Source organism: Geothrix sp. 21YS21S-2, assembly GCF_030846775.1.
Lineage (GTDB): Bacteria > Acidobacteriota > Holophagae > Holophagales > Holophagaceae > Mesoterricola.
The window spans coordinates 784,663-838,423 of record NZ_CP132910.1 but is presented as its reverse complement, the minus strand read 5'-3'; the positions used below and the strand labels follow the sequence as shown (position 1 = coordinate 838,423).

61 protein-coding genes (2 of these 61 running past the window's edge) are annotated in these 53,761 nt (G+C 68.3%); 13 read left to right on the top strand and 48 right to left on the bottom strand.

Annotation, left to right across the window (positions count from 1 at the left end):
- The 7 genes from RAH40_RS03790 to RAH40_RS03760 form a co-directional block, all read right to left on the bottom strand.
- Positions 1-265, bottom strand: the 5' portion of a protein-coding gene (locus RAH40_RS03790) for a hypothetical protein (protein ID WP_306600749.1). It extends 227 nt beyond the left edge of the window; the window shows 265 of its 492 coding nt (coding positions 1-265); its start codon is at positions 263-265; the stop codon falls past the left edge of the window.
- 175 nt (positions 266-440) lie between these two features.
- On the bottom strand, positions 441-1,229 hold the full coding sequence (locus RAH40_RS03785) for a hypothetical protein (RefSeq protein ID WP_306600748.1): 789 nt from the start codon (positions 1,227-1,229) through the stop codon (positions 441-443).
- 3 nt (positions 1,230-1,232) lie between these two features.
- The gene (locus RAH40_RS03780; protein WP_306600747.1) at positions 1,233-1,637 is read right to left on the bottom strand and encodes a hypothetical protein; all 405 of its coding nucleotides are present in this window, start codon (positions 1,635-1,637) and stop codon (positions 1,233-1,235) included.
- Positions 1,637-2,359 (bottom strand): hypothetical protein, encoded by a 723-nt coding sequence (locus RAH40_RS03775; protein WP_306600746.1) that lies wholly within the window; start codon positions 2,357-2,359, stop codon positions 1,637-1,639. Before RAH40_RS03775 ends, RAH40_RS03780 begins: the two co-directional genes overlap by 1 nt.
- Before the next feature lie 3 nt (positions 2,360-2,362).
- Entirely contained in the window at positions 2,363-2,611 is a 249-nt protein-coding gene (locus RAH40_RS03770; RefSeq protein ID WP_306600745.1) for a hypothetical protein, read from the bottom strand.
- A gap of 4 nt (positions 2,612-2,615) precedes the next feature.
- Complete coding sequence (locus RAH40_RS03765; protein WP_306600744.1) at positions 2,616-2,837, bottom strand: hypothetical protein; 222 nt, start codon at positions 2,835-2,837, stop codon at positions 2,616-2,618.
- Positions 2,838-2,947: 110 nt separating this feature from the next.
- Positions 2,948-3,403, bottom strand: coding sequence for a DUF5675 family protein (locus RAH40_RS03760; RefSeq protein ID WP_306600743.1), 456 nt, complete (start codon positions 3,401-3,403; stop codon positions 2,948-2,950).
- A 555-nt stretch (positions 3,404-3,958) separates the two neighbouring features.
- Between RAH40_RS03760 and RAH40_RS03755 the strand changes: the two genes are divergently transcribed.
- Entirely contained in the window at positions 3,959-4,312 is a 354-nt protein-coding gene (locus RAH40_RS03755) for a hypothetical protein (RefSeq protein ID WP_306600742.1), read from the top strand.
- A 461-nt stretch (positions 4,313-4,773) separates the two neighbouring features.
- Here the strand turns inward: RAH40_RS03755 and RAH40_RS03750 are convergent, their stop codons facing one another.
- The 24 genes from RAH40_RS03750 to RAH40_RS03635 form a co-directional block, all read right to left on the bottom strand.
- Positions 4,774-5,226: an XF1762 family protein gene (locus tag RAH40_RS03750; RefSeq protein WP_306600741.1), complete on the bottom strand. Its 453-nt coding sequence runs from the start codon at positions 5,224-5,226 to the stop codon at positions 4,774-4,776.
- Positions 5,227-5,298: 72 nt separating this feature from the next.
- Positions 5,299-5,490: a hypothetical protein gene (locus RAH40_RS03745; RefSeq protein ID WP_306600740.1), complete on the bottom strand. Its 192-nt coding sequence runs from the start codon at positions 5,488-5,490 to the stop codon at positions 5,299-5,301.
- A gap of 12 nt (positions 5,491-5,502) precedes the next feature.
- Positions 5,503-5,802, bottom strand: coding sequence for a hypothetical protein (locus tag RAH40_RS03740; RefSeq protein ID WP_306600739.1), 300 nt, complete (start codon positions 5,800-5,802; stop codon positions 5,503-5,505).
- A 245-nt stretch (positions 5,803-6,047) separates the two neighbouring features.
- Positions 6,048-6,197 (bottom strand): hypothetical protein, encoded by a 150-nt coding sequence (locus RAH40_RS03735; RefSeq protein WP_306600738.1) that lies wholly within the window; start codon positions 6,195-6,197, stop codon positions 6,048-6,050.
- An 11-nt stretch (positions 6,198-6,208) separates the two neighbouring features.
- Positions 6,209-6,436, bottom strand: coding sequence for a hypothetical protein (locus RAH40_RS03730; protein ID WP_306600737.1), 228 nt, complete (start codon positions 6,434-6,436; stop codon positions 6,209-6,211).
- Positions 6,437-6,445: 9 nt separating this feature from the next.
- Positions 6,446-6,772, bottom strand: coding sequence for a hypothetical protein (locus tag RAH40_RS03725; RefSeq protein ID WP_306600736.1), 327 nt, complete (start codon positions 6,770-6,772; stop codon positions 6,446-6,448).
- Positions 6,769-7,839 carry a DUF5131 family protein gene (locus RAH40_RS03720; RefSeq protein WP_306600735.1) on the bottom strand — a complete coding sequence of 357 codons (1,071 nt, stop codon included), beginning with the start codon at positions 7,837-7,839 and terminating at the stop codon, positions 6,769-6,771. The genes RAH40_RS03725 and RAH40_RS03720 overlap by 4 nt, the downstream gene beginning before the upstream one ends.
- Complete coding sequence (locus RAH40_RS03715) at positions 7,832-8,098, bottom strand: hypothetical protein (protein WP_306600734.1); 267 nt, start codon at positions 8,096-8,098, stop codon at positions 7,832-7,834. The genes RAH40_RS03720 and RAH40_RS03715 overlap by 8 nt, the downstream gene beginning before the upstream one ends.
- Positions 8,091-8,669: a hypothetical protein gene (locus RAH40_RS03710; RefSeq protein ID WP_306600733.1), complete on the bottom strand. Its 579-nt coding sequence runs from the start codon at positions 8,667-8,669 to the stop codon at positions 8,091-8,093. Before RAH40_RS03710 ends, RAH40_RS03715 begins: the two co-directional genes overlap by 8 nt.
- Positions 8,662-9,312, bottom strand: coding sequence for a hypothetical protein (locus RAH40_RS03705; protein WP_306600732.1), 651 nt, complete (start codon positions 9,310-9,312; stop codon positions 8,662-8,664). The genes RAH40_RS03710 and RAH40_RS03705 overlap by 8 nt, the downstream gene beginning before the upstream one ends.
- A gap of 109 nt (positions 9,313-9,421) precedes the next feature.
- Positions 9,422-9,754, bottom strand: a complete 333-nt coding sequence (locus RAH40_RS03700; protein WP_306600731.1) for a hypothetical protein — start codon at positions 9,752-9,754, stop codon at positions 9,422-9,424.
- Positions 9,751-10,071 (bottom strand): Mor transcription activator family protein, encoded by a 321-nt coding sequence (locus RAH40_RS03695; RefSeq protein WP_306600730.1) that lies wholly within the window; start codon positions 10,069-10,071, stop codon positions 9,751-9,753. The genes RAH40_RS03700 and RAH40_RS03695 overlap by 4 nt, the downstream gene beginning before the upstream one ends.
- Positions 10,068-11,396: a hypothetical protein gene (locus tag RAH40_RS03690; RefSeq protein WP_306600729.1), complete on the bottom strand. Its 1,329-nt coding sequence runs from the start codon at positions 11,394-11,396 to the stop codon at positions 10,068-10,070. Before RAH40_RS03690 ends, RAH40_RS03695 begins: the two co-directional genes overlap by 4 nt.
- Entirely contained in the window at positions 11,389-12,030 is a 642-nt protein-coding gene (locus RAH40_RS03685) for a hypothetical protein (protein WP_306600728.1), read from the bottom strand. The genes RAH40_RS03690 and RAH40_RS03685 overlap by 8 nt, the downstream gene beginning before the upstream one ends.
- Positions 12,027-13,805: a DNA cytosine methyltransferase gene (locus RAH40_RS03680; RefSeq protein ID WP_306600727.1), complete on the bottom strand. Its 1,779-nt coding sequence runs from the start codon at positions 13,803-13,805 to the stop codon at positions 12,027-12,029. Before RAH40_RS03680 ends, RAH40_RS03685 begins: the two co-directional genes overlap by 4 nt.
- A gap of 226 nt (positions 13,806-14,031) precedes the next feature.
- Complete coding sequence (locus RAH40_RS03675) at positions 14,032-15,156, bottom strand: phage antirepressor KilAC domain-containing protein (RefSeq protein ID WP_306600726.1); 1,125 nt, start codon at positions 15,154-15,156, stop codon at positions 14,032-14,034.
- Positions 15,153-15,668 carry a YfbR-like 5'-deoxynucleotidase gene (locus RAH40_RS03670; RefSeq protein ID WP_306600725.1) on the bottom strand — a complete coding sequence of 172 codons (516 nt, stop codon included), beginning with the start codon at positions 15,666-15,668 and terminating at the stop codon, positions 15,153-15,155. Before RAH40_RS03670 ends, RAH40_RS03675 begins: the two co-directional genes overlap by 4 nt.
- Positions 15,668-16,039: a hypothetical protein gene (locus RAH40_RS03665; protein ID WP_306600724.1), complete on the bottom strand. Its 372-nt coding sequence runs from the start codon at positions 16,037-16,039 to the stop codon at positions 15,668-15,670. The genes RAH40_RS03670 and RAH40_RS03665 overlap by 1 nt, the downstream gene beginning before the upstream one ends.
- Positions 16,036-16,197 (bottom strand): DUF6011 domain-containing protein, encoded by a 162-nt coding sequence (locus tag RAH40_RS03660; protein ID WP_373432564.1) that lies wholly within the window; start codon positions 16,195-16,197, stop codon positions 16,036-16,038. Before RAH40_RS03660 ends, RAH40_RS03665 begins: the two co-directional genes overlap by 4 nt.
- Positions 16,198-16,289: 92 nt before the next feature.
- The gene (locus tag RAH40_RS03655; protein ID WP_306600722.1) at positions 16,290-17,039 is read right to left on the bottom strand and encodes a hypothetical protein; all 750 of its coding nucleotides are present in this window, start codon (positions 17,037-17,039) and stop codon (positions 16,290-16,292) included.
- A 15-nt stretch (positions 17,040-17,054) separates the two neighbouring features.
- Positions 17,055-17,417 carry a hypothetical protein gene (locus tag RAH40_RS03650; RefSeq protein ID WP_306600721.1) on the bottom strand — a complete coding sequence of 121 codons (363 nt, stop codon included), beginning with the start codon at positions 17,415-17,417 and terminating at the stop codon, positions 17,055-17,057.
- A 71-nt stretch (positions 17,418-17,488) separates the two neighbouring features.
- Positions 17,489-17,755: a hypothetical protein gene (locus RAH40_RS03645; RefSeq protein ID WP_306600720.1), complete on the bottom strand. Its 267-nt coding sequence runs from the start codon at positions 17,753-17,755 to the stop codon at positions 17,489-17,491.
- 55 nt (positions 17,756-17,810) lie between these two features.
- Positions 17,811-18,317, bottom strand: a complete 507-nt coding sequence (locus RAH40_RS03640) for a helix-turn-helix domain-containing protein (RefSeq protein ID WP_306600719.1) — start codon at positions 18,315-18,317, stop codon at positions 17,811-17,813.
- Complete coding sequence (locus RAH40_RS03635) at positions 18,318-19,013, bottom strand: BRO family protein (RefSeq protein WP_306600718.1); 696 nt, start codon at positions 19,011-19,013, stop codon at positions 18,318-18,320. It lies immediately after the preceding gene.
- A 321-nt stretch (positions 19,014-19,334) separates the two neighbouring features.
- On the opposite strand from RAH40_RS03635, the gene RAH40_RS03630 reads away from it, so the two are divergent.
- Positions 19,335-19,832: a helix-turn-helix transcriptional regulator gene (locus RAH40_RS03630; protein ID WP_306600717.1), complete on the top strand. Its 498-nt coding sequence runs from the start codon at positions 19,335-19,337 to the stop codon at positions 19,830-19,832.
- Positions 19,833-19,836: 4 nt separating this feature from the next.
- A complete protein-coding gene (locus RAH40_RS03625; RefSeq protein ID WP_306600716.1) occupies positions 19,837-21,126 on the top strand; it encodes a site-specific integrase in 1,290 nt (429 codons plus the stop codon).
- 119 nt (positions 21,127-21,245) lie between these two features.
- Here the strand turns inward: RAH40_RS03625 and RAH40_RS03620 are convergent, their stop codons facing one another.
- The gene (locus RAH40_RS03620) at positions 21,246-21,401 is read right to left on the bottom strand and encodes a hypothetical protein (protein ID WP_306600715.1); all 156 of its coding nucleotides are present in this window, start codon (positions 21,399-21,401) and stop codon (positions 21,246-21,248) included.
- Positions 21,402-21,651: 250 nt separating this feature from the next.
- Between RAH40_RS03620 and RAH40_RS03615 the strand changes: the two genes are divergently transcribed.
- Positions 21,652-21,981: a TfoX/Sxy family protein gene (locus RAH40_RS03615; protein ID WP_306600714.1), complete on the top strand. Its 330-nt coding sequence runs from the start codon at positions 21,652-21,654 to the stop codon at positions 21,979-21,981.
- Here RAH40_RS03615 and RAH40_RS03610 read toward each other — a convergent pair.
- Positions 21,968-22,819, bottom strand: a complete 852-nt coding sequence (locus RAH40_RS03610; RefSeq protein WP_306600713.1) for an MBL fold metallo-hydrolase — start codon at positions 22,817-22,819, stop codon at positions 21,968-21,970. The genes RAH40_RS03615 and RAH40_RS03610 overlap by 14 nt on opposite strands.
- 42 nt (positions 22,820-22,861) lie before the next feature.
- Here RAH40_RS03610 and RAH40_RS03605 point away from each other — a divergent pair, with 42 nt between their 5' ends.
- Both RAH40_RS03605 and ribA read left to right on the top strand, forming a co-directional pair.
- Positions 22,862-23,929 (top strand): NAD(P)/FAD-dependent oxidoreductase, encoded by a 1,068-nt coding sequence (locus tag RAH40_RS03605; protein WP_306602278.1) that lies wholly within the window; start codon positions 22,862-22,864, stop codon positions 23,927-23,929.
- On the top strand, positions 23,926-24,660 hold the full coding sequence (ribA, locus tag RAH40_RS03600) for a GTP cyclohydrolase II (RefSeq protein WP_306600712.1): 735 nt from the start codon (positions 23,926-23,928) through the stop codon (positions 24,658-24,660). The genes RAH40_RS03605 and ribA overlap by 4 nt, the downstream gene beginning before the upstream one ends.
- On the opposite strand, the gene RAH40_RS03595 is transcribed toward ribA, so the two are convergent.
- Positions 24,661-28,125, bottom strand: coding sequence for a PAS domain S-box protein (locus RAH40_RS03595; RefSeq protein WP_306600711.1), 3,465 nt, complete (start codon positions 28,123-28,125; stop codon positions 24,661-24,663).
- A 281-nt stretch (positions 28,126-28,406) separates the two neighbouring features.
- Between RAH40_RS03595 and RAH40_RS03590 the strand changes: the two genes are divergently transcribed.
- The 4 genes from RAH40_RS03590 (at position 28,407) to RAH40_RS03575 (ending at position 37,088) form a co-directional block, all read left to right on the top strand.
- Positions 28,407-29,834 (top strand): hypothetical protein, encoded by a 1,428-nt coding sequence (locus tag RAH40_RS03590; RefSeq protein WP_306600710.1) that lies wholly within the window; start codon positions 28,407-28,409, stop codon positions 29,832-29,834.
- A gap of 71 nt (positions 29,835-29,905) precedes the next feature.
- Positions 29,906-32,506: a selenium-dependent xanthine dehydrogenase gene (gene xdh / locus RAH40_RS03585; RefSeq protein ID WP_306600709.1), complete on the top strand. Its 2,601-nt coding sequence runs from the start codon at positions 29,906-29,908 to the stop codon at positions 32,504-32,506.
- Positions 32,507-32,516: 10 nt separating this feature from the next.
- Complete coding sequence (gene ygfK, locus RAH40_RS03580) at positions 32,517-35,810, top strand: putative selenate reductase subunit YgfK (RefSeq protein ID WP_306600708.1); 3,294 nt, start codon at positions 32,517-32,519, stop codon at positions 35,808-35,810.
- Positions 35,811-35,837: 27 nt separating this feature from the next.
- Positions 35,838-37,088, top strand: a complete 1,251-nt coding sequence (locus RAH40_RS03575) for a hypothetical protein (RefSeq protein ID WP_306600707.1) — start codon at positions 35,838-35,840, stop codon at positions 37,086-37,088.
- Here RAH40_RS03575 and RAH40_RS03570 read toward each other — a convergent pair.
- On the bottom strand, positions 37,085-37,495 hold the full coding sequence (locus RAH40_RS03570; RefSeq protein WP_306600706.1) for a hemerythrin domain-containing protein: 411 nt from the start codon (positions 37,493-37,495) through the stop codon (positions 37,085-37,087). The two genes, RAH40_RS03575 and RAH40_RS03570, sit on opposite strands and share 4 nt — an antisense overlap.
- Before the next feature lie 353 nt (positions 37,496-37,848).
- On the opposite strand from RAH40_RS03570, the gene RAH40_RS03565 reads away from it, so the two are divergent.
- Entirely contained in the window at positions 37,849-38,094 is a 246-nt protein-coding gene (locus tag RAH40_RS03565; protein WP_306600705.1) for a hypothetical protein, read from the top strand.
- A 45-nt stretch (positions 38,095-38,139) separates the two neighbouring features.
- Here RAH40_RS03565 and RAH40_RS03560 read toward each other — a convergent pair whose 3' ends face one another.
- The 13 genes from RAH40_RS03560 to mgtE all read right to left on the bottom strand — a co-directional run bounded on the left by RAH40_RS03560 (position 38,140) and on the right by mgtE (position 51,502).
- Complete coding sequence (locus RAH40_RS03560) at positions 38,140-38,409, bottom strand: hypothetical protein (protein ID WP_306600704.1); 270 nt, start codon at positions 38,407-38,409, stop codon at positions 38,140-38,142.
- 19 nt (positions 38,410-38,428) lie between these two features.
- A complete protein-coding gene (locus RAH40_RS03555; protein ID WP_306600703.1) occupies positions 38,429-38,611 on the bottom strand; it encodes a hypothetical protein in 183 nt (60 codons plus the stop codon).
- Positions 38,612-38,761: 150 nt separating this feature from the next.
- Positions 38,762-39,130, bottom strand: a complete 369-nt coding sequence (locus RAH40_RS03550; protein ID WP_306600702.1) for a VOC family protein — start codon at positions 39,128-39,130, stop codon at positions 38,762-38,764.
- Positions 39,131-39,182: 52 nt separating this feature from the next.
- Positions 39,183-39,950, bottom strand: coding sequence for an alpha/beta fold hydrolase (locus RAH40_RS03545; RefSeq protein WP_306600701.1), 768 nt, complete (start codon positions 39,948-39,950; stop codon positions 39,183-39,185).
- Entirely contained in the window at positions 39,947-41,521 is a 1,575-nt protein-coding gene (locus RAH40_RS03540; RefSeq protein WP_306600700.1) for a hypothetical protein, read from the bottom strand. The genes RAH40_RS03545 and RAH40_RS03540 overlap by 4 nt, the downstream gene beginning before the upstream one ends.
- A complete protein-coding gene (locus tag RAH40_RS03535; protein ID WP_306600699.1) occupies positions 41,512-42,258 on the bottom strand; it encodes an ABC transporter ATP-binding protein in 747 nt (248 codons plus the stop codon). Before RAH40_RS03535 ends, RAH40_RS03540 begins: the two co-directional genes overlap by 10 nt.
- A gap of 34 nt (positions 42,259-42,292) precedes the next feature.
- Positions 42,293-44,050 carry a hypothetical protein gene (locus RAH40_RS03530; protein WP_306600698.1) on the bottom strand — a complete coding sequence of 586 codons (1,758 nt, stop codon included), beginning with the start codon at positions 44,048-44,050 and terminating at the stop codon, positions 42,293-42,295.
- Positions 44,051-44,106: 56 nt separating this feature from the next.
- A complete protein-coding gene (locus RAH40_RS03525) occupies positions 44,107-46,122 on the bottom strand; it encodes a methyl-accepting chemotaxis protein (protein ID WP_306600697.1) in 2,016 nt (671 codons plus the stop codon).
- Between the two features lie 60 nt (positions 46,123-46,182).
- Positions 46,183-47,595, bottom strand: coding sequence for an NAD(P)(+) transhydrogenase (Re/Si-specific) subunit beta (locus RAH40_RS03520; RefSeq protein WP_373432563.1), 1,413 nt, complete (start codon positions 47,593-47,595; stop codon positions 46,183-46,185).
- Positions 47,596-47,597: 2 nt separating this feature from the next.
- Complete coding sequence (locus RAH40_RS03515; RefSeq protein WP_373432562.1) at positions 47,598-47,879, bottom strand: NAD(P) transhydrogenase subunit alpha; 282 nt, start codon at positions 47,877-47,879, stop codon at positions 47,598-47,600.
- A 20-nt stretch (positions 47,880-47,899) separates the two neighbouring features.
- Complete coding sequence (locus tag RAH40_RS03510) at positions 47,900-49,039, bottom strand: Re/Si-specific NAD(P)(+) transhydrogenase subunit alpha (RefSeq protein WP_306600694.1); 1,140 nt, start codon at positions 49,037-49,039, stop codon at positions 47,900-47,902.
- Positions 49,040-49,098: 59 nt separating this feature from the next.
- Entirely contained in the window at positions 49,099-49,920 is an 822-nt protein-coding gene (locus RAH40_RS03505) for an ATP-binding protein (protein WP_306600693.1), read from the bottom strand.
- A 193-nt stretch (positions 49,921-50,113) separates the two neighbouring features.
- Positions 50,114-51,502, bottom strand: a complete 1,389-nt coding sequence (gene mgtE, locus RAH40_RS03500; protein ID WP_306600692.1) for a magnesium transporter — start codon at positions 51,500-51,502, stop codon at positions 50,114-50,116.
- Positions 51,503-51,582: 80 nt separating this feature from the next.
- Between mgtE and ettA the strand changes: the two genes are divergently transcribed.
- Both ettA and RAH40_RS03490 read left to right on the top strand, forming a co-directional pair.
- Positions 51,583-53,265, top strand: coding sequence for an energy-dependent translational throttle protein EttA (ettA, locus tag RAH40_RS03495; protein WP_306600691.1), 1,683 nt, complete (start codon positions 51,583-51,585; stop codon positions 53,263-53,265).
- A 58-nt stretch (positions 53,266-53,323) separates the two neighbouring features.
- Positions 53,324-53,761: the 5' portion of a methylated-DNA--[protein]-cysteine S-methyltransferase gene (locus RAH40_RS03490; protein ID WP_306600690.1), read on the top strand. Its footprint extends 156 nt past the window's final position; the window shows 438 of its 594 coding nt (coding positions 1-438); it begins with the start codon at positions 53,324-53,326; its stop codon lies beyond the right edge, outside the window.

The following is a 53,761-nucleotide window of genomic DNA, read 5'->3' as shown; positions in this document are numbered from 1 at the left end:
TCATTTCCGCAATTTCCGCATCCGCTGCCGCCTTGCGCGCCTCGGAAATGAAAATGTCGGGAACTCCAACCGCGTCCGTCTTTTTGAGGCCGACCAAACGCATCCGGCGATCAAACCACCACGGCTCCACTTCGTCCCAAACGTAATACATCCCGCGGCCTTCACCGTGGCAGGGGATCTTCTCGTCCTTGAGATTTCGAACCGTTCGATCTTCGACCCGCAGAAGCTTGGCCAACTCCTTTTGGGACAGCCGGGCAAGGTCCATTAGGCACCCCCGGACCCCACGAGGAAGCGGAAATGACTTCCGCGGCCTGGCGCTAGAAATCCAGCGAGGTTTGCGCGAGCACCCTCGTCGCCCCCCCCCGGAAGGACCCGAGCGGGCAATGGCTGCCCATCTCGCGGTGCAAGGGCAATGGATGGAATGGGTTGCTTTCCATTCTTCATCTGGCTGTCCTCATGGCCTCGTCCCATGCTTCCCTGAAGCGGGAGGCGATCCGAGCATCCACCGTGTTGGTGATGGTGGGCACGAACTGTAGCTTGATGGGCACGGTGACCTTGGACTTGAGCGTGTAGAGCTTGATGCGGCGTTGATCCTTGTATGCCACCTTCCTGTTCTTGAGCGCCTTCTGGGTGCGCATCCTTGGGCCCATGCCTGTGGCCACGTTGTCCAGGGAGAGCGCCTTCATGCTGCCCAGCGTGAATCCCTTGTGCCCCGTCTTCCCTGTGTTCTGCATCACCAGCGTCGCGCCATCAGATCGGCGCTTGATCATGTAGGTGCCCAGGTTGCCTTCCATTCGGCCATGGGGATCCCGGGTGAACTTCAGTTTGCTGGGCCTCAAGGGATCTTCCTTGGGCACGATGCCGTTCTTCCACACCTTGGGGTTCGGGATCCAGACGAACTGCCTGCCACCCATAGGCTCGTGGATCCCCGCTTCCTCGAACTTGTTGAGGTAGTCGGCCTCGGGTGCGACCTGGATAATGACGGACCATCGCGTCTTGGAGGCGCGATCAGACTTCATGATCTTGATGCCGCGCATATTCCAGGATTCGCGCCGGATATTGAACTGGCCCTTGATCCGGCCGCGCTCGGCCTCCTGGCCATCGTTTGCCGCCCTGTTCAGTGCGAGGGAGAAGGCATATGGAAACTGGCTATCCTCAACTTTCGTCAAGGCATGGAAGGCCGGATCAACCGTGACCCGATAGGAAACCAGCGTTCCTTCACCCGCCATAGATCACTTCCCCCCGGGCCGAGCCACATCGCGAACGAGTTGGATGAGCTGGCCCATCTGCTCGGTCATGGTCTCGATCCGGGTTCCGAGCCGTTGCTCGATCTGCTCAAGGGCCTTCTCCAGGCTCTGGCGGTCCGGGCGCTCCGAGATCTTCCCCTCCAGTGCACGGACATCCTGGTTGTGGGCCTCGCGCACGACCGAGATTTCATCTCGGGTGAATGCCTCGAGGCGATTCACTCCGCCCCATATCTGCTGGTGCTTGAGATCGTGCTCCTTCCGATCCTCTTCTCTCTGGGCCTGGTGGTCCTTGTCCTGGGCGGCGAGCATCTTGGAGACGCCCCAAACGATGCCAACGGTCTGCACGAGAAGGAATCCAATGATCTGGATCCACTGGAAGGTCGTGATCATCAAAAACTCCAGCTCAATCGGCCGAGGGCCTCGAGGGTGTATTGCCCGGGGTTAAGCTGGCGGCGAACCACGTCGATTCCGACCCTCATCGGGCCGAAGTCCCTGGAAACGCCTGCACCAGCGGTTGAATTGCTTCCGTAGATTGCGGTCACCCCCCACTTTCGCTCCCTGGGCTGGGCGGCGAGGGCGGCGCGCAGCTCGCGCACCTCCCCCTGGAGCTCTCCCACCTGCACCTTGAGGTCGCCGGCCTGCGCCTGGCGCTCCAGGTTCGCCTGCACCAGGTGCAGGTTCTGGGCTTTCGTATCGGCGAGGTCCGTCTTCAGGGCATCGATCAGGCGGTCTTTGGCCGCGTCCAGGGCAGCGTGCTCCACCGGGTCCTGCAGTGGTGGGCCGGCCTGCTGCCCTGGCCCGGAGGCTCCCCCGGGGCTGGCCAAGTGGTTCACGGCACCCTGGGCCTGATCGACCTGGGCGTCATCGTCGTGGATCACGGGATCAAGATCATGGGTGGCCGCCTCGTGGCCCTGGGCCGCGCCCTCATGCTGCGCGGAGGAGGAGCCGGCGGCGTTCCCCGCCACGTGGTGCTGGTCCGCCTGCTGTTCATGATTGGCCAGGTCCCGCCGGCGCGCGCAGCTCTGCGCGCTGAATCCGATCGCCAGGCAGATCAGGGCCAGGGCGCCCACGGCGATCAGGCGGACCCTTATTGGAATCCCGTTCAGGGCCATGGCCTACTTCCCTTCGGGCCGCTTGTCGAGGCCGGCCGCCGCGATGATTGCGGCCAGGTCGTCCACGTGGAGGCAGTCGCACATGCAGGCGCCTTCGTTGGGGGCCTGAATGGTGGCGATGTTGCCGTTGCAGTAGTCGTTGCCGGGGACGGCGCTGTGGAGGACACCGAAGGCCTCCACCTTCCCGGTGCTGAAGTTCAGCTTCACCAGCTTGTCGCCGTTATGGGCCTCACGGCCGTTGCGGTAATGCATGGGTCTACTCCTTGGGCGGCAGGGCCGCGGTGGTGGGAATGGGTTCGGGCTCTTTCTTGAAATAGGCCACACCCGCGAGCCCGGCCACGGAGGTGGAGAGGCCCAGCAGGGCCGTCACGAGGTTGCCGTCAACCTTCTGGAACATCAGGGCCTGATACCACACCGCGAGGCTCATGAGCGTCAGGGAGAAGCAGAGGGTCACCGCCCCCAGAATCGCAATCGCCACTTTGGCCCTCTCCGGATGGTCCGACCGGAGGATGCTCCTCAACAGGCCAATAGGGATGGTCGTAGGGTCGATCGTCGTAGGGGTCGCTTGCGTCCACGGCCATTGCCACATCAGGCTCCCTCCTCGGCGTCCTTCACCTCGATCCAGACCTCGCGGCCCTCGGCCAGGGCCTTCTGGACCTTGGCGAACAGGGCTGTGATGGCTGGGGTGGAGGTGCCGGCGGCGATCGTGCCTTGGGCGGTGAGTTTCTGGCCCACCAGAATGCAGCCGTGTGTGTCCTCCGCTGTGTTGCCCCCATGGATGAGGATGCCGACGAACCAGAGCACATCCAGGAGCCGCATCATCAGCTTTCCGAACCGTGCGCTGAGGTTGATGATCACCTTGTAGGTGCCGGCCGGGATGGCGGTCTCACCTGGGATCTTGCCCTCGCCCTTGGGGCCCAGCTTGCGAACCAGGTCCTCCACGGTGTGGCATTCCCACACGCCGTCGACATAGAGATCCCCCGGCGTGTTTTTGCCGATGGGGCGCCTACGCTGGACCATGAGTCGGAGGGGGGCTTTGTCCATATCCCCAGAGTCGCTTTCAAAAACTCCTGGGTTTGGCGAAACAATTCGCCAAATCTATAACGCATAAACATTGAAATTAAAGAATATTATGTTTGGATGAATTCGATTGGTTTCACCAAGCCCATACACTAAAACGTTTGCGTTCGGCGAAAGGTTTCGGAAAGTGATGGGATTTTGCGGATCAACCCTTCTGTTCCGAATTTGATTTCTCGGAGGGAGGCCCGTTCGATAAACGCTTTGATTTTTATGGCTCTTTCCCAAAGGCGAAAAAAAGGGGACGGCTCCCCCTTGACTCCCCAATATCTTGGGGTGATTCTGACTCGTCGGCACGATCTCTTGTGCCTGACGCAACTGGGGGACCCAGACTAGGCACAGATCATTGAGCACAAAAAAAGCGCCCCTGTTTCCAGAGACGCTTAAGTGGGCACTAACCAAACTGCTACCACCCTTGCCCACGGGGCGGTGTTTTGTTCGAAAGAGTTGCTGCCTGACAACCGCAATTCTACCGATTGAGACGCCGGGCGCAAGTGGCAGTTTACATTTCCCGGAGTTTTCATGAAGCACATCCCTAACCTCAAGACTTACGAAGGGGGGTCGGGCACCGCCTACTCTCTCTTCCTGTTCCCGCCCGGGGTCATCCTCCCCGATTACCCCGGGATCTTCGTCGTCACCTGCACGTGGTGGCATACCGGGGCTCCGGGTGAGCTTCTGGTCTCCCAGGTGAACATGGTGGGCCAGTCGTGGTGCCTTAGCCAAGTCATCCCCTGCTACAAGTCCAGCTGCCTTTGGATCCCTCCGAATGCTCTTTGGGAGATCGCCTTCCTGGAGATTGATCAGGTGGCCGAACGGGAGAAGTATTCAGCCGATTTGCAGGCGGGACTTGCTTCGGTTTGCATTCGGGCGGCCTGACATGCCGAGGTAACACAAGCGGGGGGTCCATGGGCCCCCCGATTCCTATTGCCGCCGATATTCTCTTGTGGTCCAACGGGCGCCACATTTCAGGCACTTGTACCTTCGCCACCAGTACTTGGTAGTGGCTCTTGAGTCATAGCACTTGCCCGTACCGCCACAAAGACAGGTATGAATTGTTTCCTTTGTATGATCGTTCAAGGCTTCTCCAAACAACTACTTGACGTGGTGTTAGGGATTGATTACTGTAGAGGTCCAGCACAACCCCTTGATGTCGAACCTGGTAGCAAGCTCCGCAACGAGCGGCTCGAGCGCGATAACAAAGGACCACCATGAGTTACGTAGTGCTGTTCGCAGCCCTGATCCTGGCTGCTATCCCCCAGGTCATGGCCTGGCTTCATGCCCGTGAAGTCCGTCTCACCATCGAAGCCGCAATGAGAAAACGGCGGTGATCCTGGACATCAGCCAGCGGCTTCGTCCGCCATCTCCCACAGGGTTTTCGGGCCGAGGGGGTGGGAGTCCACGCGGGGCCTTGAGGGGACGGACCAGGACCGGCCTGGCGTCTGATAGAGTTCCCGCCACCCGGTGGCGCGGAGGCTGGCTCCGCCTTCCTGGGGCAGGGTGTAGGTGATGAGGCGGGTGTAGCCCAGGTTCTTGGCGACCCGCCATGCAGCTGCGTAGAGGAAACTGCACCCGTTCTTGACGCCGTCAGTGCAGCACCGGAGGACTTCCAGGGTGAACCCGTCATCGGCATGACGCGCCACGGGACGGCCCACCATCACCACGCCCCGGAGAACCTCGTCTTCCATCGCTGCGATGCCAAACTTCCAGCCGACCGGAGGGTTGTGGTGCCGGTGGTGCAGGCCGACGAACTTGGCGGCGTCCTGGAAGTCGATGGGGGCGAGGGTCAGCAAGGTGGAAGGCTCCGGAGGATGGACAGGATCAGCCGTTCCAATTTCCGGTTCTGACCCTGATGGTTGTTGGGTTTAATGGTTCCGATCCTGCGGCAGGAGCGGACGCTTGTTGGGCCTCGCGGGGGCGCGGGGGGCTGTGACCTTCGCGTTGGAGATGATCCAGAAAGCCAGGGGAGTCAGGGGAAGGTAGAGGAAGCGGAGGGTCCGCTTCGGGGAATCGGGCTGCACCTCGGCAAGCTCGGGTTGGGTGGGGTGGGTTTGCATGGTGGCTCCGGGTTAGGCCTGGTGGCGTTCGAGTTTCTTGGCCAGGCGGTCCAACTTGAATCGGATCCGCTCTTCGACCTGGGCCAGCCCGTACAGGTGGGCCATCTGGCGCATCATGATCGTCACGTCCGCGATCTCATCGACCACGGCCTCCGTGGTCAGGCGCCCCTGGACCTTCAGGGCGGCGAGGGCGACGAACTCCCCGCACTCGCCGAAGGCCATCTGTTCTTGTTCGTGCTGGCCCCAGGTCTTGAGGGCCTTGTGAAGGATGGCGTCGGCGTCCCGGTGCCAGATTGGATGGAGGGCTTGCATGGTGTCCTTTCAGAAGGAGGGGACGTTGTGGTCGAGGTTGGCCCCGAGGGTGACGTTGCACCCGAGGCGGTAGACGATGACCTGGAGAATGCCGTCCGCGGAGACGACGCCGCGTTCCAGGTCATCCACGCAGGCTTTCAGCAAGGTGAGGACGGCGTCCCTCTGTTTAAGGGCTTTGAGCTTCGCCTCCAGTTCGACGATTTCGGGGTTCGGGGTTCGGGGTGGGGTACGCATTGGGGTTCCTTTCAGAGGAAGTAGAGGAGGCGGGGGAGGAGGTCCTCCAGGGAGATCCAGAGGATCCGGAGGGGGCCGGCGTGGCGGCGGCGGTCCCAGAACCTGACCCGGCGCTCCCGGGAGGTTCGGCGGGCGAAGGGGCTGTTGCGGCGGTCGGGCATGGCGTGCTCCATCAGCTTGGAGACTGGGTTTCGAGGGTCCGCTCCTGAATATCCGCGGACGCTTCCCGCGGCCTGTAGGCCAGGATCTCGGCGTCGTGGATCTGGACCCCGGGCCAGGGGTTGAAGTCCCCGCCCGTGATGAGCATGGGGACGTCCTGGGTCTCGGGGTCCTCCCCGGGGGGGAGGGTGACCGTGACCCGGATGGTCAGGTCGAAGGTGTTGGGGGGGAGGTTGCTCATGGGGACCTTTCATGTGGGGAGGTCGAACAGGGACTGGAGGCTGGGGTCTGGGTCGCGCCGGCGGCGCGGGGGTGGTTTCCCGGGCGCCGCCTCCTTGGGGCGCGCTCCGGAGGTGAGCGGTGTGGTAGTGGCCCTCGGCGCCCTCAACCCGTCCAGGGCGTCCAGGGCGGCCGTGAACTCGGCCCAGGTCTGGTGGAGGTCCTGGGCCACCTTCTGGGTGCCCTTGACCGCCACCCGGTCAAACCCGTCCGGGACCGGGCGCTCCTGGGAGGTGCGCCAGGTGTGCTGGATCGTCCAGTCCCGATACGGGGTCTCACGGTAGGGCTGGAAGTTCACGGGCGCCCCGCGGGGTCGGGGTAGCCGTTGTGCTCCACCCCATCCAGGAGGCGGCCGGCCCGGGTCTTGCCCAACTTCCGCATGGCCGTGAACGGGGGGTACCGGGAGAGCATGAGGTCCCCGCTGTTTCGCAGGTGCTCGCCGGCTGCGTCCAGGAGGATGTCGCCCTTGGACATCCAGGTCGGGCCCTTGGCCCACCAGTGGTCCGCGTTCTCGAAGACCCTGAACACGGGCTCCCCGGTGGACATGTGCTGCGCGCTAGCACCCCATTCCCCCCACTGCTTGAACAGGAAGGGCACGCCCGCTTCCTGGCACTGGTCCCGCAGGCCCCGGGCCCAGTTGGGGTGCATGGGCCGGGCGCCAGGGCCGGACTCGCCCCCGCAGATGACCCAGTGGATCAGGGAACGGGCCTGGGTGAACCCCAACCACTGCTCCATGAGCCGGAGCTCAAGGGGGCCGAGGAGGGGCTCACAACTGAGGAACCGGACCGCGGCCGGGGTCCTGATCAGCTCCCAGATCCTCGGCTCCACCATCTCCTGGTTCTCGACCGTGGTCCCCAGCCAGACGTTGGCCGGAGGGATCCCGTTCAGCCAGTTCCGGAGCCAGTCGCTCATCCCGGATGAGGGGGTCGCCCCTTCGGCCCGCTTCAGGAGGCCCACGATCGCCTCGGGGCGCTTCGTGAGGATCAGCCAGTCGAGGTGGGGGGTCAGGCGAATCACCTCCAGGGCCTGCAGGCGGGCCTGGTCTAGGTCCCTCCGGTCCTCGAAGAAGTCGCTCATGCTGTTCGTGAAGACCCGGAAGCGCCGGCCAAGGGCCACGGCCTGGCGCTCGTATTTCATGGCCTCCCTGGTGGCGGCCTCCACCCGGACCAGGCGGGGGGCCGCCGGGCCCCAGTGGGAGGAAAGGGCCTTCTCGCCCTGGAACCGGTCCCTGGGGGCCAGGTGCGGGTGGAAGTGCGCATCCTGGCGTTCGGCGTAGCAGTTCAGGCAGGCCGGGCTCACCTTCGTGCAGCCCCACCAGAAGTTCACGGTGTGGTCGCACCACTCGATCTTGGTGTTTTCAGCCATTGGCCACCTCCGAGGGAGAGGGGGCGATTAGTTCCACGGCGGCCGCGACCAGGTAGAGGATCCCCGTGGACTCCAGATCGGGGCTCTCGCCGATCATCTGGTAGGTGGCGGCGATGATGTTGAGACCCCGGTCCTTGGACACGGCGGTGATGACCTCGCCGTATTCGGCCATGATTTCCCGATACGAGTCGCCCAGGATCAGGCGCGCGCTATCCCGCTTATCCAGCAGGGCCTGGGATACCTGCAGCGCCTCATGCATGGGGCACCTCGACCTTCGGGTTCAGAACCTTGTGGATCTGGTGCCAGGTCGGGAACGTGGCTCCGGGCTCAATGCTGGCAATGGACCACCATTGGAAGAACCGTCGGGAGATTTCAACGTGCTCCAGCTGGCGCCCCCCGGCCCGGGCGGATTCCAAGATCCCTTCGACGTAGGCCCCGGTCTTCATCTCGGCCAGGTCCTCCTTCAGCTTCCGGTTCTCCTCCAGAGCGATCTGGAGGCTGGCCCCCTGGTCTACCAGGCGGTCTTCCGCTGCGACCGCCTTGCCGTACCAGAGGTCCCGGTCCTTGTAAGCTTCGTCCCGCTCGAAGTTGGCCCGCATCTCGGAGAGCGTGTGGCGGACGAACTCCGATGCCCTGCGCTGGTTCAGAGGGACCTGATCCCGAAGGCGGTCGTTGATTACCTTGAGTGCCTTCGCGTAATCCGAGAAGGTGACCGTAACCTTGACGGAATCTGGTCCGGTGTGGGCGATGGGCCCGGTGGGCTCCTCCCAAGGGCCGGGCTCCACGGGCCCACGGGAAAATCCGAACCACCTCGCGATGGTCTTAAACATGTTCGACCTCCTGGGTCTTGGGCTTCCGGCCGGGCTTGCCGAGGGGGAAGCGGTTCGCCGGGGATTCCGGCATGTCGGGGAGCGCCAGACCATAGGTCCGGCAGGTTTTCTGGATCAGGTAGCGGTGCTGCTGGACCCGCTGGCGCTTCTTGAGGAACTCTTCGAGGGTTCGGCACGTCTGGGCCTCGGCGAATGCCACCCAGGCCTTGGCCACGCGCTCCTCAACCAGGGCCCGGGGTGATTGGTTGGTGTGGCGCTCCCTCTTCAGGGGCGGGAGGATCGCCGGGCGGCGCGCCGGCGGCGTAGCTGCCGGGGTGGGCCGGGCCTGAACCGGGGCCGGAGCCGGGGTAGCGCGGTCCGGAACGGGCGCCGGAGCCGGGGTAGGCTGGGCCGGGCGCCCCCCGGGGACCGGGACATCCCGCCATCGGACGGCCTCCTGCTGCTCCAGCATCGTCAGGCCGCACTCCAGGGTCTCCTTGTGCTGGGCCCAGATGGTGATGGCCGGGATGTCCAGGTTGTCCGGGCGGATCGCCTTGTGCTCTGCAATGAGCTGCTTGGACCGCGCGATCGCGGCCTGCAGGTTCTCCAGCGGGACCATGGGAACCGTGGGTGGGGCGGGTTTGGTGGGGTCGATCTTTGCCATTACGGCCTCGGGACGTTGAAGAGGAGGTGGGCGATGAGGAAGAGGGCTGCGAGAGTGGCCATGAGCCATACCTCCCGCCGGCGGAGCTCGGGGGGATGAGGCGGGAGGGTCAAGGGACCAACCTCAAGCGCTTGCTTTTCATGAGCCAGAGCCAGGTGTTGTAGACCGCCTCGAAGAACAGGGCCTCTGCCTCCGCGCGGGTGAGATTCCCGGCCCGGCCGTCGATCAGGTCATGGCAGTTCCCGCAGAGCGCAGCTGGGATGTCGTGGGCCTTGAGCCCGGATCCCTTGCCGTGGCGGAGGCTGTTCGAATGGCACGGGACCACCTGGCCCTCCTGCTTGACCTGGCAGGCGCGGTTCATACAGCAGGGGGCGAACCGGATGACGTCCAGGAGGGCAGGGTTCCGGTAGGCGTTCTGCTTGGGGTAGGGGTTCCCGCTCACGGCAGGCCTCCCTTGGGGACCTTCAGGGCCGCGGTGCGCTCGGCCACGATCTGCTCGATCCGGCGCACGGTCACATCGAACCGGGTGGCCAGCTCCTGGTGGTTCCGCCCGGTGAAGGCCTCCCAGATCTGCTCGGGGTCGGCCTTGACGTTCCGGCCCTTCGGGAAGTAGACCCGCTGCCCGCCGTATTCCGCCCAGATGCTATCGACGGAGAGGGTCGCCAGGGATTCGGCCATGGCCGCCGCGATCCCCTTGCTGATCATGGTCTTCACGATCCGGGCCTTGAATTCCCGGCGCCTTGCGATGGTCTCGATCATGCTTTTCCTCCAAGGCCAAGGGCCGCGGTGAGTGCCATGAATTTGGCGACGGGGGCCTGCAGGGCGGCGGGCATGGCCGCCATGCGTTTCTGGACGTCCTGGCCCAGGGCCGAGGGGTCCGGATGGTGGTCCTGGAGGATCTTCAGGAGCGTCCGGCGCGCGCCCTTCTCGGTGAGGCCGGCCTCTTCCTCCCCGGCGCCGCCCCGGGCGGCGGCCCACTGTCGCTCCACCCGGATCCAGTCCGCCCAGGCTGTCTGCGCCTCCAGGTCGTCACGGAGTTCCGGCGGGAGTTTCCCCCATCGGGGATCGGTCCACGCTCCAGGGGCCCCTTTCCCGGCCACGGCGACCGCTTCCTCAAGGAGCGCCTTCCCCTCGGATGCCAGTTCGGAGCCGTGGGTCAGGAGGAGGCCCGGGGGGTTCCGCCCACCAGGCTTCGTGGAGATCTTGTAGACCGCGCATTGGAGCCCGACGCGGCCCAGCTTCTCCAGGAGCTGCTGGGGGTATTGACCGGAGACTCCCAGCTCCTTCAAGCGCTTCTCAAGGAAGGGGGGAAGGGCGGCGGCAGCGGCGGCATCTCTTGGTCTGGGGGCGGGGGCCGGGGGCTCCGACGCGCCGGTTGATGCTTCTGCTTCTGCTCTTGTTCCTGCTCCTGCTTCTGCTCTTGCTCTTGCTCTTGCTCTTGGCATCGAAGGGGGTTCGGATCCAGGTTTTCCGTCCTCGGCTACCCCCTTCGAAGGGGCTTCCTGGTTTTCCGAATCTTGGTTTCCGGTCGGCGTGAATGCCTTCAGAGGGTCTTCCTGCTCGGGCTCATCCATGGACGGAACCCCCTTCAGAGGGGATTGCTTCCGCTTCCGGATGGCCCTCTGAACCCCCTTCGAAGGGGATTCGAGAACGGCTCCAGCCAGGAATGCCTCATCCAGGTTCCACGGCGCACCATAGACAGAGAGCCATCCCTCGAAATGGGGAGAACCGCTGTAGTTCGTGGCCTCCTTCAAGATGGCTGGCCAGCGCTTGTCCTTCTGCTGGATCTTCTCCCCGACCTGGTAGAACCCCATATTCCTGACCCAGACCGTCTCGCTCTTGCGGTCGTAGGCCGCGAACCCCAGGCCGTTCAGGTGCTCAAGCAGGAGGAGGGCCATGTCCTCCGGGGTGTTGGCCTCATGCGCCAGGGTGGGCAGGGGGAGATAGTAAAGGCCGATCATGTTGCTGCCCGGAGCGGTCAGCAGGTAGGCCCCGATCAACTGTGCCTGGGCCCCGAGCGCCCGGATTTTTCGTCCGGTGTCACCCGTCCAGAAGGAGGGCAGGATCACGCCATAGTCACGCATTGCGCACCTCGTATGCTTGCAGCGCCCCGGGAAGGGGCTCATTGATGAACGTCTCGGCCTCGTCGCGAGCATCCTGCTCGACCTCGGGCACCATGCCGGGCGCCAGGATCCGGATCAGGAACCGGCGGGCCTGGAGGGCGTAGAGCGCCACCTCGTCCCGGCGCTGCTCGGCCGTCAGGCCTTCGTCGCAGTCCGTGAGGATGATGGAGGTTCGCTCCTCTCCGTCAGCGTGCACCTGGATCTGGCGGAATTCGCCCCACTCCAGCCACTTCTTGTTGTCCTCCAGGATCAGGCCGAGCCCGATCCGCCGGCGCGAGAACTTCTGCCCGGCCCGGGGCCCCTTGCGGTAGGTGCAGATCTCGGACTTGGGGGGCTTGAGGTTGTCGGTGATGACCTCCTTGCACCCGCCCACGAAGTTGTCCTGGTCCTGCTCCACCTGGGCGGCGGTCCAGACGATCACATCCACCCGGCGCCGGCCCGTTGGGGCCGGGATGGGGCAGCTCACCAGGGAGTTCCGGATCAGGACCCACCAGCGCTCCTTGAGCTCGGCCAGGAGGCGGAAGTGCATCCGCTTGGTGATGTTCAGACCCGGGGGCACGGCCGGGACGGTGATGATGAAGGGCTTGGCCGTCATGCGATCCGCTCCTTCAGCCCGAAGAGCTCGGGGCGGGGCCCGGCCACGGCCAGGACGAGGGCCTTGGCCAAGGGTGGCGGAACGGCGTTGCCGATCATCTTTACCTGGTCACGCTTTGTGAGCGGGGCCCCGCCTGCCATGACCCACCGGTACCATTCGGGGAACCCCATGGCCGCGGCGAGCTCCTTGGGCTCCAGCATCCGCATTCCAATGTCGGTGATGATGTAGGTCTCGCCGTCGATCTCCACGGTCACCAAGCCGTGGCGGGCCAGGGTGGTGATGGTGTGCAGGGGCTGGCCCGGGTCCTGGGCGGTGGTGCCCTGGCCGTAGTAGTGGGAGATGAAGGCGGCCACCAGGGCATGGCGGGCCTTGGTCGTGGCCGTGCTGATCGGTTCGTCGGCCCCGCGGGAGGCACTGGCCCCAGTGCTCTGCTGGTCGATGCTCATCATGTGGGCGGCGACCAGGCCGTGCTTGATGCCGCCGGCCACCACGGTTCCCAGGGGCTGTTCAATATCCAGGGCCCTCGGCGCCTGGCCGTCGCGCTCGCCGTAGCACATTTGAACCAGGGAGGCGGCCACCAGGGCGTTGTGGTCCGTGGCGGTGACCGTGGGCATGGGCTGCTCGACGCTGGACCCCACCACCCCTGTGTAGTGCTTGGCCAGGAAGGCGGCGACCACGGCCGCATGCCCCCCGCCGGCGGAGATGGTCCGGACGGGCTCCTCCACGCTCCCGGAGCTGCCCTTGATCTGCTCCGGGGAGGTTCCCCGCAGGCTCACCATGGAGGCCGCCACAAGGGCTGTATCCGCCTTCGTGGTGGCGGTGTGCATCGGCTCGTCCGCGCCCCGGGGACCGGACTGCCCGGCCCGGCCGCCCACGCCCACCAGGGAGGGGACCACCAGGGCCTTCTCCCCGCGGTTCGCCCCGGTGATGGTCTTGAAGGGCTCGTCCAGGTCCTCCAGCCGCCCCCCGTGGGTGAGGTTCACCAGGAACGGGCGCCGCGCTTCCACGACGTAGCGGACCACGCCGGCGGCGATCCGGCGGAGGGTGGCCTCGGCCAGGGGCTTCTTCCTGTCGAAGATGCTGGGGCAGGGGATGCTCCAGTCGATGCACTCCGCGGCGGTGCGCCAGGGCGGCAGGGCAGCGTCGAAGAGCCCCGCGGGCTTCCGGGGGTCCCGGTGGGAGGGCTCCGGCCAGTGGATCCCCTTGCCGTCCTTCACGGCCTGGAGGAAGAACCGCCGGCGGGTGGTGGGGGCCCCGAAGTCGGCGGCGCACAGGACGCGCCAGTCCACCTCATAGCCCAGGGACCGGAGATCGGCGACCCAGGCCTGAAAGGCCTCGCCCTTGCGGGACTGGATGGGCTGGCCATCTTCGTTGAGGGGTCCCCATTCCTCGAATTCGGGAACGTTCTCGATGAGAAGGACATCCACCTGGGCGACCCGCAGCCACCGGTCCGTGACCTCCCAGGCGTGGGAGCGCTGCTGGTCCTCCCGAGGCTTCCCGCCCCGGGCCCGGCTGTGGTGCACGCAGCTGGGGGAGGCCCAGAGGAGCTGGATCCGGGTCAGACCATAGGTGGCGGCGGAAACCTGGGTGATGTCCTCCTGGTGCACCAGGACGTTCGGGAGGTTGATCCCATGGGCCTGGACCGCCAGGTCCCAGTGGTTCACAGCGTGGCTGATCAGGGTGGCGTCCTCGAGGCCGAGCTCTCGGAGAGCGGCGTGCTTCCCCAGGGATTCGCCCCCGGCGCCACAGAAGAGGGAGACGGTGGTGGCGGTCATGCGGACACCTTCCTGTCCCTGGGAGCCCGGATCTTGACGAACCAGCGGTCTCGCGGCGGCCGAATGCAATCGTCGAGGTAGAGCACTCGGTTGAGGCCCGATGCGACCGGATCGGCCTTCCAAAGACGGCTCATCGCTTCGGGGGGCATGCCTTCCCAAAGGCCAACGCAGCGGAGGGTCAGGGAATAGAGGACGGACTCTCGTTCTTTCGGGGTCATCGGGATCATCACTTGGCCTTTCCGAACTTGGCCTGGAGCCACGCCTGGCCCTTGCCGGTCACCCGGGCATGGCGGTAGGTCTTTGGCTCTCCGGACGGACTGTTTTCCCGGATCCCCTCCCTGACCTCGAAATACCCGCGGTCGATGAACTCCTGGTAGGGCAGGTTCTCGCGGCTTCCATGGCTGAGCAGGATCCCCTTATCCTTCAGGAGCGCGAAAAATCTGATGGACCCATAGCCCAGCAACTGGGCCACCTCGGAAATGGAGATCGCGGAACTCGCCGAGATGGAAACTGCGTCATGGAATGCGGCCTTGGGCCCCATGGTTTGGATCGTGGCCGCCTGGTCCCGGGCCTTGACCTCCAGGGCTTCCTTCTTCTCCAGGGTCTCGGCATACGCCCTTAGGGCTTCTGGGAGGGTCTGGGGCATGCGCATGGCCTGCGCGTGATTCCGGAGTTCATAGAAGGCCTTGACGAGCCGCATCTTGAATTTCCGGACGATCTCCGAGTTCCGCATGTAGGTCATGAGGAGCGTCGCCTGCTGTTCGTTCAGGAGGGCAAATTCAACATCACCTCCGCCGTGCTGCCCCGATGGTCTTGGTTGGATTTCAAATCCGACCAAGCCAAATTCTTCGAGGTCTGCCCGATAGGTCCTGACGAGTTTGATGACGCTGGCGTGATCGTTCTCGGTCCCCTGGGCGATTGCCAGGGAGGAGGTCCGGGGCTCCCCGCCGGAGGCCAGGGTCACCAGGGCGCCGGGATCCGGTGTGGCGGCTCCGGGCGCAGAGGGAGTCTCCTCCAGGACCCAGGCCCGGGGCTGCGATCCATGGAGGGAAACCCTGTGGGCGAATCCCTGGATCCAAGAGAGGAACCCGGCCTTGTTGGGGAGGTAAGAGTGGGACGCCAGGCGGGCCAGGTCCTTCAAGTTGATGATCGTGAGGGGGATGCCGGGGCCGCCCAACTGGGGGACGGTGCACAGCAGGCTCTCCGGGCACAGGGCTTCGATCGCCTCCATGGGGCGGTCGAAGTTCAGGATGGTTGCCGCATCGGGCGCCACGATCCAGGGCTGATCGCTCCGGTAAATGCCGCGGATGGGGCGGAGGTTGAATTCCTCCTGGTGGATGGGGTTGGTCATCGTTCTACCTCCGGGCGGATGCCGAGGATTTCCAGGACGCGGGCCACGCCCTGGTTGTCGAGGAGCTGCTGGGCCTTTGCCACGGCCTGGGAGACCACGGCCGCGGTGAGATTGGGGGCGTAGCGCTGGGACCAGAGGGCGGCCTCGAGGGAATCGGCCATCTCCACCAGGTCACGCACCTGGGGGGTCACCTCGACGTAGGGGTCCACGCCGCCCCAGAATTCCATCCGGGTTTCCTGGTCGATATCCATGTGCTTGGATTCGAAGATCTTCATCCGGCTGGGGTAGGGAATGTCGCCGAACACCGTCTCGTGGGCGTCGTGGACCAGCGCGAGTTGCATGAGGTCGCACCGGTCCTGGGCGGAGAGGTTGTAAGGCTCGGCCAGGATGAGGGCCAGGGCGATCATGGAGGCGGTGTGGGCCGCCACGGTCTGCTCGTGGTCCACCCGGCGGGTGTGCCACCGCTTCACCTGCTGGAGGTCCATGGCGGTCTGGGCGCTGAGGATCCGCATCAGAACCCCCCGTGGAACACGCGCACCACGCATGCCCGCATGGCGGCGATGACCGCGGCGGCGCTCGCCACCAGAAGGAGGGAGAGCCACCCGCAGCCATCCCTGGGCCCCGGGCACCCCTTCTCCGGGTCTTCCTCATCGTAGGGATCCTGGGCGCCGGCCTCTTCGAGGCGCGTCACGGCCAGGGATGGAACGGTCCACCGCCGGCCTCGGGCCTGGATCTTGCCCTCGATCTCCAACTGGTGGAGGTGGGCCCGGGTCTCTCGGGTCGGGAGGCCGGTGGCGATGCACACCTCCATGGTGTTAGGGGTTCCCAGGCGCTGGACGGCATCCAGGACCCGGGCCTCGCGTAGCTGGTGGACGGAATTCATTCGAGTTCCTCGGGGAAAAGGGGAGTGGTGATGCCGATCTGGAGCGCCCGGGGATCCTTGGGGTCCAGCGATTTCAGGTAGGCGACCCGCCGGGGCCAGCACGTGGAGCCGAATCCGCGGGCCCGGGCCTCGGGGGTCTTCAAGCGCCGCTGGCACATCCGGCAGCGCGGGAAATCTGGGGAGGGGTCATCCATCGTGGTCTCGGCCAGCCTGAAATCGCCGGGGCCTGGGCCCCGGCGCAGGCCCCGGCTTACGCGATGACGGGGATCTCCAGGGCGAAGCCCTCCATGGCCTCGCGGATGGTCTTCATGGCGTCCACCTTCCAGCGGCCGCCGTCCGCCTCGATGAGCATGAGGGCGGGGCCGCTGTCGGTGATCCGGGCGCGGAACACGAACTCGGAGACCGGCTGGGCCACCTCGGGGAAGGTCCGGAAGGGCGCCAGGGCTACCCGCGGCTTGATGGTCACCTGGGCCTTGTGGCTGAGACCGGCCTTAACTGTGGCCTTCTGGGTGAACCCGTTGTCATCGCTCGTGCTTGTGGCTTCGTTGGTGAGGCTGGAGGCCAGGTTGATCACGTAGTCTTTGTCCGGGGTTTCGGCGAAGAGGGATGCCACCGCGATCGCGAAGGTCTCCTGGTCGAGCCACTGCCCGAACTTGAACTTGTCGAACGTGACAGGCTGCGCACGGATGAGGACCAGGCGCCGGCCGTACTCGTCCGTTTCCTTGGCCTTGAGAGCAACCGTGGTTTCCGACTCCACGTGGATGAGGTATTCGAAGGGGAAATCCTCGTTCTCCAGGTTGGCTCGGATGAGGTCCGCGAACCCGGCGAGGGTGTTCACGCTCACCAGCTTCGGTTCGGGCGGGGGGGCGGCCAGGACCTGGTGGAGCGGCTCGAAAGAGAAGACGGCCTGGGTGCCGTGCACGTCCGTAAGGTCGTAGGTCTTCGGGGTGGAGATGTCCAGGATCTTCTGGATGGTCTCGGAGGTGACGTCGTTGAACATGCTGGGTTCCTTGGGTTAGGCGCGCTTGGCGGGGAGTTCGGAGACGTTCGGGAGGGGCTCGTCGGGCTCGAAGAGAGGGGGGTGCGACTCCACCTCGAAGAGGCCCAGGGCCTTGGAAGCCGGGTCGAAGGCGATGTAGGCGGAGGTCTTCCCGGCGTCCGGGCCGGGGACGCTGGACTTCACCTCGTAGGTGATCCGCGCCATGCCGCGCTTCTCGTCCGGCTCGATGAGGACGTTGATGGTCAGCTTGCGCTTGGCCTCGGCGGAGGTGTTGGGGTCCTGGATGTTCGCGCAGATCTTGCGGAACTCCAGCGTTGCGCACTCCATGAGGGCGCCACCTGCCAGGTTGGCCAGGGTGATTTCAGTGGGGGGTGCCATTCGGCCTCCGTGAGGGTTGGGTGGTGGCGGGCGCACGGGCCCTGCCGTGATGGGGGAGAGGGAGGCAGGCCCTAGGCCCGGCCCTCCCGCGACTGCTGGAAGAGCTGGGTCTTGGCGGCCATGACGCCCTGCATCCGGATCACGAACAGGACGCGCAGAACCTCCTGGACCTCGTGGGCCAGGTATTCCAGGACCTTGGCGTCGGGCGCCTCCTGCATGTCCAGCCTTCCGCCGGCCTGGAGGAGTTTGACCACCATGCGCTGGCGGGTGACATGCCAGGGTTCGCCCGCAGGGATGGCCCTTGACAAGGGGGAGGCGAGACGGGATGCTTGGTTCATCGATTCTCCTTTCGAGAGGGAAATCCGGGGGCCGTTGCAGCGGCCCCTTTTTCGTTCATGCGGGAACGTCCTGGTTCACGGGCGGCAACATCTGGGCGAACCACTTCGCCACCTCGTTCGCGACGAACAGATAGGTGATCTCGCCCTGGGGGTTCCTCTTGAGGCGGTTCTCGTAGCACGGGAACTTCTTCGTGGCGATCCAGTCGTAGACCTGCCCGTAGTAGACCTTCATCCCGTAGGTATTTCGGATCCACCGGAGCAGGCCGGCCATGGTCATGTATGGGAGGACCACCGACCCTTCGGCCTTCGGGGGGAGGAGGGGCACGTCCTTCCTTGCAGGCCTTCGGCTGGTCTCGCCGGATGGGGGCGCGTTGAATCCAGCGAGCTCCTCAACCGAGACACCGAGAGCCCCTGCGAGCGCGTCCATGTCGGTCACGGGCTTCCGGTTCGCTTCCCAATGGGAGACAAGGAAGCCGGTAACACCAAGCTTCCTGCCAAGCTCGTTTTGGCTCATGTGGGCCTTGAGGCGCGCGATGCGGATGAGCTGGCCGGTGGTTGCCATTTAGCCCTCCAGCCCGGGGAGCGGGGGCTGGATCTGCCCGTTCTCGGGGAAAAGACCGGGCAGGGCGCGCTTCGCGGCCTCGTAGGCCCGGGGGTTGGAAGTGACCTTGGAGATGGCGTTGAGGAGGGCTGTCGCCTCCTTGGCGCTCGCGGAGCCCAAGGGAGAGGTCTGCCGCTTCTCAATGCGCTCCAGGGCCGGGATGACCTTGTTTTTCTCCATCTCGTAGACGGCCTTGGCGCAGCGTCGGCCCTGCTCGATCTTCTCCGCCAGGGGCTGCTCCCAGTCGGCGTGCTCGCCCAGCTGCGCGACCACTGCGGATGCGATCTCGATCGCGGTGGGCACCCCGGCCCGGGCCTGGACGCTGTAGGCTCCAGTCTTCCGGATGGAGGGGAGGACTTCGCCGGCCACCCACTTCTGCATGGGCAGGGCCGCGGGCTTGTCCGAGCGGTTGAGGAAGAAGAAGAGGCCGGCCTCGGTGAGGGTGACCATGTCCTGGTCACCGGAGGGGGTAGGTATCCGATACCGACCCCTCCATTCCGCCGGAACGTGGTCCACAGTCTTCGTCAGGTTCGTTATGGTGGACCGGGAATACCCGAGGGCGTCCGCGACATCCTTTGCCACCCACTGGGGTTCGTTGTCCACGAGGACCACCCTGATGGGCTTGACCCCGAAGGAGAAAGAGTTGAGACTGTGCATGCCGTATTACCTTTCTGGCCCTGTCCAGGCCGATGGCAGACCCCGTTCGCACCGGGGTCTTTTTTGTAGGTTCAGGCTTATTTTTCCTACTGAACGAACAGAAAATGTGTGTTTGTGCAGCAAAAACGAAGCCCGGGTATTGACTCGGGGACTTGACGTGCTATTTTTAGGGTGAAAGTGTTCGGGGTGTCCTCAGTTACGGTCTTGGCGGGTTCTTGATGAATCTCTCGTATTCGTTTCTCCGCTTGTTTCGTAAGGCCCTGGAGGTTGGACAGAAAGAATGGTAAGTCCACATTCTGTCCTCGTCAATGAGGATTTTTCGTGGACTTCGTTTTTCTCGTTTCCATGGATGGAGCAGATATGGACAGCGTCGGTTCAAGGATTAAATCTGCCCGGGAGGCAAAGGGGTGGACCCAGGCAGACCTCGCGGCATCACTGGGCATGGGGGATCGGTCCATGGTCTCTCGCTGGGAAACCGACGAAGCGATCCCGCGCGGGAGCACTCGACTAAAGATTGCCAATGCCCTTGATGTTGAAAACGAATGGATCCGAACCGGGACAGGTCCAAGGGAAGACAAGAGCGTTGAGGGTGTGGATTACTTAATGTTCGACACTCCTGAGGGGCAGGAGCTGACGCTGGAGGAGTATCTTGGCCCATCAGCCATAATTGCGGCCAAGTCCCTCAAGGAACGCGGAATCGATCTCGAACCAGACACGTTTGCTAGAGTCGCTTTAAGGATCACGCTTAAATGCATGAAAGAAAGAAGATCTCCGACAGAAGGTGACGTTGCAAAGGCCCTAATGCAGCTTTGGAAATAACCTAATGGGACGGCGACCGAAAGACCCCTGGTTCACCGATGATGGCAAACCCATCCTGCGGAACTGGCTCTACAAGAACTCACCTGAGGGTGATTTCCTTTACGACTTCCGGATCCGGGGCAAGCACTTCAAGGGATCGACCGGAGAGCGCAAGGAGGAGGTCGCGCGGGCCTGGATTGCGGACTTCCACAGGCGCATGAAGGACCTGGCCTTCGGCAAGGCTGAACCCTCGGCGCCAACGCTCGTCAAGCTCTGGGAAGCGTGGGACGAACGGAAGGCCTCCAGCGTGAGTGCCTCGCATCGACGGTGGATGAGAGGCGTCATCCACCAGCACACCTACGAATTCTTGAATTTGCCCGCGGACCAACTCACCACGGATGCTGTGGACGACCTGCGTGCTCGCTACCTGGCCAAGGAGGGGAAGGGGTTCAAGAAGAACGGGGCCAAGAAGCCGGATGACAAGGACCACGTGGTGCGCAGGCACTCCGAGGGGGGCTGGAACAAGGTGCTCACGCAACTCCGGGCCCTGGTGGGCTGGGGGGCGGAAACCGGACGGTTGAAGGCGGTGCCCTTCAAGGCTCGGAAACTACCTGTCAGCCAAACCTCCAAGGGGGTCCTGTGGCCGGAGCAGGTGCGGCCCTTCCTGGCGGCCGTGGACACCATTCGCAAGGAGCGGGAAAAGGATCTCTTCCCGCATGCGGGGATCGCCGCCCGGCTCATGCTGGGGCTGGGCCTGCGGGAGAACGAAGCGCTCCACGCCGAATGGGATCGCGTGGACTGGCGCCGTCAATTGTTCATCGTGGCGGAGTCAGCCTCCACAGGAAAGAAAGTGAAGGACCGGACCATCCGAGAGATCCCAATTCCATCCTGGCTCCTGACCTATCTTGCGCAATGGCATAACGATCAGAAGAAACCCTCCAGGGGCCTCCTGCTGATCGCTCGGAATGGGAAGGCCCATGGTGAGGGCTCGACGAAAAAGATGGTGCAGGTTGGAGCTCGAGCGCTCAAGATCGAGCGCCTTACGCCGCACGGACTGCGGCGCACGTTCGCCACCGGGCTCTGGGAGATCGGTACGCCGTTGGGCCAAATCGCCCAGATGATGGGCCACGAGGACCCCATGATCACCTTCAAGCGCTACATCATCGAGCGTCCCAAGGAGCAGGCCGAGGCCCTGGAAAAGCTCGGGAAACTCATGGACCTTGAGGAAACGGGACCAAGCGGGGCTGTCCGCGCGGGAAATTTGGCAACCAATCCCCAAACAGTCCCCACCGTGGGGACTGTGACGCCTAAGTAATTGGAAAAATAATGAGTAATCGAAGACCCTTCTGCTCATAACCGCTTGGTCCAGGGTTCGAATCCCTGTGGGGCCACCACCTAGATCCTCTCGACCACCAGGTTCCCATGCCCTCCCCTTCACGTGAGGGTGTAGGGGTCGGGGGAGTAGGGGTCCGGCGAGTAGGGTCCCTCATTGAAAGGTTCCGGCAGCGGCTGGATGGGATCGGACGATCGGGCCCACCAGAACGTGGGGGAGGGGTCGCGGTAGGCGGGGTGGATCCGGGCGTCTTGCATGGTGCACCTGCGGGTTGGGAGTCGGCAGCGGGTCCCTGGATGCGTTCACCCGGGGGTGGACCGCAAGGGACCTTTGCATAACGGATGCCACAACCGGCGAGGGCCGGATCAGGGCAGTTGGCTGGAGGGGGAGTCTTCGCCCGGCCTTGGACCGATCAATTTGAAGGAATGGGGCTCCCAATGAGAAGATGCCCGTGGCCCGGCGACGGGCCTTCCCTCCTCCTACCCCTCCCTTTGCGCGAGGTTTCCCATGGCCACCAGACAGGGCACCGTCGACTACGTCCTGGATCAGCTCGGCGACGCCGGCGCGGTCTCGGCCAAGAAGATGTTCGGGGAATACGGCGTCTTCCTGGACGACAAGATGTTCGCCATGATCTGCGACGACCGGCTGTTCTTCAAACCCACGCCCGCCGGGCGCGAGCTGCTCGGCACCGTGACCGAGGCGCCCCCCTATCCGGGCGCGAAGCCCTGCTTCCTCATCCCGGAGGAGGACTGGGACGACCGGGAGCGCCTCGGGGCCCTGGCCCGGGCCACCGCCGACGGCCTGGCGGCACCGCGCAAGAAGCCTAGTCGGCGTTGACGGTCCGGAAGCCGGCGCCCTCCTCGACGATCCGCACCAGGTGGGGCAGGTGCGCACCCGCCAGGACCACGTTTGCCGCCGCGGCCTTCCGGAAGAAGGCCTGCCGCGTGCGGATCGCCCGCTCCCCCTCCAGGTCGAACGCGATGCCCGTCTCCGGCCGCGGGAACTGCACCGGTCCGAAGTGGATGAGGTCGCCGATGCACCACAGTTCCCGCCCCTCTGAGCGGAACGCGTAGACGGTGTGCCCGGCGGTGTGGCCGGGCGCGGCCAGGGCGGTCACCCCTTCGGCCACGGTGTCGCCGTCCTTCGTCAGCACGACATCGGACCCGTAGGCCGCGAAGATGGCCCGCACCTTGGGGATGCGGTCCCACAGCCGCTCGGGAAGTCCCTCCTTCGCGGTCCAGAGGTCGTGCTCGGCCCGGGCCACGCACAGTTTCGCCCGGGGGAAGGCCCGGGCGCCGTCGGGCCGCAGCAGGCCCCCCACGTGGTCGAAATGGAAATGGGTGATGAGCACCAGGTCCACCTGGGCGGGGGTGACGCCGGCCGCCGCGAGGCCTTCGGTGAGATGGCCGGAATTCTCCTCCGGGTCCTTCCCCATGCCGGTGTCCACCAGGATGACCTTGCCGGCCAGGCGCACCAGGTAGGCCTTCACGGGCGTGGTGGCGGCGGTGCGGCCATCCAGCAGGCGGACCGCTTCCGCCAGGGGGATGCCCTTGAGGAGGGAGGCCTCCAGCGAGAGGGTGCCGTCCACCAGGGGGCAGACGGTCATCCGCCCCAGGGACAGGGGCGCTTGGGCGGTCAGGGTCATGGCGGTCACCAGCAGGAGGGAGGTTCGCATGACGGGATTCTACCCGGGACCCGCAATGAGTGGGCGGTGCTGATGTTAGACTTCGCCATGGCCGATTCCTCCCCTTCCCGGGCGCCGTCCCCCTTCCTGGAAACCATCGTGGTGGGCGCGGGCGTGGCGGGGCTCAGCTGCGCGGGGGCCTTGAAGCGGGCGGGGCGCGAGGTGCTCGTCCTGGAGCGGGCCCACGGCGTCGGCGGCCGGTGCGCCACCCGGCGCTTCGACGGACAGCCGGTGGATTTCGGTCCCCTGTTCGCGCACGGGCATCATCCTGGCTTCCTGCAGGCCCTGCGCGAGGTGGACGCGGATCCCATCCGGGACTGGCCGCGGCGGGTGGAGGGCGGAGGGCCTCCCTGCCAACCGGGCGCCCTGGAGCCCACGGTGCGCCGGATCGCCTTCGCCCAGGGCATGAAGGCTTTCCCGCGCCACCTGGCCAAGGGGCTGGAGATCCACCTGGAGACGCGGGTAACGGCCATCCGGGCGGTTGAGGGCGGCTTCGAGGTGACGGCCGGCGAGGGAGCGCCCCTGCGCTGCCGCGACCTGGTGCTGGCCCTGGCCCTGGAGCAGTCCCGGCGCCTGCTGGGCACCCTGGAGCCCTTCCCCCAGGCCGCGGGCCTCCAGGCCCTCCTGGGCCTCTTCGGCAGCGTCCCCTGCCTGGCGGTCATGGCGGGCTACGCCCTGGACGCGCCGGCGCCCGCCTGGGACGTGCTCTATCCGGAGGCCTCGGAGGTCCTGCAACTGGTGGCCCTGGACTCCTCCAAGCGGGAGGCCCCCCGGTTCCGCACCTTCGTGGCCCAGGCCCGGCCGAAATGGTCCCGGCAGAGGCTGGAGGCGCCCCTGGACCAGTGGGGCCGGGAGCTGCTGGACGAGGCCGCCCTCCACCTCGGCCCCTGGGCGGCCGCGCCGCTCTGGAGCTACCCGCACCGCTGGCGCTACGCCCGCCTGGGCCCCACCAGCGAGCTGGCGGAGCCGCTGCGCATCGATTTTCCCGGAGGCGCCCGCCTGGGGCTGGCCGGGGACGTCTTCTCGCCAGGAGGAGGCCTTCAGGCCGCCTGGCTTTCCGGGACCCGCCTGGCGGGCCGCCTCACCCAGGAGCCTTCATGAGCATGGATTCCAAGCTTCTCGATCTGGTCGAACGGGACCGGGAGCACGAGTGCAAGGGCTTCGGCCCCGACCAGGTGTGCGTGCGCATCGTGGCGGTGGCCAAGCTTCCCAGCCGCTTCGGCGACTTCCGCATCGCGGCCTTCTGGAACAACCGCGACCAGAAGGACCACATCGCCATCATCCACGGCGACGTGGTGGGCGCGGAGGACGTGGCCACGCGCATGCACTCCGAGTGCCTCACGGGCGACGTGGTGGGCTCCCTGCGCTGCGACTGCCGGGACCAGCTGGAGACGGCGCTCATGCGCATCGGCCAGCTGGAGCGGGGCGTCGTGCTCTACATGCGCCAGGAGGGCCGCGGCATCGGCCTGGCCAACAAGATCCGGGCCTACGCCCTCCAGGACCAGGGCCTCGACACCGTGGAGGCCAACCTCGCCCTGGGCTTCCGGGACGACGAGAGGGACTACGCCGTGGCGGCCCACATGCTGCACAGCCTTGGCATCGGCTCGATCCACCTCATGACCAACAACCCCTCGAAGGTCGAGCAGCTGACCCGCTACGGAGTGAACGTCTCCCGGCGCCTGCCGCACCTGCTGCCCCCCAACGCCCACAACCGCTTCTACCTGGAGACCAAGGCGCGGCGCTCGGGCCACTACATCGACTTCACGGGCACCACCCACCTGCAGGAGCAGAGCGACCCGGTGATCGTGGAGGGGATGCCCGGGGCGGACTGATCACAGCCCCAGCGCCGCGATGCACTTCTGGATCTCGTGGAGGTGGAAGGGCTTCTGGACGCTCACCACCCGGGGCCTTCCCTCCAGGAGCCTGGCGAGGTCGTGGTCGTTGTAGCCGCTGGCCATGATCACCGCCTGGGAGGGCCGCAGGAGCAGGATGCCGTGGAGCGTCTCGGCGCCGTTGATGCCGGGCATGTTCATGTCCAGGATCACCAGGTCCACCTCCAGGCCCCCCTGGAAGAGGTTCAGGGCCTTGATTCCGCTGTCCACGCTGTCGGCGTGGTGGCCCAGGAGGTGGAGCATGGGGACGACTGAGCCGCGGATGAGCTCGTCGTCGTCCACCAGGAGGATGGTCAGGGCCCTGGCCGGGCCCGCTTCCCGGAGGACCGCCTCGGGCGCCGCGGGAACCTCCGTGCCCGTGGGGGCGGGGAAGGTGAGCAGGACTTCGGTGCCCCGCCCGGGTTCGCTGAGGATCTCCGTGGACCCGCCCAGGGACTTCAGCGTCCCGAAGACCATGGCCAGGCCCAGCCCCGTGCCCTGGCCCTGGGGCTTGGTGGTGAAGAACGGCTCCATGGCGCGCCGGCGCACCTCCTCGGGCATGCCTTCGCCGGTGTCCCGCACCCCCAGCTGGAGGGAGCCGTCCGCCAGGGTGCGGGTGCTGATTCGGATGGTGCCGCCCTGGGGCATGGCGTCCTTGGCGTTCACGCAGATGTTCATGAGCGCGTGGTTCAGGGTCCCGGGATCGGCGTGGATGTGGGGCAGGGGGTCCTGCAGGTCGGTCTCCAGGCGGATCCGCTTCAGGGTGGTGCGGGCCAGGAGCTGGATCAGGTCCCGCACCACCTCGTTGAGGTCGACGGGGCCTATCGTGGTGGCGCCCCTTCGCGCGAAATAGAGGAGGCTCTTCACCACGTCGCGCCCGCGCAGGCACGCCCGGGTGATGGTGTCCAGGGACTGCGCCAGCACCGCGCCGGGATCCAGGTCCTCCCGGTGGGCCGAGGCCAGGCTGAGGATGGCGGCCAGCACGTTGTTGATGTCGTGGGCGATGCCCCCGGCCAGGCTGCCCAGGCTCTCCATCTTCTGGGACTGGTGCAGCTGGGCCTGAAGCTCGCTGTGGGCGGCCTCGGCCTCCAGGCGGTCGGTGAGGTCGGACAGCGCGCACTGCGTGTGCAGGAACCGCCCCGCCGCGTCGAAACCGGCGGAGCCCTCGAGGTTCACCACGAGGGTGGTGCCGTCCTCGCGGACCAGGGTGAACTGCGTGGCCGGGATCCTCCCGCCGGCCGCCCCGTGGAGCCCGCGGGCCACCTCCGCCGAGGCGGGGGTCATCAGGTCCCAGAAGGGGCGCCCGGCCAGGTGCTCCCGGCCGCAGGCCAGCATGGCCAGGAGGGTCCGGTTCACGTCCAGGATCCGCGCCTGGGCGTCCAGGGTCATGTAGCCCACCGGGGACTGCTCGAAGAGCCTGCGGTACTGTTCCCCGCTTTCGAGCGCCTCCCGTTCCCGGGCGCGGCGGTCGGTGATGTCGTGGATCAGGGAGAAGGCCACCTGCTCCCCCTCGATCTCCAGGAGCCGCGAGCTCACCTCCACGGGGAAGGTGGAGCCGTCCTTGCGCACATGGACGGCCTCGAAGCGCGCCCTGCCGGTGCACGCCAGCTCCGCGAACTGCCCGCGGGCCCTGGGCGCGTCCCCGGGGGAGCGCAGGTCCGGCACCGAGAGCTCCCGGAACTCCGCCAGGGAGTGCCCGTAGTACTCCAGGGCGCGATCGTTGGCGTCCAGGATCCGGCCCTGGGCGTCGAAGGTGAGGATGGCGTCGTTGGCCAGGCGCAGGAGGGTCTGGTACCGGCCCTCCAGGAACCGCGCCTGCCGTTCCCGGTCCAGCAGCTCCGTGATGCGGGTGGTCTCCATCTGGCGCAGCAGCAGGCTGACGCCCAGGGCCAGGAGGGTCACCAGGCCCAGGAGGGTGGCTCCGCTGACCCAGCCCCGCGCCCGCAGGGGGCCGAAGATCTCGTCCTCGTCCACCTTGGCGACCAGGGACCAGGGCGTGCCGGGAACGCGCCTCAGGGCGGCCAGGACCGGGACCCCGCGGTAGTCCCGGCCGCGCATCAGGCCCTCGGCGCCCTGGACCGCATGGGCGGCAGGGAGGCCGGGGTTCCCCGCGATGGGCAGCCGCAGCGCGAGGGCCGTTCCGCCGCGGTGGCGCAGCTCGTTCAGGAAGACCGCGTCGCCGCCTTCCCGGCGCACCAGGAGGGTCTCGGCGCTGGCGCTGGAGGCGGGCCAGGACTGCACCAGGGGGAAGAGGAAGGGGCCCGGATCCAGGCGCAGGAGCAGGATGCCGGGGCCCGCGGGCACCCACAGGTCCATGTGGATGCCGGCGTCGTCCCGGGCGAGGTCGTCGAGGACCACCGCCCGGGCCGCGAGGGCGGCCTGGAGCCGGGCCCCGGGGACCGGCCCACCCGCGGGCAGGCGCCTGCGGCCCAGGGCGTCGAAGAGTACCACCTCGCTGCAGGTGCCCCCCCGGCGCAGCCCCTCCATCCACTCCCCCAGCTCGCCGGCGGGTTCCGTTCCCGCCAGGAAGCGGGCCAGGTGGCCCTGCAGGAGCCGGGATCCCGCGATCCGGCCTCCGTCGGCCAGGCGCTCCCGGTGCCAGGCGGCGATCTCGCCCGCCTTGAGGTCGGCGATGGCGGCAAGCCCGTCCTGGGCGGCCTTGCGGGCGGAGCCGAGCTGGCCGCGCAGGTAGAAGGAACCGACCACCAGCACCGCCAGGGCCAGCAGGACGAAGGCCGCGATGGGGCCCCGCTCGGCGCCCCGGTCCGGCGCGCCCGGGGCGCGGAAGAGCGCCATGGGCCAGGTGTCGCGCCCCGGAAGGCCGACCAGAGCCAGGGAGGTCAGGAGCCCCGCCAGGGCCGAGGGCAGGGCCATGGGCGTGTTGCCGGACTGGTAGAGGAGGGGCGCGCCCGCCGCGTAGCTGAGAATCACCACGGCGCAGGTGGCTGCCGGGACCAGGGCCAGCATGGCCGCCAGCTGGCGCTGCCAGTGGGGCGCGAGGGGCGCCGCGCCGGGCATGGCGTACGACAGCCCGCCCAGGAGGAGGGTCACGGCGGTCACCTTGGAGACGAGGCGGAGTTCCAGGACGGCGGAGAGCGGGCCGCCCATGACGAAACCTGCGAGCATCGCCAGGGCCAGGGTGACCACGACGATGCCGCACAAGGAGCCCAGGCCCCGGAGCCAGCGCGTCCGCCCCAGGCGCCGCAGCAGGATGGCGGCGTCCAGAAGGATGAAGAGCGCGCCGGCCTGGGGCGCCAGGGGCACGAAGCCCCGGCCCAGGCCGCCGAGCACCGGGTGGCGGGCCAGGCCGCCCGCGAGGGCCGTCAGGGCGACGCAGGCCGAAAGGATGGCGAAGGCTTCCGCCACCCAGGGCGGCCGGGACCGGCCGCGGGCGGGGGGCTTCTGCGTTCCCTCGATGGGTGCCATGCGTTGCCTTGGGGGATCGGGTTGAGGAGGAGAGGATGCCGATGGCGCAACTTCCATCCCCGGAACGGGTCGATGGAAATTGCGCCTTCGACTTGCAGACCACGAATCTGCCCGGCAAGGCGTTCCGCTCGTTAAACGGAACCTTTGGTCTCTTCAAGATTGGTCCCGATTGGCCGGGCGTCAAGAATATTCCCGAATTTTCGCATGGGCCTCCGGGATGGGATAAGGCGCCCATATTCTCTCGGGGCGTAAAATGGGGGATCCCGGTTCGACGCGGAGGCATGACCATGTTCATCCCGCACCCGACGCCCCTTCTGCTCATCCTGGCGTTGGCCGGCCCGGCCGCCGCCGCCCCGAAGCTGGAAGCCTGCGCGACGCCCAGCCGGATCTGCGCCCTGCACCGGCCCCCGGGCTGGAAGGTGGAGGAGGCCGCCTCCGCCGCGTCCTACACCCTCCAGGTGGCCTCCCCTGACGGCCTGGCCCGGGTCCGGCTCCTCTGGGCCCGGGGAGGAACCCGGGCCGTGGACCTGCTGCGCGCCGCCCGGGACCGGGAGGCCGGGGCGCGGCTCTCGGACGTGTTCGTCTCCCGCGACGGGGCCCGGGCCGTGGCCACCCTGGAGTTCCGCGCCGGGGGCCGGCCCTGCCGCGGCCGGATCTTCGTCGAGGCGGGGGACGGCAGGATGGCCACCCAGTGCTACGCCGCGCCCGTGGCCCAGCTTGACGCCCTGCGCCCCGTGCTCATGAACGTGATGATGAGCGTGGCCTTCATCAAGGCGCCCGGTGGCGGCGCGCCCCCGCCGCCCTCCTGGAACCTGGTGGAGCGCCGGGCCCCGGACGGCAGCCTGCGCATGAAGGTCCCCGAGGCGTGGACCTTCCTGGCCGCCAAGGGCACCGTCATCACCGGCGCGCCGGGGGGCGGCGCCGGCTTCATCTTCACCTCCTTCGCCGGGAACCCCGCCCTGCGCGGGGCCACCGTCGCCCAGGGCGTCATCGGCCGGGCCTTCGAACCCCCCGGGCGGACCCTGCCCCTCATCCTCACGGGCTTCGGCCACCACGACCCCAGGATCCTCTCCGACGCGCCGGACGCGGCGTCGGCGGCCGAGTACCGGGCCTCCACCGGCCGCCCCGCCCAGGCCTCGGACCTGGTGGCCTCCTGGACCTCCAAGGGGGGCGTGGCGTGCATGGGGGCCTTCAAGGTGATCAACGGCCTGCCCGTGGTGCTGGGCCAGTGGCGCTGCCTCATCGCCGGCGTCTGGGGTCCGCGGGGGGATTTCGGCCGCCACCTGCCCATGCTGGCACAGGTGGCCGACTCCTTCGGGCTCAATGACGCCTTCGCCAGGCGCTACATCCAGGACGGCCTCGCCAGGCTCAGGCGGATGGAGGCCGAGACCGCCGCCTCCATCCGCAGCCTGAACTACGCCCGCGCCGACCTGCAGAAGGCCTGGGAGGACCGCCAGGCCCGCAAGGACTACATGGACTCAAGGTGGGACGACTACCGCCGGGGCAACAGCTACTGGGTCTCCGACCTGGAGGGCGGCAAGGTCTACCACGCCGACCCCTCGGGCACCCGCGACACCGTCACCGGCGACTACTACGAGGGCGGCGGGTACACCTACACGCACTTCGAGGGCCGCAATCCCCGGCACGCCTCCGAGACCATGCGGGAGGTGAGCAGCTACGAACTGGAGCACGGCGCGCCGCCGCGGTAGATATCGTTCACCGCGCCTGTCACCAAACCCACCCGGCCGGAGTCCAAGGGACATAGCTGGAAGGGGATCCCATGGAGTTCACGCTCAACGGCCAGGACCGGACGTTCGATGGGGATCCCTCCCGGGAGCTCCTGGCCTGGCTCAGGGACGAGGCCGGGCTCAAGAGTCCCAAGGACGGCTGCTCCGGCGAGGGGATCTGCGGCTGCTGCACGGTCCTGGTGGACGGCAGGGCCCGGCTCAGCTGCCGCATGGCGGTCAAGGACGTGGCGGGCAGATCGGTCACCACGGTGGAGGGCCTGTCCCCCGAGGAGCGCGACGCCTTTGCCGATGCCTTCGTCCTCAAGGGCGGCGTGCAGTGCGGTTTCTGCACCCCCGGCATCGTCATGAAGGCGGCCTCCATCCTCCAGAAGAACCCGGATCCCACGCGCCAGGAGATCTGCGACGGCCTCAACGGGAACCTCTGCCGGTGCACCGGCTACAAGAAGGTCCTCGACTCGGTGGAATGCGCGGCCGAGGCCCTGCGCCTGCACCGGCCCGTGGCGTTCCCCGAGGGCACGGGCGCCGTGGGCACCCGCCATCCCAAGTACACGGCCCGGGAGGCGGTGCTCGGCGAGCGGGTCTTCGTGGGCGACATGGTGGAGCCCGGCATGGTCTTCGGCGCCCTGCGCTTCTCGGACCACCCCCGCGCCAGGGTGCTGAAGGTGGACATCTCGGAGGCGCTCCAGGTGGACGGCGTCCTGGCGGTCCTCACGGCCGGGGACATCAAGGGCAAGCGCGTCAACGGCATGATCTACCGCGACTGGCCCGTGATGGTGCTGGAGGGCGAGGAGACCCGCTGCATCGGCGACGTGCTGGCCACCGTGGCGGCCGTGACCGAGGAGGCCGCCCACGCCGCCGCGGCCCTGGTGCGGGTGGAGTACGAGGTGCTGGAGCCGGTCACGGACATCTTCGAGGCCCTGGAGCCCGGGGCTCCCCAGCTCACCGACCACGGCAACGTCCTCTCGGTCACCGAGGTGCGCCTGGGCGACGCGGAGGGGGCGATGAGGACGGCCGCCCACGTCACCCGCCAGCGCTACACCACCCAGCGCATCGAGCACGCGTTCCTGGAGCCCGAGGCGGCCCTGGCCGTGCCCTGGACCAAGGACGGCGAGGCGGGCGTGAAGATCTTCGATGGGGGCCAGGGCGGCTACGAGGACCGCCGGCAGATCGCCGAGCTCCTGGACCTCCCGGAGCGGCTGGTGAACGTGGTGCTCGTCCAGAACGGCGGCGCCTTCGGCGGCAAGGAGGACCTCATGGGCCAACACCACGCGGCCATGCTCTGCCTGGCCACGGGCCGCCCCGTCATGGTCCGCTTCGACCGGAAGACCTCCCTGCGCACCCACGCCAAGCGCCACCCCATCGTCATGGACTACGAGGTGGGCTGCGACGCCGGCGGCCATCTGGTGGCCCTGGTGGCCCACATGCACTCGGATTCCGGGGCCTACGCCAGCGTGGGCATGAAGGTCATCGAACGGGCCGTGGCCCATTCCGCCGGGGCGTACGCCATCCCCAACGTCCACGTGAAGGGCACGGCGGTCATCACCAACAACGCCTCCTGCGGCGCCATGCGGGGCTTCGGCGCCAACCAGGCGGCTTTCGGCATCGAGTCCAGCGTGGACGAGCTGTGCGCCCTGGGGGGTTTCGACCGCTGGCAGTTCCGCTGGGACAACGCGCTGACCGAGGGCAAGGCCACCGCCACCGGGCAGGTGCTCACCAGCGGCGTGGGGGTGCGGGCCTGCCTGGAGGCCCTCAAGGACCGCTTCCAGGCCGCGAAATTCGCCGGCATCGCCGCCGGCATCAAGAACACGGGCATCGGCTGCGGCATGCCGGATTCCGGCAAGGCCAAGCTCGAGGTCCTGGCCGGGGGCAGGGTCGTCCTCCATCACGGCTGGTGCGAGATGGGGCAGGGGGCCCACAACATGGCCCTTCAGACCCTGGTCACCGAGACGGGCATCGACCCGGGCTGCATCGAGGTGCGGGTGGAGACGGACGCCGAGACCTGGTGCGGCATGACCACCGCCAGCCGGGGCACGTCCCTGGTGGGCAACTCCGTGCGGGAGGCCGCCCGGGGCCTGAAGGCGGACCTGGCCGCGGGCAGGACCCTGGCCGACCTGGCGGGCCGGGAGTACCGGGGCGAGTGGGTCTGCGACTGGACCACCAAGGTGGGCGCGCAGCCCCCGGAGGGCAGGCCGATCGTCACCCACTACTCCTACGGCTACGCCGCCCAGATGGTCGAACTGGACGACACGGGGCGCATCACCCGCGTCACCGCCGCCCACGACGCGGGCAGGATCATGAACCCCACCCTCTTCGAGGGGCAGATCGAGGGCTCCCTGCACATGGGCCTGGGCTACGCGGTCACCGAGGACTTCCCCTACCGGGACGGCTGGCCCGTGTCCTGGAAGATGGCGGACCTGGGCATCCTCCGCACCCGGGACATGCCCGAGCTGGACGTGATCGGCGTGGAGGTGGCGGACGCCCACGGCCCCTACGGCGCCAAGGGCGTGGGCGAGATCGGCCTGGTGCCCACGGCCCCGGCCGTGGCCAACGCCCTGCGGCAGTTCGACGGCGTGCGGCGCACCTCCCTCCCCCTCCGGGAGATGCGGCTCCTGGGCAAGAAGAACAAGGCCTGAAAGGAATCCGATGGGCAAGCCCTTCCGCACAGCGCCGCTCGAGATGCTCGCCGGCTGGATTTTCCGCGAGCTCGACGCGCGGGACACCGTCATGGGCATCCCCAAGGCGAATTTCCAGGTGCCCACCGCGGCCATGGCCCGCGAGATGTTCGGCCACGCCGTCGCCGCGCCCCTGGGCGTGGCCGCGGGCCCCCACAGCCAGCTGGCCCAGAACATCGTCTCCAGCTGGCTCTGCGGCGCGCGCTTCATCGAGCTGAAGACCGTCCAGATCCTCGACGAGATCGAGGTGAGCCGGCCCTGCATCGACGTGGAGGACGAGGGCTACAACTGCGAGTGGAGCCAGGAGCTCAAGCTGGAGGAGTCCTTCACCGAGTACCTCAACGCCTGGGTGCTCCTGCATGCGCTCGCCCACAGGTTGGGCCTGCCGGGCCCCGGCACCCACTTCAACATGAGCGTGGGCTACGACCTCAAGGGCATCCAGACGCCCCGCGTGCAGGCCTACATCGCCGCCATGCGCCACGGGGGCGCCGCCCTCGCCGACGCCGTCGCCCGGGTCGCCACGGTCTACCCCGCCGTGAAGGACCTGGACATCCCCGACGAGCTGTCCAACCACATCACCCTTTCCACCATGCACGGGTGCCCCCCCGACGAGATCCAGCGCATCGCCACCTTCCTGCTCACCGAGGTGGGGGTCCACACCTGGGTCAAGCTCAACCCCACGCTCCTGGGCGCCCCGCGCCTGCGGGGCATGCTCAACGCCACCCAGGGCTTCGACATCGAGGTGCCCGACAGCGCCTTCGACCACGACCCCAAGTTCGACCAGGCCGTGGCCATGATCCGGAACCTGGCCGCCACCGCCCGGGACCTGCCCCTGCAGTTCGGCCTGAAGCTCACCAACACCCTGGAGGTGAGGAACCACCGCACGGTGTTCCCCCCCGCCGAGAAGATGATGTACCTCTCCGGCCGGGCCCTCCACCCGCTGACCCTGAACCTGGCCCAGCTCATCTCGGAGGGGCTGGACGGCCAGGTGCCCATCAGCTTCTGCGGCGGCGCCGACGCGGGGAACTTCGCGGACCTGGTGGCCGACGGCCTGGGCCCGGTCACCGTGTGCACGGACCTCCTCAAGCCCGGCGGCTACGCCCGGCTCCAGCAGTACCTGCGCAACCTCGACGCGGCCATGGCCGGCGCCCCCAGCCTGGACGCCTACATCCTCGCGGCCTCGGGCGGCCACGGCGCCCGCTTCAACCTGGCCCGGCACTCCGTGAAGGTGACGGGCGACGACGCCTACGCCCGGCGTCCCCGGCCCCTGCAGTTCAAGGGCTCCCGGCCCCTGGGGCACTTCGACTGCATCTTCGCGCCCTGCGTGGACGGCTGCCCCACCAACCAGAACATCCCCGACTACCTCTGGCTCGTGGCCCACGGCAAGCCCCGGGAGGCCATGGAGGTGATCCTGCGCACCAACCCCCAGCCGGGGATCACCGGCAGCGTCTGCGACCACCCCTGCACGGAGAAGTGCGTGCGCATGTTCTACGACGCGCCCCTGGCCATCCGGGAGATAAAGCGGTTCGCCTTCGAGCAGGGCGGCGCCTTCCCCGAGGTCCCCGGGCCCCGGCGCAACATCAAGGTGGCCATCGTGGGCGCGGGGCCCGCGGGCCTCTCCGCCGCCTACTACCTGGCCAGGAACGGCTTCGACGCCCACGTCTTCGAGGCGAAGAAGGAGCTGGGCGGCATGGTCTCCGGGGTCATCCCGGGCTTCCGGCTCACGGGGGAGGCCCTGGGCGCGGACATGGACCGCCTGGTGGACCTGGGGGTCACCTTCCACCTGGGCGTGGCCCTGGGCCGGGACCGTACCCTCGCCGGCCTGCGGCGCGACTTCGCCTACGTCTTCCTGGGGGTGGGGGCCCAGAAGGGCAAGCGCCTGGGCATCCCCGGCGAGGAGGCCGAAGGGGTGGTGGACGCCCTGGACTTCCTGGACAAGGTGCGGGCCGGCACGCCCATGGACCTGGGCCGGCGCGTGATCATCATCGGCGCGGGCAACACCGCCATGGACGCCGCGCGCTGCTCGCGGCGCCTGGTGAAGGACGGCACCGTGACCATCGTCTACCGCCGCACCCGGGCCCAGATGCCCGCGGACCCCGCGGAGGTGGTGGACTGCCTGGAGGAGGGCGTGGACCTGCGCGACCTGCTGGCTCCGGCCTCGGTGGTGGCCGAAGGCGGCAGGGTGACGGGACTGGCCTGCGCCCGCATGGCGCTGGGCGAGCGGGACGCCTCGGGCCGGCCCCGGCCCGTGCCCGTGGAGGGCGGCGAGGAGCTCCTCCCGGCCGACACCATCATTCCCGCCATCAGCCAGGAACCGGTCCTGGACTTCCTGGAGAGCCTCCCGGTGGCGCTGCGCCGGGACGGCACCTTCGAGGTGGACCCGGTCACCCGCGAAACGTCCGTGCCCGGGCTCTTCGCCGGGGGCGACGTCGTCCACGGGCCCTCCTCGATCATCGAGGCCATCGCCGACGGCCGGGCCGTGGCCGAGACCATCGCCTGGCGCCACGGCGCGGCGATCCCCCGGGAGGCCTACCTCGAGAAGGGCGCGGCAGGGGTCGCGCTGCTGGAGAAGAAGGCCCGGGTGGCCCCCGCCCTTCAGGTGCCGGTGCTCCCCGTCGCCGAGCGCCGCGGGTTCGAGGAGGTGCTCCACTCCATCACGCCGGAGGCCGCCGCGAAGGAGGCCTCCCGCTGCCTGGACTGCGACGACCTGTGCAGCCTGTGCGTCACGGTCTGCCCCAACCGGGCCATGCTCGCCTTCCCCATGGTCCCCACGCGCCTTTCCCTGCCGGTCCTGGAACAGCGCGACGGCAGGCTGGTGTTCAAGGGCACCCGCCCCTTCGAGGTGGACCAGGCCGTGCAGACCTTCAACATCGCCGACTTCTGCAACGAGTGCGGCAACTGCACCTCCTTCTGCCCCACGGCCGGGGCGCCCTACCGGGACAAGCCCCGGTTCTGGATCGACCGGGACGGCTTCCGGGAAGCCCCGGACGACGCCTTCCGCATGAAGCGGCAGGGACCGGTCCTGGTCCTGGAGGCCCGGATCGGGGGCCGGGAGCACCGCCTGGAATCGGGTCCCGCCGGCACCGTCTACCGCAGCGGCCAGTTCACGGCGCGTTCCCGGAGCGGCTCCTGGGAGATCACGGACTGGGAGGTGGAGGGCAATCTCGCCGAGGGAACCGAAATCGACCTGTCAGGTTATGGTACGCTGATCGTACTCCTCAATGCCGGGGCGTCGGTGCCCGATCTTGCGGGAACCGGGATCTGACCGATCAGGCTGCTTGAAGGACCTGCGATGACCTGGCTTTCGAGGTATCTGGAACGGAATTCGGCGACCCTCTGGCCGGTACTGCAACCCGAGATCCAGGCCCGCATGGAGGCGATCCCGCCGGCGGTGGTGCTTCCCGTTGCCGGAGGCACGGGCCTGGGCATCCTGCGCAACCTGGGCCGCCTTGGGGTGCCCATGGTCGCCATGGACGACAACCCCTCGGCCATGGGCCTGGCGTCCCGCTACGCGATCCCGGTGTCCTGCCACGACCCGCGCCACCACGGCGAGGAGGCCCTCATCCAGGACCTGGAGCGCCTGGGCGAGGCCCTGCCGCAGCGGGCGGTCCTCTTCCCGGCCTTCGACGACCACGTGTGGGCGGTGTCCCGCCACCGCGAGCGCCTCTCCAGGTTCTACCGGATCCCCCTCGCCGGCTGGGACGTGATGCGGCGGGTGGAGGACAAGGAGCTGCAGCTCAAGGCCGCCGCCGCCGTGGGGGTCGACATCCCCAGGACCGCCTACGTCCACGCCCCCGGGGACCTGGAGGGCGCGGCCTCGGGCATGGCCTTCCCGGCCCTGTTCAAGCCCATCCGCCCCCAGGAGATGCGAAGGCGCTTCGGCTTCAAGGTGATCCCGGTCCCCACCGCCGCCGACCTTCCCGCCGCCTATGAGAAGGCCCGGATCTGCGGCCCCCTCCTTCTGCAGGAGATCATTCCCGGGGGGGACGGCGCCTTCTACACGTGCGGCGCCTACCACGACGCCGCGTCCAGGCCGCTGGGCCTCTTCGTGTCCAGGAAGCTGCGCCAGCACCCGCGCGACTTCGGGGAGGCGCGCATCGCCGAGAGCGACTGGAACGACGAGGTCGTGGCCACCACCCTGCGCCTGCTTGCCGAGCTCTCCTTCCACGGGGTCTCGGGCACCGAATTCAAGCTCGATCCGCGCGACGGAAGGCTGAAGCTCATGGAGGTGAACGCCAGGCACTGGCTGCACCATACCCTGTCCACAGCCGCCGGGGTGAACCTCAGCCTCATCGCCTACAAGGACGCCCTGGGCCAGCCCATCCAGGGCCCCCGCCAGGACGACGGCGTGCGGTGGACCGACCTCCGGCACGAACTGGAGGACAGCCCGGGTGAGATCCTGCGCGGGAAGATGGGCCTCGGGGAATTCCTGGGCGGGTTCCGCCATGCGCGCACCGACGCCGTCTGGAGCCTCGACGATCCGCTGCCGGTGTTCCGGCAGCTGGCCTCCGCGGTGGGCCGGCGTTTTTCCGGGGGGCGCTAGGCCAGGCGTTCGATGAACGGGTAGAAGTCCTGGTCCTCGGCCTGCAGGCGCCGCTCCAGGGCCTGCAGGAAGCCGAGCGTCCCGGTGCGGAAGGCCTCCGGTTCGGCGAGCACCTCCGTGGTCGCGAGCCAGCGCTTCAGGTGGGCCGTCATGGCCTCCTTGAGTCCGCCCACCTCGCCCATGTAGGCCAGGGTCTTCTCCCGGACCGCGGCGTCGGGGCTCTTGAGCAGGGTGGGATACAGGGCCCGGTCCTCGAAGGCGAGGTGGATGTTCAGCCGGGCTCCCAGGGTCACCAGCAGCTGCCGCGCCCCGAGGGCGTCGAAGGAACCCGGCTGGAGACGGTGATTCAGGTCCCCAAGGAGGCCGTGGATCTCCTCATGGTGTTCCCGGTAGCGGTCGAGGTTCATGGTCGTGCCTTTCAGGTGGAGGGCGGCCTCCAACTCCACGATGGACCGGATGGGTGCCGGGGGAATTGACGGGCATCAAGGGCCCTGGAATCAGGCCCTCTTGTGGGTCCGGACCTCCTTTGGATTCGTTGGGCCGGGCCTGGAGGATGCTGCGACCCACCGCCTCAAACCGTCGATCAGTTTGATTGGAGACGTCCTCCACGTTGAGGGGGCCGATGGCTCATGTGGGGACCTTATTGATGCGGTGGGAAGAGATGCGATGTCCAGACTCCTGGTGCGAATCCTGCATGGGTTGAGCGGGGCTTGCGGGAGCGTCCCGTTCCCAGCGGCAACCCCTTTCAACAGGAGCATCCATGGCAGCCAGATCACGCAATGCCAAGAAACCCAAGCTCGCCCTCCATCAGCAGGGCTCCAGCGCGCCCGCCGATCCGAACAACGAAGTGCCCGCGCCCGACAAGCACAAGATGAGCTTCGCCCAGCACCAGCACGAGCTGCAGGTGGAACGGACGCCCAGCCCCTTGCCGGTCCAGGACGTCACCGGCCAGCATCTCAAGGCCGGCGCCCAGCAGCACCAGCAGAAGCCCGGCGCGCACAAATAGCGGCGGCGGCCGCGGCCCGGACATGCCGGGCCGCGGGCCGGGGTCTTAGTTGGCCGCATCCTCCTCGGCTGCGTCCTCCTGCTGGTCCGCGACGGCCTCTTCCACGTCCTCGTGGCCTTCTAGCGTGACCTCGTCCAGCATGGACTCGACCACGTCATCCTCCGTCAGGGCCCCGGCCACCTGCTCGTGCAGCGGGCGTTCCCGCACCTCCAGCGGAAGCTGCGGGCGCTCGGCAGCCCGTATTCCGATGCCCAAGGATTCGGCCTCCATGGGGGTCAGGTCCAGTGGGTCCTTCTTTCGCTTCCTGCGTGCCATGGGCACCTCCATCGGCGGCCTAGAATCGGCAGCCCCGGCCTCGCCGGGCGCCCTTCGCGACTTCCCTGAGCCGCCGGGAGTGACGCAACACCACCAGCCGGGGTCCGGCATTCCGCTGGAGGGTCACGTGCCCGGCCAGCATCGCGGCGAGGAGGATGAGCGCAAAGGACAGGCTGGTGATCAGGATCGCTTCGAATTCCATGGCATCCCCCTGACCCAGGAATTGCACGTTCCGGGCCACTTGATAACCGGAATTGAATCATCCATTACGTACGGAGGTCGGCCCGCTTCCGGGGGCGGGAAGATCAAAATGAGATGACCGTCCTTTCAATTCGAGGGCGGGCCCGGCGCCTTAGGCCATCGAATGCAGCCCGAACATGTTCCCCTCGGTGTCCAGGGCCAGCGCGATGAAGCCGTACTCCCCGATGGCGAACTTCTCCTTGGCCACCTTCCCGCCCGCCTTCGCGACGCGGCCGGCCTCCACCGCGCAGTCCTTGCAGCTGAAGTAGACCAGAGTGCTGTTGCCGCCCGAGGGGCAGCCGTCCATCCGGACCAGGGCCCCGGGCGTGCCGTAGCTCGTCATGTCGCCCTGGAACGCCCACATCTCGGGTTCGGCGGCGCTCAGGCTCGCCAGCTCGGTCTGGAACACCGCCTGGTAGAAAGCCTTGGCCCGCGCCATGTCCTGCACGTAGATCTCGAACCAGCCTACGGGATTGCCCATCGCGATCTCCTTGGAAACGCGTCCAGGATTGTGCCCCAGGCCCCGCGGCAATTCAAGGGGGCGGGAGCTCCCGCACGAACCGGGCCATGGCCTCCAGGACCGGGCCCCTGGCCTGGTGGTGGGGGACGTGGCCGCAGCCGGGCACCAGGAGGCTCCGGGCGGGGCCGCGGACCCCCCGGACGATGGCCTCCACCTGCAAGGCGGAGCCGTATTCGTCGTCGACGCCCTGGATGGCAAGCAGGGGCGCGGTGATGGCCCCCAGCCGGTCCGTCATGTCCCAGGCGCGGTGCCCCGGGGAGAGCCAGACGTCGTTCCAGCCGCGGAAGACGGCGTCCACCTTGTCCCCGTGATGGCGCCGGAGACGCTCGCGCAGGGGGGTGGTCCCGAAGGCCTTTCCGGCCTCGGCCACGCCGGCGACGGTCCTGTCCTCCACGAAGACGTGGGCCGCTTCGGAGATGACGCCCCGGGGCGCGCCGGGGACCCGGGCCGCGTAGAGCAGGGCGATGCTGGCGCCGTCGCTGTGGCCCACCAGGATGGGGCGGCTCACGCCCGCGGCCTCCAGCACTTCGGGCAGGACGGCGGCCTCCCGTTCCAGGTAGCCGGGTTCCAGGGGGCCCTCCCGCTCCTGGGAGGCGCCGTAGCCGCAGCGGTCGTAGACGATGGCGCCAAGCCCCGTGGCCTCGCACAGGGCCTGGGGGAAGTCCCGCCACAGGGTGATGCTGCCCAGGCCTTCGTGGAGGAAGACGAGGACGGGATCGCCGGCCCCCAGCCGGCGCACCCGCAGGCGCCTGCCACCGGCCGTCACGTCGAAGTCGGTCACGGGTTCCTCCCCAGGGCGTGCACCAGCGCCTCCCGGCGCCGGTCGAGGTACTGCGCGGCCAGGGGCAGCGCGAGCCTGCGGTGGACCAGGACCGCGCACCCCAGCAGGAGGGCCATGACCGGCAGGAGAAGGGCCGGTGCCAGCCACACGGCCAGCGCCCAGGCCCCGCCGAAGAACGCCACGCCGGCCAGGGTCGCCCCCATGCCCAGCCACACCATGGCCGGGGAGAGGTTGTGGTTGCGCAGGCTGTCGCGGGGCATGGGGCGGGGGAGCCAGGCGCTGGTCCAGTGCCCCAGGCTCACCTGGTAGAAGAAGAGGCACCCGCTGAGGCAGAGGGCCGGGAGGGCCTGGGCCGGAGGCAGGTTGCCGGTGGCGGCCATCAGGGTCAGGAACAGCAGGGCCTGGGCGCCCATGTAGGCCAGGAGGCCCAGGGCCTTGCCGGCCAGCAGGTCGCGGGAGGTCAGCGGGAGCAGGAGCAGGGTCTTGACGCCCGGGCCGTCCAGGCCGAACTGGTTGAGCTGCATCTGGACACCGGACAGGGCGAGGTAGGCGAAGCTCGCCGGCGCGCCCCACAGCGCCGCCGTCGCGGACCGGGAGGCCGGGCCCTTGAGGAACACCAGCACCATGAGCGGCACCAGCAGCCCGAACTTGCCGAGGTGGCTGGAGATGAGGATGCGCCAGTGGAGGCGCGCCACGCCCAGGACGGGGGTGGGGAAGGACCACAGCCGCTCCCGGCCCCGGGCCTGGGGCCTTGCGCCCTCGGCCTCCCGCGCCATCAGGCGCGCCGAAACCAGGAGGAGCAGGCCCAGGGCGGCCAGGGGATAGACCTGCAGGCCCAGGGCGGCGCCCCAGTGGCCCAGGGCGGCCTCCCGGAGGCCGGCGGCGCACTGGAGGGGCGGCGTGGCCAGGAGGGCCCCGGCCAGGGCCCCGAGGGCCGGGACGGCCCGGCGGAACAGGGCGGCCTTTCCGCCCAGGGCCGGCAGCAGGGTCAGGCTCGCCCAGGCCGCCACCCCCAGGAGGGTGAGCCCCACCTGGAGCCGCTTCACGGCGCGCACCGCGAGGCTGTTGACCAGGTACTGGATGCAGAGCAGGCCCCCCACGGTCCCCAGCCAGGGCAGCGGCAGGAGCGGCAGGAGCCGGGGCCGGGCGGCCCCGGTCCCCAGCAGCAGGAAGAACGATGTCAGCGCGACGGTCAGGGGCAGGAGATCGCCCAGCCCCGCCACCAGCTCCGCCGCGAACAGGCTCCTCAATTTCACGGGAAAGGTGCGGACGCCCTCCCAGGCCAGGACCCGGCTGCCCCCGGCCACCCCTCCCGCCAGCCCCCCGAAGAGCGCCATGCCCCCCAGGATGCCGCCCAGGACCCGCGCGTGGACGGGGTTCGCCAGATCCCGGCCCAGGTACCAGCCGCCCACCAGGGCCAGGCCCAGCGTCGGCAGGGCCAACAGCAGGACCACCAGGCCCAGGAACACCCCGTACATCACCCGCCCGAAGGTCCCCAGCTCCCGCCGGGACCGGTTCCAGGTGGCCTGCAGGTGGGCCTGGAGGAGGGCGAGGGCCGGGGTCACAGCCACGAGAGCTCTCCCGTGCGGGCCCCGCCCACCAGCTCCACGAACAGGCTCTCCAGGTTGGCGGCGCCGCCCCGAAGCTCCTCCAGGGGCCCGAAGCCCAGGAGGCGGCCCTGGTCCAGGATGGCGATCGTCGGGCAGAGCTTCTCCACCACCTCCATGATGTGGGAGGTGAGGATGAGGGTGACGCCGGTGCGCTGCAGGGCGGCCAGGATGTCCTTGATGGTGCGGCTGGTCACCGCGTCGATGCCCTCGAAGGGCTCGTCCAGGAACACCACCTCGGGCCCGTGGAGGATGGCCGCGCAGAACGCCAGCTTCTTCTTCATGCCGTAGCTGTAGTCGGCCACCAGGGCCCCCTTGGCGGGCGCCAGGTCCAGCTTGCCGAAGAGCTCCTCCCGCCGGGCGTCGGCCACCGGGTCCTGCAGGCCGTACATGCGGCCCACGAAGCGCAGGTACTGGGGTCCGGTGAGGTATTCGAGCAGCGCCATCTCCTCGGGCATGACGCCGATGCGGCGCTTGATGGCCAGGTCGTCCTGGGCCAGGTCCAGGCCCAGGATCCGGATGGTTCCCCGGGTGGGCCGCAGGAGGCCCGTCACCATCTTCAGGGTGGTGCTCTTGCCGGCGCCGTTGCGGCCCAGGAGGCCGAGGAAGCTGCCCGGCGGCAACCGGAGGGTCAGGCCGTCCACGGCCACCTTGTCGCCGAAGGTCTTGGTGAGATCCTGGAGGTCGAGGGCGTAATCCATGGACCTAACCTAGCGCAAAGCGGGGCCGGGTTCCTCACAGATCCCCTTCCGCAGCCCGCCTCGGGCAGGGCAGCAGGCGCCGCACCAGATCCAGCAGGCCGGACGTCCGCGCCCGGGGGGCGCCGCTGGTGGCGCCGTCCGTCGGGCCCGAGCTGGAGAGCCCGGCCAGGACGAGAACCTCGGCCGGAGCGGTGCCGGAGGCCGCCTGGGGCGTGCCGGATACCGCCAGGACGAAGGGGATGGGCTCGGCGGTGGAGGACTCCCCTTCGGGGGCGGAGCTGGCGAGGACGGCATCCTCGGCCTCCCGCGCGTTCAGGTGGGCCATGCTCTCGGCGTTGAAGGTCTGGATGACCTCCGTGAGCCAGACCCGCGACAGGGCGGCGATCCGGAGCAGATCGAAACCCTCGGCGTAGACGGTGCCGGCCGAGAGGGCCACGGCGCCGGCCCCGGTGAACAGATCGGCGGCCTCCGCGGTGGATCCGGCCCGGGCGGCGGCGTTGGCCGCGAGGATGAGACCCCTGGAACCGGCGAACAGGCCGTTGCCCAGGCTCAGGGTCCAGTCCCCGGCCGCGCCGACCAGGCCCGCGAACTCGTCGAAGTAGGTGAACGTGTCGGAGCGGCTGCGGGCGTCGGACAGGGGCGTGGTGGGGCAGGGGGCCTGGCGCCCTCGCAGGATGCCCGCGGTCAGGCAGGCGATGCCGTGGGAATAGAGGTGGGCGATGGTGGCGTTATGGGAGCGGAACGCCTCGGCCACCTGCGCGCCGCACACGGGGAGGTCCAGGTGGTGCCGGGCCGCAAGGGCGCAGCCCTCGGACATCCCACGCAGCGCGGTATCCATGGCGGACAGGGGGGAGGTCAGGCTCGTGAGGCTGGCGTCGTCCGCCGTCTCCGGGGCACCCGTGCAGTTCAGGGCCAGGGCGTCCTGGGCGTTGGCGTAACGCTGGTAGGCGGCCCGCTTTGCGAGGGTCAGGGAGCCCACCTCGCCGAAGCCGTCGGCGACGCCCCCGATCACGTACCCGACGGCCGCCAGGCTTTCGCCCACCTGCCCCAGGGCGAAGGCGGCCGTGGCGGCGACTTCCCCTCCGCCCGCGGCCAGGAGGGCCGATTGCCCGAGGTGGAGGCCCGCCCCGGCCGCCTGCACCCGGAAGGCATCCCGGTTGAGCTGGAGCATGAGAGCCGTGGCCTGCGCGCTCACCCGGTCGAATTCCGCCAGCTGATCGCTCTGGAGCAGCGCGATGCGCTCCTTGGCCTCGGCCACGGACTCGCCGCGCAGGCACCAGCCCGCGCCCAGGACCTCCGGATCCTGGAACAGGCGCCGCGCCTGGGCCAGGATGCCCCGGGCCTGGGAGAGGACGCCGGCCCGGTAGTCCGGATCGCAGGGGGGGAGGACCCGGCCCGCCAGGGCCGCCGGGCCGCACACGGGATCCAAGGCGGCCAGACCGTTCGTGGCCTCGGTCAGATAGCGGTCGGTCGGGTCCGTCTGGGCAAGCGCCTGGAGGACCGCCGGGTCCGTGAGGGCGCTCATGCCCAGCAGGGCCATGCAGAACACCCCGCCCAGCCTGGGACGCGCTGCGGCGGGCGGGCGAAGCGCTGGCGCCTGCGGGGCCGGTTCCTCCGCGCTGCGAGCCTCCCGGGCAGCCTTCTTGCAGGCCCGGATTTCAGCCTGCAGGCGCCGGGAATGGGCCAGGGCCTTCTGGCGGCTGGTGGGCGCCGCCTGGGCCAGGGCCCCGGCGGCGAGCATGCAGGCCATGCCCAGCACCAGCCTGGGACAGCGGATCGAGTTTGCGGTCATGGACACTCCTCCCGGTCGTTCGATACGGGAGGGGTGCCCATTCTCCGGGATTGGTTTCAGACCTGGAAACGTTCCACGAGGCCCACCAGGCCTTCGGCGGTGACGGTGAGCCGGCCCGAGGCGGCGGCGGTGGCCTCCACGGTGGCCGACAGCCGGAGGCTGGCCTCGGCGTTGGCGACGGCCTTGCGGGCATCCGCGGCCACCTGCTGCGCCACGTCGGCGCTGGCCCGGGACTGCTGTTCGGAGGCCGAGCCGATCTCCATGGACATGGCGGTCACCTGCCCGACCAGGTCCTTGATGACGCCCAGGGCGTGGACGGCCTCCTGGACGGTGGTCTGGCCTTCGGCGATGGCCCGGTCGCTGCCCTGGATGAGTTCGGCGATCTCCCGGGCGGCGGCGCTGCTGCGTTCGGCCAGCTTGCGCACTTCCTCGGCCACCACGGCGAAGCCCTTCCCGGCCGCTCCGGCCTTGGCCGCCTCGATGGCGGCGTTGAGGGACAGGAGGTTGGTCTGCCGGGCGATCTCCTGGATCACCTGCACGGCGGCCACCACCTGGGCGGTGGTGTCCGCGACCCGGCCCATGGCCTGGATGGCGGCCTCCCCGGATCGGTCGCCCTGCTGGGCCGTCTCCACGGCCTTCATGGCTCGCAGATGGCTGTCCCGGGCGTGGGCGGACACGTCCTGGATGGAGCCCGACAGCTCGGCCACCGCAGCGGCCATGCGTTCGGCGGAAGCCCGCTGGTCCTCGGCGTTCCGGGCCAGTTCGCGGGAATGGGCGCTGACGGCCGCGTTGGCGGCGGCGAACGTGGCGCCGTGTTCGGTCACCCGCATGGCGTCGAAGTGGATGCGGTTGATCATGCCCTTCAGGTGGGACTGCATGATCCTCAGGGCCGCCAGGAGGCTGGTGCGGTCGCCCAGGCGGGTGCGTATCTCCGCGTGCAGGTCGCCCCCGGCGATGGCCCGGGCGATGCCCATGGCCACGAGGGGGTCGCTGCCCAGCTGGTTGGACAGGGTCTTGACCAGCCGGTGGAAGAGGAACATGCACACCAGGAAGGCGGCCAGGCCCCCCAGGGTGATGGCCCACAGGTTCGCGCGGGAGGCGCGGGTGATGCCGCCCAGTCTGGCGCGGACATCGCCCACCTCCCGCTCCCGCAGGGCCAGCACGGCCTTGCTGAGCCGGGCCGAGGAGGCGTCGAAGGTCTCCATGACCCGGTTGCCTTCGGCCTGGCCCTTGCCCCGGTAGGCCTCGTACATGGTCCGGCCGGTGGCCACCAGGGCGTCCAGGTCGCCTTCGAGGGCCCGGCCGGGGGCGCGGGGATCGTCCTGGACGCTCCGCCGGTAGTCGGCCAGGGCTGTCCGGAAGGCCGCGGCGGCGCCCTCGGCCTCCTTGAGCGCGTCCGCGTGGCCCGTGAGGCAGGCGTCGGTGAAGAACTGCTGGATCTGTACGGTCTGGTAGGCCATCTCGTCGGCCGACAGGGCCCCGGGCAGGTCCCGCTCCCCCACGCCCGTGGCGGCGTTGAAGTTGCCCATGAAGGAGAAGAAGTTGAGCAGGGAGAAAAGGCCGATGATGGCCAGGATCAGGCTGGCGGTCATCCAGATGCGGGTCGTGAAGAGCATCCGGGGAAAGGTGATCCAGGGCTGGCGGAACACCGTCTCGGCCGCCTTGCCGGCCCGGATGCCGGCATACAGGAGCTCGGCCTCCTCCACCTGGATCCGGTCGGGCTTGCTGCGGATGGAGACGTAGCCCTCCAGCTTCCCGTGTTCGACGATGGCCGAGACCGTGGTGTCCACCCAGTAGAAGTCCCCCGATTTGGCGCGGTTCTTCACCATGCCCTGCCAGGTCTCGCCGCGGCCGAGGGTGGCCCACAGGTCCGCGAAGGCCGAGGGGGGCATGTCGGGATGGCGCACGAGGTTGTGGGGCTGGCCCAGCAGCTCCTCCCGGGTGTAGCCGCTCACCCGCACGAACTCGTCGTTGGCGAAGGTGATGACGCCCCGGGTATCGGTCATGGAGACGATGAAGGCTCCGTCCTCCAGATGCCGTTCCACCCTGGTCACGGGCTGGTTGTTCCTCATCGACGCTCCCTCCGGCCTTGCTGGAAATGCCAATAACTATGGGCGCGCGGCCGGCAACCGCTAGTGCCCTTCTCCGCTGAGCTGCCGCCCCAGCTCCCCCACCACGGTCTTGGCGTCCCCGAAGAGCATGAACGTCTTGTCCAGGAAGTAGAGGCTGTTGTCGATGCCCGCGAAGCCGGGGTTCTTGGATCGCTTGATGGCATAGACCGTCCGGGCCCGGTCGGCGTCAATGATGGGCATGCCGTAGATGGGGCTGGCCTTGTCCGTGCGGGCGGCCGGGTTCACCACGTCGTTGGCGCCGATGATGAGGGCCACATCGGCTTGGGGCATATCGCCGTTGATGTCGTCCATTTCAAGCAGATCGTCATAGGGGATCTCGGCCTCGGCCAGGAGCACGTTCATGTGCCCGGGCATGCGCCCGGCCACCGGGTGGATGGCGAACTTGACCGTGACCCCGCGTTTCTTGAGCAGGTCATACAGTTCCCGCACCTTGTGCTGGGCCTGGGCCACGGCCATGCCGTAGCCGGGCACGATCACCACCAGGTCCGCCTGGGCCATGACCTGGGCGGCGCTCTCCACGGTGTCCTCCTTGTAGGTCCGGGCCGCGTCCCCGGCGGCGCTCTGCTGCGTCTGGCCGAAGGCCCCGAAGAGGACGTTGGTGAAGGACCGGTTCATGGCCTTGCACATGATGATCGAGAGGATCAGGCCCGAACTGCCGTCCAGGGCGCCGGCGGTGATGAGGAGCTTGTTGTTAAGCACGAAGCCCATGGCCACCGCGGACAGGCCCGCGTACGAATTCAGGATGGAGATGACCGTGGGCATGTCCGCCCCGCCGATGGGCAGGATGAGCAGCACCCCGAAGGCCAGGGACAGGACCAGCAGCCCCCCGAAGGCCGCGGGGGCCCAGGGGGCCAGCGGGTGCAGCACCAGGGCCATGCCCAAGGCCAGGGCCAGGGCGAAGAGCGCCAGGTTGATGACGTTCTGGAAGGGGTAGGTGACGGGCCGCTGGGGGATCCACGCCACCTCCTGGAGCTTGCCCGCCGCCAGCAGGGAGCCGGTGAGGGTGAGGAAGCCCAGCAGCACCTCGGCCACCAGGGCCGTGACGATGAAGGGGGTGAGGGCGGCCCCGTTGCGCTCGCCGTAGTACAGGAAGAACTTCCCCGTGCCCACGAGGCCCGCGGCCATGCCTCCGAAGGCGTGGCTCAGGGCGGTCCGCTGGGGCACGGCGGTGAGCGGCACCTGGGCCAGGGGGTAGCCCACCGCCGCACCCAGCACGAAGGCGCCGAGGATCCACCAATAATGGGTGCCGCCCGTGGCCAGCACCCCCGCGAGGGTGCCCCCCACCGCCAGGGCCATGGCCGCGACGCCGGCCAGGACGCCCTTGCGCGCGGATTCCGGGTCGCTCATCCACCGCAGGGACAGGATGAACAGGGCGGTGCCCGCCAGGTACATGAGCTGGACGAGGGACTCCAGGTTCACTTGGCGCCCTCCCGCTTCTTGAACATCTTCAGCATGCGGTCCGTGATGAGGAAGCCGCTGACGATGTTCGTGGTGGAGCAGAAGATGGCCGCCAGGCCCAGGGCCGTGACCCACCAGGGCTGGTGGGAGCCGGCCGAGACGATGATGGCGCCCACCACCGCGATGGCGGAGATGGCGTTGGTCAGGCTCATGAGCGGCGTGTGCAGGAGCCGGGACACGCGCTGGATGGACATGAGGCCGATGAAGGTGGCCAGCATGAACACGAAGAGCGCGCCCATGATGTCGACGGGGCCGTGGGTCACGGGTGGCTCCTTTCAAGGGCCTGGAGGGTGGGGCCGTGGACGATCTCGCCATCCCGGGTGACCACGCAGCCCTTCTGGATGTCGTCCTCCCGGTCCAGGCGCAGGCTCCCGGCGTCCTTGTCCCAGAAGGCCAGGACGAAGTTGAGGAGGTTGCGGGCGAAGAGGGTGCTGGCGGCCCGGGGCAGGGTGGAAGGCAGGTTGAGGGGGGCCAGGATCCGCACCCCGTGGGCCGTCACGGTCTCCCCGGGCCGGCTCAGGGTGCAGTTGCCGCCGCCGTCGGCCCCCAGGTCCACGATCACCGACCCGGGCTTCATGGTGGCCACGATGGCCTCGTCCAGGAGCCTGGGCGCGAAGACGCCCCCGATGAGCGCGGTGGTGACCACCACGTCCATGCCCGCGCAGTGTCCGGCCAGCATGCGGGCCTGGAGGGCCTTGTCCTCCGCGGACAATTCCGCTGCGTACCCTCCGCCGGCGTGGGCCTTCACGTCGATGCCCACGTACTTGCCGCCCACGGACTCGATCTGCTCGCGCACCTCGGGGCGCACGTCGGTGGCGCTGACGCTGGCCCCCAGGCGCCGGGCGGTGGCGATGGCCTGCAGCCCGGCCACGCCCGCCCCGATGACGAAGACCTTGGCCTGGGGCGTGGTGCCCGCGGCGGTCATGAACATCGGGAAGTAGCCCGGGAACTCAGCCGCGCCCAGCAGCACGCCCTTGTAGCCCGTGATGTTGGCCTGGCTGGAGAGGGTGTCCATGGCCTGGGCCCGGGTGGTGCGGGGGATGCAGTCGGTGGAGAAGGCCGTCACGCCCCGGGCCGCCAGCCGCTGCATGGCGTCCAGGTGCCGGGTGGGGAAGAGGGAGGCCAGGAGGATCGCGCCGGGCTTCAGGAGGTCGGCCTCGAGGGCGCCGCCGGGGCGCTCCATGGGGGCGTTGACCTTCAGGACCAGGTCCGCGTCCCAGGGATCGCCGAGCGTCGCCCCCGCCTGGCGGTAGGCCTCGTCCGGGAAGAAGGCCCGCTCCCCGGCGCCCGGCTCGACGGCCACCTCGGCCCCGGCCTGCACCAGCTTCCGGCAGGACTCGGGGTCCAGCGCGACCCGGTTCTCACCGGGCCGGACCTCGACTGGGACGGCGATCTTCATGGAGCCTCCGCGACTTCCGAATGATACGCGGACTCATGTTCACCGGAAAAGGGGGCGGATCAGGCGACCCAGTCCTCTTTTCGGATTTCCCCGTCGACGCCGACCACCACCACCTTGAGGGGCACCCGGCGCTTCGCCGCCTGGGCCGCCACCTGGGCGCAGCGCAGGAGGCCGCCGCAGCAGGGCACCTCCATGATCATGACGGTGATGGTGTTCACCTGGGCCTCGTCGATGAGGGCCGTGAGCTTGGCGACGTAGGATTCCTGGTTGGTGTCCAGCTTGGGGCAGGCGATGGCCACCTTCTTGCCGGGCAGCCACTTCTGGTTGAAGTCGGGCAGGGCGAAGGCCACGCAGTCGGCGGCCAGGAGCAGGTCGGCCTTGTGGAAGACCGGGTTCATGGGCGAGATGAGGTGCATCTGCACGGGCCAGTGGCTGAGCTGGCTCTGGAGGCCCTCGGCCGGGGCGGGGGCCGCGGCGCGTTCGAGGTTGCGGGGGGCGGAACCGGGACAGCCCATGGGTTTCTCCTTGTACGGGGGGATGGCGACCTGGAGCTCGGCCAGGTAGGCCTCGGCTTCCTTGAGGTAGGCGGTCTGGGCGTGGTGGTGGAGGTGTTTGAGGTGGGCCTTGAGGGTGTTGGGTCCCTTGGGCAGGATGTTGTCGATGGTCTTTCGCTCGTCGTACGGGGCGGCCTCCCGGGTCTCCACCTCGATGGCCCCCTGGGGGCACTCGCCGATGCAGGCCCCGAGCCCGTCGCAGGTGATCTCGCTCACCAGGCGGGCCTTGCCGTCGATGATCTGCAGGGCCCCTTCGGGGCAGCCGTCGGCGCAAAGGCCGCAGCCGTCACACAGGTCCTCGTCGATGCGGATGATCTGGCGTTCCATGGCGTCTCCCGGGGACCAAGCATGACGGGCGCGCGGGAACGGCGCCTTGATCTGGATCAAGACTTATTCGATTTTCACCTGCGCGGCCGTTTTGGGCCGGCGTGGGCGACAGGCGGTGCTCCGCCTGTCCACAACGGAGGCGTGGCTGTCGAGATTTCAGCAAGCCCTGGGACTTCAACTGCAGAATCCATGCTCAGAGGATGGTCCCCTTGAGGATCATGGAGGCCACCTGGAAGTAGATCACCAGCCCCGTGACGTCCACCAGCGTCGCGACGAAGGGGGCCGAGCTCGTCGCCGGGTCGAAGCCGAAGCGGCGCAGCAGGAAGGGCAGCATGCTCCCGGCCAGGGTGCCGAAGAGCACCACCCCGGTCAGGCTCATCCAGACGGTGAGGGCCACCAGGATGTAGTTGTGGCCGTAGTTCGCGAGGCCCATGCGCTGCCAGATCACGATCCGGGTGAAGCCGATCGCGCCCAGGCCGCCGCCCAGGGCGAGCCCTGAAAACAGCTCCCGGCGGAAGACCCGGATCCAGTCCCTCAGCTTGAGCTCCTGCAGGGCCAGGGCCCGGATGATCAGGGAGGTGGCCTGGGACCCGGAATTGCCCCCGGTGCTGATGATCAGCGGCACGAACAGGGCCAGCACCACCGCCTTGGCGATCTCCTTCTCGTAGTGGCCCATGGCCGTCGCCGTGAGCATCTCCCCCAGGAACAGCACCGCCAGCCACCCGCCGCGCTTGCGGACCATGGCCCAGAAGCCGGAATCGGCGTAGGGCATGTCCAGGGCCTCGACGCCGCCCATCTTCTGGATGTCCCGGGTGGCCCGGGCCTCGGCCACGTCCACCACGTCGTCGATGGTGATGATGCCCAGCATCTGCTGGGCCTGGTCCACCACCGGCAGGGCGACCCGGTCGTACTTCTCGAAGGCCTGCAGGACCTCCCCCACGGGCGCGGTGTCGAGCAGGGCCACCAGGCCCGGGTCGGTGATATCGGTGACCAGCATGGCCGGGTCGGCCAGGACCAGTGACCCCAGCCTCAGGTCCTCCACCAGCCTGCCGTCCTCGTCGACGATGTAGATGACATTCAGGGTTTCCTTGCCCCGGCCCGTGGTGCGGATGGCCTCCAGGGCCTCCCGGGCCGTCATGCCGGGCAGGATCGAGGCATACTGCGGCGTCATGTAGCGTCCGGCCGTGTTGTCCTTGTAGCTGAGCAGGGCCAGGCCCTGCTTCAGTTCCGATGCGGGAAGGCGACCGAGCAGTGTGTGCGCGACGGGCAGGGGCAGCTTGGCCAGCAGCTGGGTCCGGTCGTCCGGCGGCAGCGCGCCCACCAGCTGCGCCAGCTGCTCCGGGGCGGTCTTCCTGAGGATTCGACGTTGCTGGAAGGTGGGCAGGTAGGCGAAGATCTCGCCCTGGCGCTTTCCCAGGAGCCGGAGAAGGAGGATCTCCTGGGACGCGCCCACGCCCTCCAGGAGTTCGGCCACGTCCGCGGGGTGCAGCGCATCCAGGGCCCGCCTGAGGCGGTACCAGCGTCCCGCGTCCATGAGCCTGCGGAGCTCCGGGGCGGTCAGGGTGTCCTTTGTCTCCGCCATGTGCTCTCCCTCAATGGGTTTGGAACCATGAAGCCATTCAGGGCCGCCCCTGGCTTATGATGGACGCTGGAGAACCACGTATGGCCAAGCGCACCACCGATCAGCCCGAAATCATCTATTCCATGATGCGGGTGAGCAAATTCTACAACAACAAACCCGTCATCAAGGACATCTCCCTGTCCTACTTCTACGGCGCCAAGATCGGCGTCCTGGGCCTGAACGGCTCGGGCAAGTCCACGGTGCTGCGCATCATGGCGGGCGTGGACCAGGACTTCAACGGCGAGGCGGTGCTGAGCAAAGGCTACACCACCGGCCTCCTGGAGCAGGAGCCCAAGCTCGACGACACCAAGACCGTGCGCGAGATCGTGGAGGAGGGCGCCGCGGTGAAGGTTGCCCTGCTGCGCGAGTACAACGAGATCAGCGAGCTCTTCGGGGAGCCCGACGCGGACATGGATGCCCTCCTGGCCCGCCAGGGCGCGCTGCAGGACCAGATCGACACCCTGGACTGCTGGGACCTGGACGCCCAGCTGGAGCAGGCCATGGACGCCCTGCGCTGCCCGGACCCGGAGACCTCCATCAGCGTCCTCTCCGGGGGCGAGCGAAGGCGGGTGGCCCTGTGCCGGCTCCTCATCCAGCAGCCCGACATCCTGCTCCTGGACGAGCCCACCAACCACCTGGACGCCGAGAGCGTGGCCTGGCTAGAGCTGCACCTGCAGCGCTACGAGGGCACCGTCATCGCCATCACCCACGACCGGTACTTCCTGGACCACGTGGCCGAGTGGATCCTCGAGCTGGACGGCGGCCGGGGCATCCCCTGGAAGGGCAACTACTCCAGCTGGCTGGAGCAGAAGCAGGAGCGCCTGGCCCAGGAGGAGAAGTCCGACAAGGCCCGCCAGAAGACCCTGGAGCGCGAGCTGGAGTGGATCCGCATGTCCCCCAAGGGCCAGCACGCCAAGAGCAAGGCCCGCATCTCCAGCTTCGAGAACCTGCTCAGCCAGGAGAACGTCCAGCGGGAGAAGGACCTGGAGATCTTCATCCCCGCCGGCCCCCGGCTGGGCGACCTGGTGGCCGAGCTCACCGGCGTCAGCAAGGCCTACGGCGAGAAGGTGCTCTTCGAGGACCTCACCTTCGCCATCCCCAGGGGCGGCATCCTGGGCGTCATCGGCGCCAACGGCGCGGGCAAGACCACCCTGTTCCGCATGCTCGCGGGCCAGGAGGCCCCCGACGCCGGCTCCATCCGCATCGGGGAGACCGTGAAGATGGCCGTGGTGGACCAGCTGCGCCAGGGCCTGGACCCCGACAAGAGCGTGTACGAGGCCGTCACCGGCGGCTCCGACATGATCGAGATGGGCGGCAAGCTCGTCAACGGCCGGGCCTGGATGTCCAAGTTCGGCTTCTCGGGCGAGTCCCAGACCAAGAAGGTGCGCGAGCTATCCGGCGGCCAGCAGAACCGCCTGAACCTGGCCCTCACCCTCAAGAGCGGCGCCAACGTGCTGTTCTTCGACGAGCCCACCAACGACCTGGACGTCAACACCATGCGCGCCCTGGAGGAGGCCATCGAGGCCTTCGCGGGTTCGGCCGTGATCATCAGCCACGACCGCTGGTTCCTGGACCGCCTGGCCACCCACATCCTGGCCTTCGAAGGCGACAGCCGGGTGGAGTTCTTCGACGGGAACTACTCCCAGTACGAAGCCTACCGCCGCGAGCAGCTGGGCCTGGACGCGGGGCCGCACCGCATCCACTACCGGAAGCTTACGCGCTAGATTTCGCCGTGCGCGGGGCCGCCCGGTGCGTATGTTCAAGGTTACGAGGAGCCTACCCGTGGCAGCACCCCCCATCCCCTTCCACCATTACCTCCACAGCCCCCTGGGCTGGATCGGCGTTGGGCTGGCGGACGGGGGGAAGATCGGCCGCCTGGAGGTCCTGCCCGAATCCGAGGACACCCTCATCCTCACGCCCCGGAACCGCCGGGAGCCGCGGGTTCTGGATTTCCTCAAGAGCCAGCTGGACGGATACTTCCGCCGGACCCTGCGCACCTTCAACCTGCCCATCCACCTGGCGGGCGATGCCCTGGAACAGCGCGTGTGGGCGGAGACGCTCCTGCTGGGGTTCGGCCAGTGCGTGAGCCTCAAGGTCCTGGCCGAGCGGATGCAAGCAACCGAACAGGCCAACGCCGTCGCCGCCGCCCTGCGGGCCAGCCCCGTGGCCATCCTGGTTCCCACCCACCGGGTGCTGGGCTGGGAGGAGGCCGGCAAGCTG

Excerpts from the sequence above, each read along its gene's own strand:
- RAH40_RS03780 (WP_306600747.1), bottom strand. The coding sequence starts at position 1,637 with ATGATCACGACCTTCCAGTGGATCCAGATCATTGGATTCCTTCTCGTG.
- RAH40_RS03575 (WP_306600707.1), top strand. The coding sequence starts at position 35,838 with ATGACCTGGCTTTCGAGGTATCTGGAACGGAATTCGGCGACCCTCTGG.
- RAH40_RS03715 (WP_306600734.1), bottom strand. The coding sequence starts at position 8,098 with ATGCATGAGGCGCTGCAGGTATCCCAGGCCCTGCTGGATAAGCGGGAT.
- ettA (WP_306600691.1), top strand. The coding sequence starts at position 51,583 with ATGGCCAAGCGCACCACCGATCAGCCCGAAATCATCTATTCCATGATG.
- RAH40_RS03760 (WP_306600743.1), bottom strand. The coding sequence starts at position 3,403 with ATGGACAAAGCCCCCCTCCGACTCATGGTCCAGCGTAGGCGCCCCATC.
- RAH40_RS03735 (WP_306600738.1), bottom strand. The coding sequence starts at position 6,197 with ATGCCCGACCGCCGCAACAGCCCCTTCGCCCGCCGAACCTCCCGGGAG.
- RAH40_RS03615 (WP_306600714.1), top strand. The coding sequence starts at position 21,652 with ATGGCCACCAGACAGGGCACCGTCGACTACGTCCTGGATCAGCTCGGC.
- RAH40_RS03620 (WP_306600715.1), bottom strand. The coding sequence starts at position 21,401 with ATGCAAGACGCCCGGATCCACCCCGCCTACCGCGACCCCTCCCCCACG.
- RAH40_RS03665 (WP_306600724.1), bottom strand. The coding sequence starts at position 16,039 with ATGAATTCCGTCCACCAGCTACGCGAGGCCCGGGTCCTGGATGCCGTC.
- RAH40_RS03740 (WP_306600739.1), bottom strand. The coding sequence starts at position 5,802 with ATGCAAGCCCTCCATCCAATCTGGCACCGGGACGCCGACGCCATCCTT.
- RAH40_RS03530 (WP_306600698.1), bottom strand. The coding sequence starts at position 44,050 with ATGACCGCAAACTCGATCCGCTGTCCCAGGCTGGTGCTGGGCATGGCC.
- RAH40_RS03675 (WP_306600726.1), bottom strand. The coding sequence starts at position 15,156 with ATGACCAACCCCATCCACCAGGAGGAATTCAACCTCCGCCCCATCCGC.
- RAH40_RS03645 (WP_306600720.1), bottom strand. The coding sequence starts at position 17,755 with ATGAACCAAGCATCCCGTCTCGCCTCCCCCTTGTCAAGGGCCATCCCT.
- RAH40_RS03745 (WP_306600740.1), bottom strand. The coding sequence starts at position 5,490 with ATGCAAACCCACCCCACCCAACCCGAGCTTGCCGAGGTGCAGCCCGAT.
- RAH40_RS03730 (WP_306600737.1), bottom strand. The coding sequence starts at position 6,436 with ATGAGCAACCTCCCCCCCAACACCTTCGACCTGACCATCCGGGTCACG.
- RAH40_RS03590 (WP_306600710.1), top strand. The coding sequence starts at position 28,407 with ATGACCATGTTCATCCCGCACCCGACGCCCCTTCTGCTCATCCTGGCG.
- RAH40_RS03570 (WP_306600706.1), bottom strand. The coding sequence starts at position 37,495 with ATGAACCTCGACCGCTACCGGGAACACCATGAGGAGATCCACGGCCTC.
- RAH40_RS03680 (WP_306600727.1), bottom strand. The coding sequence starts at position 13,805 with ATGACCGCCACCACCGTCTCCCTCTTCTGTGGCGCCGGGGGCGAATCC.
- RAH40_RS03625 (WP_306600716.1), top strand. The coding sequence starts at position 19,837 with ATGGGACGGCGACCGAAAGACCCCTGGTTCACCGATGATGGCAAACCC.
- RAH40_RS03610 (WP_306600713.1), bottom strand. The coding sequence starts at position 22,819 with ATGCGAACCTCCCTCCTGCTGGTGACCGCCATGACCCTGACCGCCCAA.
- RAH40_RS03655 (WP_306600722.1), bottom strand. The coding sequence starts at position 17,039 with ATGTTCAACGACGTCACCTCCGAGACCATCCAGAAGATCCTGGACATC.
- RAH40_RS03595 (WP_306600711.1), bottom strand. The coding sequence starts at position 28,125 with ATGGCACCCATCGAGGGAACGCAGAAGCCCCCCGCCCGCGGCCGGTCC.
- RAH40_RS03670 (WP_306600725.1), bottom strand. The coding sequence starts at position 15,668 with ATGCGGATCCTCAGCGCCCAGACCGCCATGGACCTCCAGCAGGTGAAG.
- RAH40_RS03635 (WP_306600718.1), bottom strand. The coding sequence starts at position 19,013 with ATGCACAGTCTCAACTCTTTCTCCTTCGGGGTCAAGCCCATCAGGGTG.
- RAH40_RS03770 (WP_306600745.1), bottom strand. The coding sequence starts at position 2,611 with ATGCATTACCGCAACGGCCGTGAGGCCCATAACGGCGACAAGCTGGTG.
- RAH40_RS03535 (WP_306600699.1), bottom strand. The coding sequence starts at position 42,258 with ATGGATTACGCCCTCGACCTCCAGGATCTCACCAAGACCTTCGGCGAC.
- RAH40_RS03505 (WP_306600693.1), bottom strand. The coding sequence starts at position 49,920 with ATGGAACGCCAGATCATCCGCATCGACGAGGACCTGTGTGACGGCTGC.
- RAH40_RS03515 (WP_373432562.1), bottom strand. The coding sequence starts at position 47,879 with ATGGGCGCGCTCTTCGTGTTCATGCTGGCCACCTTCATCGGCCTCATG.
- RAH40_RS03660 (WP_373432564.1), bottom strand. The coding sequence starts at position 16,197 with ATGTGCCAGCGGCGCTTGAAGACCCCCGAGGCCCGGGCCCGCGGATTC.
- RAH40_RS03690 (WP_306600729.1), bottom strand. The coding sequence starts at position 11,396 with ATGCGTGACTATGGCGTGATCCTGCCCTCCTTCTGGACGGGTGACACC.
- RAH40_RS03640 (WP_306600719.1), bottom strand. The coding sequence starts at position 18,317 with ATGGCAACCACCGGCCAGCTCATCCGCATCGCGCGCCTCAAGGCCCAC.
- ribA (WP_306600712.1), top strand. The coding sequence starts at position 23,926 with ATGAGCATGGATTCCAAGCTTCTCGATCTGGTCGAACGGGACCGGGAG.
- RAH40_RS03555 (WP_306600703.1), bottom strand. The coding sequence starts at position 38,611 with ATGGAATTCGAAGCGATCCTGATCACCAGCCTGTCCTTTGCGCTCATC.
- RAH40_RS03685 (WP_306600728.1), bottom strand. The coding sequence starts at position 12,030 with ATGACGGCCAAGCCCTTCATCATCACCGTCCCGGCCGTGCCCCCGGGT.
- RAH40_RS03525 (WP_306600697.1), bottom strand. The coding sequence starts at position 46,122 with ATGAGGAACAACCAGCCCGTGACCAGGGTGGAACGGCATCTGGAGGAC.
- ygfK (WP_306600708.1), top strand. The coding sequence starts at position 32,517 with ATGGGCAAGCCCTTCCGCACAGCGCCGCTCGAGATGCTCGCCGGCTGG.
- RAH40_RS03720 (WP_306600735.1), bottom strand. The coding sequence starts at position 7,839 with ATGGCTGAAAACACCAAGATCGAGTGGTGCGACCACACCGTGAACTTC.
- RAH40_RS03705 (WP_306600732.1), bottom strand. The coding sequence starts at position 9,312 with ATGGCAAAGATCGACCCCACCAAACCCGCCCCACCCACGGTTCCCATG.
- RAH40_RS03775 (WP_306600746.1), bottom strand. The coding sequence starts at position 2,359 with ATGGCCCTGAACGGGATTCCAATAAGGGTCCGCCTGATCGCCGTGGGC.
- RAH40_RS03710 (WP_306600733.1), bottom strand. The coding sequence starts at position 8,669 with ATGTTTAAGACCATCGCGAGGTGGTTCGGATTTTCCCGTGGGCCCGTG.
- RAH40_RS03650 (WP_306600721.1), bottom strand. The coding sequence starts at position 17,417 with ATGGCACCCCCCACTGAAATCACCCTGGCCAACCTGGCAGGTGGCGCC.
- RAH40_RS03560 (WP_306600704.1), bottom strand. The coding sequence starts at position 38,409 with ATGGCACGCAGGAAGCGAAAGAAGGACCCACTGGACCTGACCCCCATG.
- RAH40_RS03755 (WP_306600742.1), top strand. The coding sequence starts at position 3,959 with ATGAAGCACATCCCTAACCTCAAGACTTACGAAGGGGGGTCGGGCACC.
- RAH40_RS03605 (WP_306602278.1), top strand. The coding sequence starts at position 22,862 with ATGTTAGACTTCGCCATGGCCGATTCCTCCCCTTCCCGGGCGCCGTCC.
- mgtE (WP_306600692.1), bottom strand. The coding sequence starts at position 51,502 with ATGGCGGAGACAAAGGACACCCTGACCGCCCCGGAGCTCCGCAGGCTC.
- xdh (WP_306600709.1), top strand. The coding sequence starts at position 29,906 with ATGGAGTTCACGCTCAACGGCCAGGACCGGACGTTCGATGGGGATCCC.
- RAH40_RS03785 (WP_306600748.1), bottom strand. The coding sequence starts at position 1,229 with ATGGCGGGTGAAGGAACGCTGGTTTCCTATCGGGTCACGGTTGATCCG.
- RAH40_RS03565 (WP_306600705.1), top strand. The coding sequence starts at position 37,849 with ATGGCAGCCAGATCACGCAATGCCAAGAAACCCAAGCTCGCCCTCCAT.
- RAH40_RS03510 (WP_306600694.1), bottom strand. The coding sequence starts at position 49,039 with ATGAAGATCGCCGTCCCAGTCGAGGTCCGGCCCGGTGAGAACCGGGTC.
- RAH40_RS03695 (WP_306600730.1), bottom strand. The coding sequence starts at position 10,071 with ATGATCGAGACCATCGCAAGGCGCCGGGAATTCAAGGCCCGGATCGTG.
- RAH40_RS03550 (WP_306600702.1), bottom strand. The coding sequence starts at position 39,130 with ATGGGCAATCCCGTAGGCTGGTTCGAGATCTACGTGCAGGACATGGCG.